General features: G+C 72.6%; 46 protein-coding genes and 1 pseudogene (1 of these 47 running past the window's edge). 31 read left to right on the top strand and 16 right to left on the bottom strand.

What is annotated here, in order from left to right; all coding sequences use genetic code 11:
- From MED01_RS04960 to MED01_RS04950, 3 genes are all read right to left on the bottom strand, one after another.
- Positions 1-718: the 5' portion of an AMP-dependent synthetase/ligase gene (locus MED01_RS04960; RefSeq protein WP_238667359.1), read on the bottom strand. The gene continues 1,109 nt to the left of window position 1, outside the view; 718 of the gene's 1,827 nt are visible here — the first part of the coding sequence; the start codon lies at positions 716-718; the stop codon falls past the left edge of the window.
- A 137-nt stretch (positions 719-855) separates the two neighbouring features.
- Entirely contained in the window at positions 856-1,716 is an 861-nt protein-coding gene (locus tag MED01_RS04955) for a terpene synthase family protein (protein ID WP_238667358.1), read from the bottom strand.
- A gap of 214 nt (positions 1,717-1,930) precedes the next feature.
- A complete protein-coding gene (locus MED01_RS04950; protein WP_238667357.1) occupies positions 1,931-2,560 on the bottom strand; it encodes a TIGR03085 family metal-binding protein in 630 nt (209 codons plus the stop codon).
- 228 nt (positions 2,561-2,788) lie between these two features.
- Between MED01_RS04950 and MED01_RS04945 the strand changes: the two genes are divergently transcribed.
- From MED01_RS04945 to MED01_RS04935, 3 genes are all read left to right on the top strand, one after another.
- The gene (locus MED01_RS04945) at positions 2,789-4,672 is read left to right on the top strand and encodes an ABC transporter ATP-binding protein (protein ID WP_238667356.1); all 1,884 of its coding nucleotides are present in this window, start codon (positions 2,789-2,791) and stop codon (positions 4,670-4,672) included.
- A 173-nt stretch (positions 4,673-4,845) separates the two neighbouring features.
- Complete coding sequence (locus MED01_RS04940; protein WP_238667355.1) at positions 4,846-6,636, top strand: ABC transporter ATP-binding protein; 1,791 nt, start codon at positions 4,846-4,848, stop codon at positions 6,634-6,636.
- Between the two features lie 84 nt (positions 6,637-6,720).
- On the top strand, positions 6,721-7,470 hold the full coding sequence (locus MED01_RS04935) for a DUF2470 domain-containing protein (RefSeq protein ID WP_238667354.1): 750 nt from the start codon (positions 6,721-6,723) through the stop codon (positions 7,468-7,470).
- A gap of 135 nt (positions 7,471-7,605) precedes the next feature.
- On the opposite strand, the gene MED01_RS04930 is transcribed toward MED01_RS04935, so the two are convergent.
- The 3 genes from MED01_RS04930 to MED01_RS04920 form a co-directional block, all read right to left on the bottom strand.
- On the bottom strand, positions 7,606-8,202 hold the full coding sequence (locus tag MED01_RS04930) for a TetR/AcrR family transcriptional regulator (protein WP_238667353.1): 597 nt from the start codon (positions 8,200-8,202) through the stop codon (positions 7,606-7,608).
- Positions 8,203-8,298: 96 nt separating this feature from the next.
- Positions 8,299-9,054, bottom strand: coding sequence for an ABC transporter permease (locus MED01_RS04925; protein WP_238667352.1), 756 nt, complete (start codon positions 9,052-9,054; stop codon positions 8,299-8,301).
- Positions 9,051-9,806, bottom strand: a complete 756-nt coding sequence (locus MED01_RS04920; protein ID WP_238667351.1) for an ABC transporter ATP-binding protein — start codon at positions 9,804-9,806, stop codon at positions 9,051-9,053. Before MED01_RS04920 ends, MED01_RS04925 begins: the two co-directional genes overlap by 4 nt.
- Positions 9,807-10,402: 596 nt before the next feature.
- Between MED01_RS04920 and MED01_RS04915 the strand changes: the two are divergent.
- The 4 genes and pseudogenes from MED01_RS04915 to MED01_RS04900 all read left to right on the top strand — a co-directional run.
- A pseudogene (locus MED01_RS04915) lies at positions 10,403-10,633 on the top strand (phosphoribosyl-AMP cyclohydrolase); the annotation flags it as partial.
- A 315-nt stretch (positions 10,634-10,948) separates the two neighbouring features.
- Positions 10,949-11,374, top strand: coding sequence for a phosphoribosyl-AMP cyclohydrolase (gene hisI / locus MED01_RS04910; RefSeq protein WP_372493589.1), 426 nt, complete (start codon positions 10,949-10,951; stop codon positions 11,372-11,374).
- Between the two features lie 58 nt (positions 11,375-11,432).
- Positions 11,433-12,986, top strand: coding sequence for an anthranilate synthase component I (locus tag MED01_RS04905; RefSeq protein WP_238667350.1), 1,554 nt, complete (start codon positions 11,433-11,435; stop codon positions 12,984-12,986).
- Positions 12,987-13,038: 52 nt separating this feature from the next.
- The gene (locus tag MED01_RS04900; RefSeq protein ID WP_238667349.1) at positions 13,039-13,629 is read left to right on the top strand and encodes a Trp biosynthesis-associated membrane protein; all 591 of its coding nucleotides are present in this window, start codon (positions 13,039-13,041) and stop codon (positions 13,627-13,629) included.
- 69 nt (positions 13,630-13,698) lie between these two features.
- On the opposite strand, the gene MED01_RS04895 is transcribed toward MED01_RS04900, so the two are convergent.
- Positions 13,699-13,968: a hypothetical protein gene (locus tag MED01_RS04895; protein WP_238667484.1), complete on the bottom strand. Its 270-nt coding sequence runs from the start codon at positions 13,966-13,968 to the stop codon at positions 13,699-13,701.
- Between the two features lie 487 nt (positions 13,969-14,455).
- Between MED01_RS04895 and trpC the strand changes: the two genes are divergently transcribed.
- From trpC to trpA, 3 genes are read left to right on the top strand one after another with little or no spacing between them, the layout of a single operon-like run.
- Positions 14,456-15,259: an indole-3-glycerol phosphate synthase TrpC gene (gene trpC, locus MED01_RS04890; protein WP_030334428.1), complete on the top strand. Its 804-nt coding sequence runs from the start codon at positions 14,456-14,458 to the stop codon at positions 15,257-15,259.
- 39 nt (positions 15,260-15,298) lie between these two features.
- The gene (gene trpB, locus MED01_RS04885) at positions 15,299-16,537 is read left to right on the top strand and encodes a tryptophan synthase subunit beta (RefSeq protein ID WP_238667348.1); all 1,239 of its coding nucleotides are present in this window, start codon (positions 15,299-15,301) and stop codon (positions 16,535-16,537) included.
- Position 16,538: 1 nt separating this feature from the next.
- A complete protein-coding gene (gene trpA, locus MED01_RS04880) occupies positions 16,539-17,342 on the top strand; it encodes a tryptophan synthase subunit alpha (RefSeq protein WP_238667347.1) in 804 nt (267 codons plus the stop codon).
- A 45-nt stretch (positions 17,343-17,387) separates the two neighbouring features.
- On the opposite strand, the gene MED01_RS04875 is transcribed toward trpA, so the two are convergent.
- Complete coding sequence (locus tag MED01_RS04875) at positions 17,388-18,080, bottom strand: NUDIX hydrolase (protein WP_238667346.1); 693 nt, start codon at positions 18,078-18,080, stop codon at positions 17,388-17,390.
- A 102-nt stretch (positions 18,081-18,182) separates the two neighbouring features.
- Between MED01_RS04875 and lgt the strand changes: the two genes are divergently transcribed.
- Together lgt and MED01_RS04865 are read left to right on the top strand one after the other, a co-directional pair.
- On the top strand, positions 18,183-19,364 hold the full coding sequence (lgt, locus tag MED01_RS04870) for a prolipoprotein diacylglyceryl transferase (RefSeq protein WP_238667345.1): 1,182 nt from the start codon (positions 18,183-18,185) through the stop codon (positions 19,362-19,364).
- A gap of 9 nt (positions 19,365-19,373) precedes the next feature.
- Positions 19,374-20,561, top strand: a complete 1,188-nt coding sequence (locus tag MED01_RS04865) for an FAD-dependent oxidoreductase (protein WP_238667344.1) — start codon at positions 19,374-19,376, stop codon at positions 20,559-20,561.
- Between the two features lie 36 nt (positions 20,562-20,597).
- Here MED01_RS04865 and MED01_RS04860 read toward each other — a convergent pair whose 3' ends face one another.
- Positions 20,598-21,443 carry a GNAT family N-acetyltransferase gene (locus tag MED01_RS04860; RefSeq protein ID WP_238667343.1) on the bottom strand — a complete coding sequence of 282 codons (846 nt, stop codon included), beginning with the start codon at positions 21,441-21,443 and terminating at the stop codon, positions 20,598-20,600.
- A 144-nt stretch (positions 21,444-21,587) separates the two neighbouring features.
- On the opposite strand from MED01_RS04860, the gene gltB reads away from it, so the two are divergent.
- The 4 genes from gltB (at position 21,588) to MED01_RS04840 (ending at position 29,967) form a co-directional block, all read left to right on the top strand.
- Positions 21,588-26,300, top strand: a complete 4,713-nt coding sequence (gene gltB, locus MED01_RS04855; RefSeq protein ID WP_238667342.1) for a glutamate synthase large subunit — start codon at positions 21,588-21,590, stop codon at positions 26,298-26,300.
- Positions 26,293-27,828, top strand: coding sequence for a glutamate synthase subunit beta (locus MED01_RS04850; RefSeq protein WP_238667341.1), 1,536 nt, complete (start codon positions 26,293-26,295; stop codon positions 27,826-27,828). The genes gltB and MED01_RS04850 overlap by 8 nt, the downstream gene beginning before the upstream one ends.
- A 174-nt stretch (positions 27,829-28,002) precedes the next feature.
- On the top strand, positions 28,003-29,400 hold the full coding sequence (locus tag MED01_RS04845) for an MFS transporter (protein ID WP_238667340.1): 1,398 nt from the start codon (positions 28,003-28,005) through the stop codon (positions 29,398-29,400).
- A 69-nt stretch (positions 29,401-29,469) separates the two neighbouring features.
- Positions 29,470-29,967 carry a hypothetical protein gene (locus MED01_RS04840; protein WP_238667339.1) on the top strand — a complete coding sequence of 166 codons (498 nt, stop codon included), beginning with the start codon at positions 29,470-29,472 and terminating at the stop codon, positions 29,965-29,967.
- 124 nt (positions 29,968-30,091) lie between these two features.
- Here the strand turns inward: MED01_RS04840 and MED01_RS04835 are convergent, their stop codons facing one another.
- Positions 30,092-31,624, bottom strand: coding sequence for a M1 family metallopeptidase (locus MED01_RS04835; RefSeq protein ID WP_238667338.1), 1,533 nt, complete (start codon positions 31,622-31,624; stop codon positions 30,092-30,094).
- Positions 31,625-31,768: 144 nt separating this feature from the next.
- Here MED01_RS04835 and MED01_RS04830 point away from each other — a divergent pair, with 144 nt between their 5' ends.
- The 5 genes from MED01_RS04830 to MED01_RS04810 all read left to right on the top strand — a co-directional run bounded on the left by MED01_RS04830 (position 31,769) and on the right by MED01_RS04810 (position 39,488).
- Positions 31,769-34,465 (top strand): type 1 periplasmic-binding domain-containing protein, encoded by a 2,697-nt coding sequence (locus MED01_RS04830; protein ID WP_238667337.1) that lies wholly within the window; start codon positions 31,769-31,771, stop codon positions 34,463-34,465.
- A gap of 97 nt (positions 34,466-34,562) precedes the next feature.
- On the top strand, positions 34,563-37,094 hold the full coding sequence (locus tag MED01_RS04825; RefSeq protein ID WP_238667336.1) for an FtsK/SpoIIIE domain-containing protein: 2,532 nt from the start codon (positions 34,563-34,565) through the stop codon (positions 37,092-37,094).
- Positions 37,095-37,096: 2 nt separating this feature from the next.
- Positions 37,097-37,993 (top strand): hypothetical protein, encoded by an 897-nt coding sequence (locus tag MED01_RS04820; protein ID WP_238667335.1) that lies wholly within the window; start codon positions 37,097-37,099, stop codon positions 37,991-37,993.
- 255 nt (positions 37,994-38,248) lie between these two features.
- Positions 38,249-38,890, top strand: a complete 642-nt coding sequence (locus MED01_RS04815; RefSeq protein WP_238667334.1) for a hypothetical protein — start codon at positions 38,249-38,251, stop codon at positions 38,888-38,890.
- Between the two features lie 310 nt (positions 38,891-39,200).
- Entirely contained in the window at positions 39,201-39,488 is a 288-nt protein-coding gene (locus tag MED01_RS04810; RefSeq protein ID WP_238667483.1) for a DUF6244 family protein, read from the top strand.
- A gap of 129 nt (positions 39,489-39,617) precedes the next feature.
- On the opposite strand, the gene MED01_RS04805 is transcribed toward MED01_RS04810, so the two are convergent.
- From MED01_RS04805 to MED01_RS04795, 3 genes are all read right to left on the bottom strand, one after another.
- Complete coding sequence (locus MED01_RS04805) at positions 39,618-40,073, bottom strand: nitroreductase family deazaflavin-dependent oxidoreductase (RefSeq protein ID WP_238667333.1); 456 nt, start codon at positions 40,071-40,073, stop codon at positions 39,618-39,620.
- Between the two features lie 293 nt (positions 40,074-40,366).
- The gene (locus MED01_RS04800; RefSeq protein ID WP_238667332.1) at positions 40,367-41,353 is read right to left on the bottom strand and encodes an SEC-C domain-containing protein; all 987 of its coding nucleotides are present in this window, start codon (positions 41,351-41,353) and stop codon (positions 40,367-40,369) included.
- Between the two features lie 105 nt (positions 41,354-41,458).
- Positions 41,459-42,925, bottom strand: a complete 1,467-nt coding sequence (locus MED01_RS04795) for an MFS transporter (protein WP_238667331.1) — start codon at positions 42,923-42,925, stop codon at positions 41,459-41,461.
- Positions 42,926-43,145: 220 nt separating this feature from the next.
- Between MED01_RS04795 and MED01_RS04790 the strand changes: the two genes are divergently transcribed.
- Complete coding sequence (locus MED01_RS04790; RefSeq protein WP_238667330.1) at positions 43,146-43,727, top strand: TetR/AcrR family transcriptional regulator; 582 nt, start codon at positions 43,146-43,148, stop codon at positions 43,725-43,727.
- Positions 43,728-43,768: 41 nt separating this feature from the next.
- Here the strand turns inward: MED01_RS04790 and MED01_RS36010 are convergent, their stop codons facing one another.
- On the bottom strand, positions 43,769-45,127 hold the full coding sequence (locus MED01_RS36010) for a pentapeptide repeat-containing protein (RefSeq protein WP_238667329.1): 1,359 nt from the start codon (positions 45,125-45,127) through the stop codon (positions 43,769-43,771).
- A 204-nt stretch (positions 45,128-45,331) separates the two neighbouring features.
- Here MED01_RS36010 and MED01_RS04780 point away from each other — a divergent pair, with 204 nt between their 5' ends.
- The 3 genes from MED01_RS04780 to MED01_RS04770 all read left to right on the top strand — a co-directional run bounded on the left by MED01_RS04780 (position 45,332) and on the right by MED01_RS04770 (position 48,900).
- The gene (locus MED01_RS04780) at positions 45,332-46,120 is read left to right on the top strand and encodes an esterase/lipase family protein (RefSeq protein ID WP_238667328.1); all 789 of its coding nucleotides are present in this window, start codon (positions 45,332-45,334) and stop codon (positions 46,118-46,120) included.
- Positions 46,121-46,294: 174 nt separating this feature from the next.
- Positions 46,295-48,493 (top strand): M48 family metalloprotease, encoded by a 2,199-nt coding sequence (locus tag MED01_RS04775; RefSeq protein WP_238667327.1) that lies wholly within the window; start codon positions 46,295-46,297, stop codon positions 48,491-48,493.
- Positions 48,494-48,507: 14 nt separating this feature from the next.
- Positions 48,508-48,900: an effector-associated constant component EACC1 gene (locus MED01_RS04770; protein ID WP_238667326.1), complete on the top strand. Its 393-nt coding sequence runs from the start codon at positions 48,508-48,510 to the stop codon at positions 48,898-48,900.
- A gap of 24 nt (positions 48,901-48,924) precedes the next feature.
- On the opposite strand, the gene MED01_RS04765 is transcribed toward MED01_RS04770, so the two are convergent.
- On the bottom strand, positions 48,925-49,797 hold the full coding sequence (locus tag MED01_RS04765) for an aldo/keto reductase (protein ID WP_238667325.1): 873 nt from the start codon (positions 49,795-49,797) through the stop codon (positions 48,925-48,927).
- A 241-nt stretch (positions 49,798-50,038) separates the two neighbouring features.
- On the opposite strand from MED01_RS04765, the gene MED01_RS04760 reads away from it, so the two are divergent.
- The 4 genes from MED01_RS04760 (at position 50,039) to MED01_RS04745 (ending at position 54,515) form a co-directional block, all read left to right on the top strand.
- Complete coding sequence (locus tag MED01_RS04760) at positions 50,039-50,401, top strand: YciI family protein (RefSeq protein ID WP_091407872.1); 363 nt, start codon at positions 50,039-50,041, stop codon at positions 50,399-50,401.
- 132 nt (positions 50,402-50,533) lie between these two features.
- Complete coding sequence (locus MED01_RS04755) at positions 50,534-51,916, top strand: FAD-binding oxidoreductase (protein WP_238667324.1); 1,383 nt, start codon at positions 50,534-50,536, stop codon at positions 51,914-51,916.
- Positions 51,917-52,185: 269 nt separating this feature from the next.
- A complete protein-coding gene (pyk, locus tag MED01_RS04750; protein ID WP_112582693.1) occupies positions 52,186-53,634 on the top strand; it encodes a pyruvate kinase in 1,449 nt (482 codons plus the stop codon).
- Positions 53,631-54,515 (top strand): acyl-CoA thioesterase, encoded by an 885-nt coding sequence (locus MED01_RS04745; protein WP_112582692.1) that lies wholly within the window; start codon positions 53,631-53,633, stop codon positions 54,513-54,515. Before pyk ends, MED01_RS04745 begins: the two co-directional genes overlap by 4 nt.
- Positions 54,516-54,584: 69 nt before the next feature.
- Here MED01_RS04745 and MED01_RS04740 read toward each other — a convergent pair whose 3' ends face one another.
- Positions 54,585-55,253: a YceI family protein gene (locus MED01_RS04740; RefSeq protein ID WP_238667323.1), complete on the bottom strand. Its 669-nt coding sequence runs from the start codon at positions 55,251-55,253 to the stop codon at positions 54,585-54,587.
- A 279-nt stretch (positions 55,254-55,532) separates the two neighbouring features.
- Between MED01_RS04740 and MED01_RS04735 the strand changes: the two genes are divergently transcribed.
- Together MED01_RS04735 and MED01_RS04730 are read left to right on the top strand one after the other, a co-directional pair.
- Complete coding sequence (locus MED01_RS04735) at positions 55,533-55,997, top strand: RrF2 family transcriptional regulator (protein ID WP_091407884.1); 465 nt, start codon at positions 55,533-55,535, stop codon at positions 55,995-55,997.
- 272 nt (positions 55,998-56,269) lie between these two features.
- Complete coding sequence (locus tag MED01_RS04730; protein WP_238667482.1) at positions 56,270-57,253, top strand: sulfite exporter TauE/SafE family protein; 984 nt, start codon at positions 56,270-56,272, stop codon at positions 57,251-57,253.
- Positions 57,254-57,671: the final 418 nt, after the last annotated feature.

Raw genomic sequence — 57,671 nt, 5'->3', positions numbered from 1 at the left:
TCTTGCCGAACGAGTGGGCCAGCGGCAGCCACAGGTACTGCAGGTCGTCGTCGCGCAGCAGCCCGACCTCCGCCTGCGCCACGGCCTCCCAGCACCAGCCGCCGTGCAGCAGCTCGACGCCCTTGGGTTGGCCGGTGGTGCCGGAGGTGTAGATCAGGGTGGCCAGGTGGTCCGGGCCGATGCCGGCCACCAGCATGTCGATCAGCTCCGGCTCGGCGGCCAGCGCCTGGGTGCCGCGCTCCTCCAGGTCGGCCAGCGTCAACTGCGCGATGGCGGCGTTCGGGTCGACGGCGCCGTCGAGGAGCACCACGTGGGTGAGCGCGGGCAGGGACGCCCCAGCGATCTTCGCCGCCTGGGCCGGGTTCTCCGCGAACAGCACCTTCGACCCGGAGTCGGCGATGATGTACGTCGCGTCGGCCGGCTCGGTGGTGGGGTAGACGGTGGTGGTCGCGCCGCCGGCGCACATGATGCCGAGGTCGGCGATCACCCATTCCAGCCGGGTGTTGGCGAGGATCGCGACCGGGTCCTCCTGGCCGACGCCGAGGCCGTGCAGGCCGGCGGCGACCGCCTTGGCGCGCTGGCCGACCTGCGCCCAGGTCAGCCAGACGGGCCCCGAGTCGTCGGGGTTCGGGGACGCGAACGCGTTCCGGTCGGGGGTGGCCGCCACGCGCTTGAGGAACATGTCCGGGATGGAACGGTACGGTACATCGAGAGCCATCGCTGTAGCCGCCTTCGGGGGTGGTGGCGTGACGGTCGTCACGTCATGATGGTTACCGAAGAGTATTGCCTGTTGCCGTGCATCGGCTAGCCCTGGTGATCGTCCGGCCGGCCCATCCCGCCAACCGGTACGGCCGATCAGGCGTACCGGGCAGCCACCACCGACCAGTCGTAGGTGGCCCGGACCCAGTTGCGCCGGGCGGCCAGGGCGTCGCGGATCCCGTCGTCGCCGGCGGCGCGCAGTGCCTCCTCAGCGTCCAGGTACGCCGCCAACCCCTGGTTGAACCGGTGTGCCGCACTCCGCAGCGCTGTCACCTCGTCCGCGTCGCTGCCCTGGGCGATCACCGTGACGAGGTTGTGCGCGTCCGGGTCGGCCTGGCTCTCCTTGCCGTAGGAGAAGAGGTCGTTGCACCAGCAGACCAGGTCCACCGCCAGCAGGTCCAGGGCGACCAGCCCCGGGTTGGCCCGCTGAGCTGGCCCGGAGGGCCGCGTCGACGCCAGGTCGGTCAGGGTGAGGCAGGGGTGCACGCCGCCGATGTGCCGGCGTAGCTGCACGTACTCCGCCACCTCGGGCACGCGCCGACGTTCCCGGTTGCCCGCCTCCCAGAGCAGCGCCAACAGGTACTCGCGCATCTGGCTGACGAACCGCAGCAGCAGCCCTGCGTGATCGTGCAGTCGGGTCCGGCGGCAGAGGTCGTGCAACGCGTCACCCAGTGGCCCGACGGCGGGCGGTACGACGTACGGGTCACCGCAGCGGTCCAGCACGTCGAGCAGGGTGCTGATCGCCGGACCCAGTCGGACCGGGTCGGCGCCGAGGCCGTCCTCGTCGCAGGCGTCGTCCATCACGAAGAGCCAGCTGATCAGGTCGGTGAGCAGCCGCAGGCCGTCGACGGAGCCGTCCGGGCAGGCACGGCCGGCCAGTCCGGCGGCGTCGGCCCGTTCCAGGCGTCGCACGCGTTGGCTGGAATCGACCAGCCCGAACGTGCGCGCCCACTCCATGCTCTCACCCGCCACCTGGTCGGTGGCCCCGTGGCGTCCGGTGGGAAACGGGGGTTCCCTCAGCGCCGAAATCGCGAAGTCCCGCACAATGCGCCCCCACTTCGTGCCGCTCGGCGCGGAGCGGCGCGGTGAAGCGTACGGGAGGAGGTATCAGCGTCCTTCGCTGGGTGTGGGCAACTCCACAGTTGTTCGGTGACCGTTTACGTACAAACAGTCACATGCCCAGGTTGGCGGTGCGTAGCCGCCGAGCCGCCTCGGTCGAGCCGTTCAGTTGGACCCGGGCCACCCGTTGCCGGCCGGAGACGAACAGCACCAGCTCGGCCGGAGCGCCGACCAGGCGCAGTGGCTCACCACCGCGTCCGAGGGAGATCTCACCGTGGCCGGGCGCCTGCACGTAGAGGTCCGCCGGAAAGCGGCGCAGTGCCAGCCGGACCATCGGGGCCGCGCGTTTCCAGAGCGCGCTCTGCAGGCCGGTGGGCAGATCGCGCGGCTGCCACCCGGAGCCGGCCCGCCGGACGTCCTCGTGATGGATGAAGAACTCCATCGTGTTTGCCAACTCGTCGGTCAGCGGGTTGCTGACCGGGCTCCACACCGGCGGTCGGCGCACCTGTGCCACCAGCTCGGGGTAGGGCCGTGCGGCGAGTCGCCGACGGACCCGTTCGGCGTAGCCGCGCAGCGGCGGCAGCACGATCCCACCCGCCGCGTCCGGACGGCGCTCCCGCAACACCAGATGCGCGGCGAGGTCACGGGTCGCCCAGCCCTCGTTGATGGTCGGGGCGTCCGGCCCGAGGGCCAGGAGAAGATCGGCGAGCGCCTCGCGCTCGGCTCGGGCGTACCGCGGCATGGCCCGATCGTAGGCCCGGCGGCCCGCCGGCGCGCGACAGCGGAGGCCGATCGGCCGGCGCGGGACAGCGGACGTCGGTCGGCCGGCGCGTGACACACGACGCCGGTCGGCGCCTGCGGCACGCCGCCGTCCGGTACGTGATGGTCGACATATCCAGTCAGGGTCGGCGGCACTGGCCCCGACCGGTAAGGATGAGGGAGATAATTGCGGCTTACGGCGGGGGAGAGCGTGGCGAGCAAGACAAGTCGGGACGTTCTCAGTCGAGGGCTGGGGGTCCTGCGGCAGGCGATCCGTGAGCAACCGCGGATCTTCTCCGTGGCGGTCGTCGGCAGCGTGCTCTTCGGCGGGATGATCATTGTCAGCGCCCGGGTGGTCGGGTCGGTCATCGGTGAGGTGGCGCTTCCGGCCATCGAACGCGGCGAGGTGGGCGCCGGCACCCTGGCGCTGGCCGCGGCCGCGTTGTTCGGGATCAGCGTGCTGCGGGTGGCGGGCATCTTCGGCCGCCGGCTCGGCGCCGGCTACATGCAGTACCGCCTCCAGGCCTCCTACCGACGCAGGGTGACCCGTCGGTACCTGGAGCTGCCGCTGTCCTGGCACCACCGCAACTCCACCGGCACCCTGCTGTCGAACGCCAACTCCGACGTGGAGGCGGCCTGGTACCCGATCGCGCCGCTGCCGTTCGCCGTCGGCACGTTGGTGATGCTGGTCGGCGCGATAGTGTCGCTCTTCGCCACCGACTGGGCGCTCGCCCTGGTCGGGCTCGCGGTCTTCCCCGCGCTCTTCGCGCTCAACGTCGTCTACTCCCGCCGGATGGCCCCCCGGCAGGCGCGGGCGCAGCGACTGCGCGCCGAGGTCAGCGGCATCGCCCACGAGAGCTTCGACGGCGCCCTGGTGGTCAAGACGATGGGCCGCGAGGCCCAGGAAACCGCCCGGTTCGCGGGCCGCGCCGGTGAGCTGCGCGACTCGCTGATCGCTGTCGGCCGGCTGCGCGGCATCTTCGACCCGCTGCTGGAGACGCTGCCCAGCCTCGGCACCCTCGCCGTACTGGTGGTCGGGGCGTTCCGGCTGCGCCAGGGCGCGATCAGCGTGACCGAGCTGGTCAGCGTGGCCTTCCTCTTCACAGTGCTGGCCTTCCCGGTGCGGGCCATCGGTTGGGTGCTGGCCGAGCTGCCGCGCAGCGTCGCCGGCTGGGACCGGGTGCGCCGGGTGCTCGACGCCACCGGCGAGATGCCGTACGGGCAGCGGGTGCTCGACCCGGCCGGTGCCGGCCCGGCCACCCTCACCTTCACCGACGTGCACTACTCCTACCCGCCGGCCGAAGCGCACCCGCCCGGCGCGCAGGTCCTCGGCGAGGTCGGCTTCACGGTGCCGTCCGGTCGGACGGTGGCCCTGGTGGGGCCGACCGGCGCCGGCAAGTCCACAATCGCCTCGCTGGCGGTGCGCCTCGTCGACCCGGACTCCGGCACTGTGTGCCTGGACGGCGTGGACGTGCGCGAGCTGACCTCCGCGTCGTTGGCCGGCACTGTGGCCCTGGTCGCCCAGGTGCCCTTCATCTTCGACGACACGGTCCGCGCCAACATCGCCCTCGACCGGCCCGGTGTCGACGACGAGGTGGTCTGGGCCGCGCTGCGGCTGGCCGAGGCGGACGGGTTCGTCGCCGCGCTGCCCGATGGTCTGGACACCATGGTCGGCGAGCGGGGCACGTCGCTCTCCGGCGGTCAGCGGCAGCGGCTCACACTGGCCCGCGCGCTGGCCGGTCGACCGCGCCTGCTGGTGCTCGACGACGCGACGAGCGCTGTCGATCCTCGAGTGGAGGCGGCCATCCTGGCGGGGCTGCGGTCGTCAACCACCCAAGCGGGAGTTCCGGCCGCGTCGATCCTGGTGGTGGCGTACCGCCGGGCCACCATCGCGCTCGCCGACGAGGTCATCTACGTGGAGCAGGGACGGGTGGTCGCCCGCGGCACCCACAGCGAGTTGTTGGCCACCGTGCCCGGCTACGTCGACCTGGTCACCGCCTACGAGCAGGCCGAGGTGGAGCGGGCACAGGAAAGTTCCTACGGCGACGACGTGGCGCCGCTGCCGTCGGGCCTGGAGATCGAGGTGGACCGGTGAACGCGAGGAGTGCAGCGCAGCGGAGCCCCGCAGTCGCGAACGGAAGGCGGGACCGGTGAACGCGAGGAGTGCAGCGCAGCGGAGCCCCGCAGTCGCGAACGAAAGGCGGGACCGGTGAGCGCGAGGAGTGCAGCGCAGCGGAGCCCCGCAGTCGCGAACGAAAGGCGGGACCGGTGAGTACGACGACTACGGGAACCGACGAGCAGGAGGCCCGGCAGGAGACGACCTGGCAGACCCTGCGTCGGGGCCTGGCGCTCTCGCCGGAGCTACGGATCGGTCTGGCCGGCACGTTGGCACTGGCGTTGGTCTACATGGTCGGTCGGGTTGCCGTGCCGGTCGCCGTGCAGCAGGGCATCGACCGGGGTCTCGTCGGTGGTCTGAATCTGAACGTGGTCTGGACGGTGGTGGCGGTCACCGCGGCGATCCTGACCATCACCACGATCTGCGGCTACCTGATGATGCGCCGGCTGTTCACGGTCAGCGAGACGGCGTTGGCCAATGTCCGGACGCGCGCGTTCCGCCACGTGCACGACCTGTCGATGTTGCACCAGCAGTCGGAGCGGCGCGGTTCGCTGGTCTCGCGGGTCACCAGCGACGTGGACCAGATCACCCAGTTCCTCCAGTGGGGCGGGGTGATCCTGCTGGTCAACCTCGGTCAGCTGGTGGTCACCACCGCCGTCATGCTGGCGTACTCCTGGCAGTTGACAGTGGTGGTGCTGGCCGCGTTCCTGCCGGCGGTGTTCGTCATCCGGCAGTTGCAACGTCGCCTCGGCAGCGCGTACGCGACGGTGCGCCAACGCACCGGTACGTTGCTCGGCGCGATCGGCGAGAGCGTGGTGGGCGCGCCGGTGATCCGGGCGTACGGGATCGCCGGGCGCACCGAGCGGCGGCTGGACGAGGCGATCGACAGGCAGCGGCTGGCGCAGCAGCGGGCGATCCGGATCAGCATTGTGGGCAGCTCGGTCGGCGAGTTGGCGGCGGGGCTGGCGCTGGCCGGCGTGGTGGTGCTCGGCGTGCTGCTGGGGGTGGACGGCACGCTGTCGATCGGCCAGCTGACCGCCTTCCTCTTCCTGGTGACGCTCTTCATCCAGCCGGTGCAGATCGCCACCGAGGTGCTCAACGAGGCGCAGAACGCGATCGCCGGCTGGCGTCGGGTGCTGGACGTGCTGGACGTCGCCCCGGACGTGGCCGACCCGGGGGAGCAGGGGCGGGAGCTGCCGGGCGGGCCGCTGGACATCCGGTTCGCCGGAGTGCGGTTCGCCTATCCGGGTGGCCCGCCTGTGCTGCACGACATCGACCTGGAGATCCCGGCGAAGAGCCGGGTGGCGGTGGTCGGTGAGACCGGCAGCGGCAAGACCACGTTCGCCAAGTTGCTGACCCGGCTGATGGACCCGTCGGCCGGGGCGGTGCTGCTGTCCGGGGTCCAGTTGACCGACGTCCGGTTCGACTCGCTGCGCTCCCGCGTGGTGATGGTGCCGCAGGACGGGTTCCTCTTCGACGCGACGGTGGGGGACAACGTCCGGTTCGCTCGGCCGGAGTTGACCGACGAGCAGTTGAGCGCAGCCTTCACCGAGCTGGGCCTGTCGGACTGGCTGGAGGGTCTGCCTGCGGGCCTGGACACTCCGGTCGGGGAGCGCGGCGAGGCGCTCAGCGTCGGGGAGCGGCAACTTGTCGCGTTGGCCCGCGCGTACGTGGCCGACCCGGACCTGCTGGTGCTCGACGAGGCGACCAGCGCTGTGGACCCGGCGACGGAGGTGCGGTTGCAACGCACGCTGGACGCTGTCACCCGGGGTCGGACCACCCTCGCCATCGCGCACCGGCTCTCCACCGCGCAGGCCGCCGACGAGGTGATAGTGGTGGACCGGGGTCGGGTGGTGCAGCGCGGCCCGCACGACGAGCTGGTTCGCGACGCCGACTCGGTGTACGGCCTGCTCTACGCCTCCTGGCTGGAGCAGACCCGGTGAGGTGCGGCGGTGTGGTGGACGCCGACGGGCGGGTGCTCTAGGCTCCGGGTTAGGTAAGCCTAACCTCAGAAGGAGGTCGCGCCCATGCGGCCCAACTCCGCCGAGACCGTCCGTACCCTCGTCGCCGGCCGCCTGCCCGGCCTCGTGCACCTGGCCCACCGGCCGGGTCCGCACCACGCCCGGCACGTCACCGACTCGGACGGGCGGGTGCTGCTGCTGGTGCCGGTGGCCAGCCACCTGGCCGCCGCCCTGCAACCGGCAGCCGGAGGCAGCGACGTCGCTGTGGTGCTCGACGTGCTCGACCTGCCGCCCGCCGCCGGCGCGCCCGGCCTGGGTCGCGCCTGGGTGTCCGGTTGGGCGGCCGAGCTGCGCGGCGACGAGGCCCGCGACGCGGCCGTCGAGTTCGCCGCGGTGGAGCCGACCGGCGACCTGCTCGACCTGGGCATCCGGTTCCGGCTGTTCCGCTTCGAGGTGGTCGAGGTCCGCTGGGAGCGGGCCGGCGTCGTGCACCGGATCGACCCGGTGGAGTACGCCGAGGCCGAGCCGGACCCGGTGCACCCGGTCGAGGCCCGCCTGCTCGCCGACCTCGCCGAGTGCGACGGCGCGCAGGTGACGGAGTATCTGCGCCGGCAGCTCGGGTTGGCCGGGCAGACCCCGGACGGGCCGCCCCGGGTGGTGCGCATCGACCGCTACGGGCTGGTGGTGGCCCTCGGCCAACCCGGCGCCCGGCGTCGGGTCCGGCTGGCCTTCCCGGGCCCGGTGGCCGACCCGGCCGAGCTGCTGCGGCTGCTGCCGCCACTGCCCCTAACGGCCCACGCCCACCCGCCGCGCTAACCGCCCCGCCCCCGCGCCCCGTCCCGCCCCGCCCCGCCGATCTTGCACTTTCGGTCGTCGGGTTGCGTGGTATGTCCCTTTGGTCGGGGCAGAAAGTGCAAGATCGCGAGGGGCCCGGGGAGCGGCCTTGTGGGGTCAGGTTGGGAGCGGGCCGGTGAGGTACCGCTGGATCGTGGGACCGATCGCGGCCACCAGGGTTTCCGGGTCCGCCGAGGCGACCGGCTCAAGGCGCACCACGTGCCGCATCATGGCCAGGCCGATCATCTGGGTGGCCACCAGCGAGCCCCGCAGCGGTAGCTCGACCGGGTCGACGTCGAGGTTTTCCAGCACCCGGCGCAGCACCTGTGTGGTGACGAACTCACGCAGTAGTCGAGCGGTCCACTCGTTGCTCACCGCGGAGCGCAGCAGTGCCTGTGCGGCGCTGCCGGTCGGGGAGTCCCAGACGCCGAGGAAGATGCGCACCATCCGCTCACCGACGCCGTCCCGGTCGCCGGCGAGGACCCTCGGCACCAGCTGACCGGGGTCGACCGGAAAGTTCATCGCGGCAAGGAAGAGCTGGTCCTTGCTGCCGAAGTAGTGGTGCACGAGGGCCGGGTCGACCTGCGCCGTACCGGCGATTCCCCGGATCGAGGCGGCGTCGTAGCCACGTTCGGCGAACGCCGTCCGCGCCGCGTCGAGAATCGCCTCCCGGGTGCCCGGGTTGCCGGGTCGCCGGCCGGTCCGCCGCGTCATCGCCGCCCTTCGTTCGTTCGCCTCGGCCCGTCGTGGGCCGGCCCGGCCCGCGCCGGGGTCGGCTGCCGCGCTGGCCGCCGCCCCCGGCGCTGGCGGTCAGCCGCTGCGTCGGCGCAGGGTGGCCGCCGCGAGCACCAGCGCCAGCACCACCGCGCCGAACACCACACCGACGTCGCGCCACATCCGGCCGGTCGGTTCGGCGTGGGCACCGACCTCCTGCAACGCCTCGATGGCGTACGACAGGGGGAAGGCGTCACTGAGCGCCTGGAGCCAGCCGGCCATCTGGTCGCGAGCCACGAACAGCCCGCAGAGCAGCAGTTGGGGGATCACCACGACTGGCAGGAACTGTACTGCCTGGAACTCGGTGCGCGCGAAGGCACTGCACAGCAGCCCGAGGGCGACGCCGAGCACGGCGTCGAGCACGGCGATCCCGAGCACCAGCCCGATGCTGCCGGCGGTGTCCAGATCGAAGATCCAGTACGCCACCGCGGCGGCGACGGCTGCCTGCACGGCGGCGGCCAGCCCGAACGCGATGCCGTACCCGAAGAGCAGATCGAGCTTGCCCAGCGGCGTGGTGAGCAGCCGCTCCAGCGTGCCCGAGGTGCGTTCCCGCAGCATGGCGATGCTGGTCACCAGAAACATGATCACGAAGGGGAAGATGCCGAGCATCACCAGCGCGATCCGGTCGAAGGTCGTCGGCTGGCCGGGCGGGGTCGGTTGGTCGGCGTACATGAAGTAGACAAGGGTGAGCAGGACGGCCGGCACCACCACGAGCAGCGCGATGGTCCGCCGGTCGTGCCGGAGCTGACGCAGGATGCGCCCGGTGGTGGCGGCGAGAATTCGCGCGTTCATGCTGTCTCCCGTGCGGCTGTCGCGTCGGTGCTGGTGGCGGCGGCCTCGCCGGCCCGGATGAGCCGCAGGAACGCCTCGTCGAGGTCGTCCACACCGGCGGCGGCGCGGACCGCGGCGGGGCTGTCGTCGGCGATCAACCGCCCCTGCCGGATCAGCAGCAGTTGGTCGCAGCGTGCTGCCTCGTCCATCACGTGGCTGGACACCAGCAGGGTGGTGCCGGCGGCGGCCATCGCGTGGAACCGGGCCCACAGGTCGGCGCGCAGCACCGGGTCCTGGCCGACTGTCGGCTCGTCGAGGATGACCAGCTCCGGCTCCCCGACCAGGGCACACGCCAGCGAGGCCCGGCTGCGTTGACCGCCAGAGAGGGTGCCGACCAGTTGACCGGCGGCCTCGGCCAGCCCGACGTCGCTGATCGCCCGGTCGGCCTCGGCGCGCCCACGCCCGTACAGGGCCGCGAAGTAGCGGGCGTTCTCCCGGACGGTGAGGTCGGCGTAGACGCTCGGGGCCTGGGTCAGGTAGCCCACCCGGTGCCGCAGCGCGGGGGTGCCCGCCAGTTGACCGAGCACGGTGACCGTCCCGCCGCTGACCAGCTGCACCCCGACCACCGCGCGCATGAACGTGGTCTTGCCACTGCCGCTGGGGCCGAGCAGCCCGGTGACCGCGCCGCGCGGGACCCGGCAGCTGATGCCGTCCAGCACCCGCCGCCCACCCCGGTCCACGACCAGGTCTCGGACGGCTATCGCATCGTCCATCACGCACCTCCACAGAAACTCATCACCTGTTGAACTCAACGCTAGATGAAATACCGCGCCGGGCGCAACGCCGCGCCGGTGTCCGGCTGGCCAACCGTCGCGCGGAGCGCGAGAACGGGCAGTAGGCTCCGGACCGGACACGAAGTCCGCCAACGGGCATTGCGCGCTGATCGGACGTACGGCACGATGGCGCGGTGGGTCACGCTCCGTTACCGGATAGCGGTTTTCTTGAGGATTGGGCCGCGCGGTTGCGGCAGGCCGCCGAGCGGCCGGTGGTCGGCATCGTGTTGCGCGGCAGCCACGCCCGCCGCGCCGCCACCGCGCACAGCGACGTCGACCTCGACGTGTTGGTCGGCGGCGCCCCGTACGCGGCCCGCCGGGCCTACCTGGACGAGTCCGCAGGCCAGGTCACTCACGTTTCGGTGGCCGCCCGAGACATCCGGTCCTGGGTGCACCGGCTGGGCGAACCGGCCGACTGGGCGTTCGGGCTGCCTGTCACCGCGCCGGCGCGGCTGCTCTGGGCCGACCCGCACTGGCGGCCCCGGATCGACCTGCCGGTGCTCTGCCAGCCCGCCGAGCCACCCCGACTGGAAGAGATGATCGCCACGCTGGGTAAGGCCGCCGCCGCCCGCGCGGCCAGCGATCGTCTCGGGGTCCGGCTCGCCGTCGCCGACCTGGCGCGGCTCTGCCCCTCGGTGCTGCGACCGGCCAACCCGTCCGTGCGGGTCCACTCCCGCCGGGCGGCCTTCGCGGCGGCCCTGGAACTGCCGGTAGCACCACCCGGCTACCGGACGGACATGCTGCTCTGCCTCGGACTGCGACCGGGGGCCACCGGGCAGCTCTGGGCCGCCGCCGTTCGGCTGGTCGCCGGCACGCTGCCGTTGATCCGGCCGTACGCCGAGGAGATCGCCGACACGGCCGGCGCGGACCTGGCCGCCGCCCTGGTCGACGGCCGGCTGGACCGCTACGTCGCCCAGCTGGCCCGACCGGCCCGGCCCTCGTCGCAGCCCCGGCCCTCGTCGCAGGTCAGGTCCTCGTCGCAGCCGTTGCTCTCGTCCCAGCGCTGGCTCTCGGGGCCTCCGCCGCAGCCCTGGCGGGAGCGGTCGGCGGCGCCCGCACCGCGTGCGGGAGAATTGGTGACTGTGCCCGTACCTGACCCGCCGGTGACCGGCGTCCCCAGCGATCCGAACGAGTTGGCCGCGTCGGCGCGCCAGTCCCGGCTCGACCCGGCCATCGCGGCCCAGTTGCGCCGCACCGCCGACGGTCTGGTCGCCGCCGTGGTGCGCGCGCACGACTCCGGTGAGGTGCTGATGGTGGCCTGGATGGACGACGAGGCGTTGCACCGCACCCTCACCACCGGCCGGGCCACCTACTGGTCGCGCAGCCGCCGCGAATACTGGGTCAAGGGCGCCACCTCCGGGCACCACCAGTACGTGCGGTCGGTCGCCCTGGACTGCGACGGGGACGCGCTGCTGGTGAGCGTGGACCAGGTCGGCGCGGCCTGCCACACCGGGCACCGGACCTGCTTCTTCACCGAGCTGCCCGTCACCGGGACGGAGGCACCGTGAGCACGCGGAGCGCGGCGCGGCGACACACGGCAGTCGCTACCGAAAGGCGGGTCGGCCGATGACCGACGGCACCCTCAGCCCCGACCTGGACACCTTCACCGCGCTGGCCGCCGACTGGCGGGTGGTGCCGGTCACCCGGCGGCTGCTGGCCGACGCGGAGACCCCGGTCGGGGTCTACCGGAAGCTGGCTGGTGGGCCGGGCACGTTCCTGTTGGAATCGGCCGAGCAGGGCGTCGGCTCGGCCGGCATGGCCTGGTCGCGGTACTCGTTCATCGGCGTCCGCAGCAGCGCGACCCTGATCGAGCGCGACGGCGTGGCGACCTGGCTCGGCCAGCCGCCGGCAGGGCTGAGCACCGAGGGTGACCCGGTGCGGATGCTGCGGGAAACGGTGGCGGCGCTGGCCGGCCCGGTCGGGGACCCGTCCGACGGTCTGCCGCCGCTGACCGGGGGCATGGTCGGCTACCTCGGCTACGACCTGATCCGGCGTTTCGAGCGGTTGCCCGAGCTGACCGAGGACGACCTGGGCGTCCCGGAGCTGGGCATGATGCTCGCCACCGACCTGGTGGTCCTCGACCACTACGACGGCTCCGCGATCCTGGTCGCCAACGCGGTGCTACCGCCGTTGGACGCCCCGGACCGCGCCCCGCAGGTCGCCGCCGCCTACCACCACGCGGTGGGCCGGTTGGACGCGATGACCACGGCGCTGTCCCGGCCCATCCCGCCGATGATCTCCACGGTCGAGCGTCCGCCGGCCGGCGAGGTGCTCTGCCGTACGCCCGACGGCGGCTACCCGAAGGCGGTGGAGGCGGCCAAGGAGGCGATCAGGGCCGGTGAGTGCTTCCAGATCGTGCTCTCCCAGCGCTTCGAGCGGACGACCCACGCCGACCCGCTGGACGTCTACCGGGTGCTGCGTACCAGCAACCCCAGCCCGTACATGTACCTGCTGCGCTTCGACGGGTTCGACATCGTCGGCTCGTCCCCCGAGGCGCACCTGAAGGTCACCGGGGCCGCGGACGGGCGACGCCGGGCGTTGTTGCACCCGATCGCCGGCACCCGGCCGCGGGGCGGCACCCCCGCCGCCGACGCCGCGCTCGCCGCCGAGCTGCTCGCCGACCCGAAGGAACGTGCGGAGCACGTGATGCTGGTCGACCTCGGCCGCAACGACCTGGGTCGGGTCTGTCAGCCCGGCACCGTGGAGGTGCCCGAGTTCGCCACCATCGAGCGGTACAGCCACGTCATGCACATCGTCTCCACTGTCACCGGCACGCTGCGTGACGACCAGAGCGCCTTTGATGCCCTGGCCGCGACCTTCCCGGCCGGCACGCTCTCCGGGGCGCCCAAGGTGCGCGCCATGGAGATCATCGAGGAGTTGGAACCGGTCCGTCGTGGCCTCTACGGCGGCACCGTCGGCTACTTCGGCTTCGGCGGCGACCTGGACATGGCGATCGCCATCCGGACCGCGCTCATGCGGGACGGCCGCGCCTACGTCCAGGCCGGGGCGGGGGTGGTCGCCGACTCGGACCCGGCCGCCGAGGACCAGGAGACGCGGAACAAGGCAGCGGCAGTGCTGGCCGCGATCGCGGCCGCCGAAACCCTCCGGCCGGCGCGGTGAGCGCGAGGAGTGCGGCGAAGCGGAGCCCCGCGGTGAACGATGGGATGAGGTCGTGAGCGGCGGGGACCGGTCCGTCGTGGGCCGGCGCGCGTTGACGTACGCCGTGCTGCTCTGCCTGGCCGGCGCGGGCCTGGCTCTCTGGGCCGCGACGCGCAGCTGGTCGGTCGAGCTGACCGTACGTCCGGCGCCGCTGCCGCCGGTGCGGGACACCCGCAGCGGTGCGAGCCTGCTGCCGTGGCTGCCGGCGTTGGCCCTTGTGACACTGGCCGGGGGTGGCGCGGTGCTTGCCACCCGGGGTCGCCTGCGTCGGGTGCTCGGGGCGCTGCTCGGCGTGCTCGGCCTGGCCGTGGCGGCCGGCGGTGGGTACGGGCTGGTAGCCGATGTGGGCGGCGTCGCGAGCCGGCAGTGGCCGGCGCTCTGCCTGCTGGGCGGCCTGCTGGCCGCCGGCGGTGGCTGGTGGACGGCGGTGCGCGGCGGTGACTGGCCGGCGATGGGCGCCCGGTACGAACGTCCGGCGCGGACCGCGCCGCAGGCCGCGCCGGCGCAGGGCGACCCGGTTGTGCCGCCGACGCCGTTGGCGGGGCGGCGGACCACCGAGGCGTGGGACGCGCTGGACCGGGGCGAGGACCCGACGGACGACTGACGCGGTGGCCGGCCAACGCGGTGGCCGGTCAATGTGACGACCGGCTGACGCGGTGGCCGTGACGGGCGGTCAGCCGACCGGCTGGCGCTCCCACTGGGCGCGGCTACTGGCGGCGCGGGCGGCGGTCAGCTCGGCGACCAGGCGGTTCAGCTCGGCCCGTTGGTCGGCGCGGGCCCGGTCGGCGCAGACCGCCTCCCAGGCGTTGCCCCGTGCCGTCCGCATCCGTCCCTCGCCCACCACTGCCCGTTCAACTGTGTGCACCACTCCGACGGCGAGCGATGCCACGGTCCGCGAGATGGTGGTCAGTCCGATGGTCGGGTTCGGCTCGGAAATGCTCATGGTCACCTCGCACGAGGAGTTGCTGCGGTCGGGGCAGGCGCGCCATCGAGTCTGCCCGAGGACGATGCTCGCCCGTCGACGTTTCGTCGCGGTGACCGCCCGGTCAACTGTCTCGCCTCGGCCGTGACCAGGCACCGTCCGTTCGGCCTTGAGCTTGCTCACAGCATCGACTGGCATCGCTGCCACCGGGCGGCGAGCGGAAACTGGTGGCATGATCGATGGATCGGCCCGGTCTGACTGTGGCCGCCAGGCTCCATACCGCGTGACGGTGGTCGATACCGGAGGTGGCGCTGCGTGACAACCCCTTCACGGCAAGTCGGCCATTATGCCGCAGCCCTTTTCGTGAGCAGCGCCATACCCCCGGCATTCGGCGTCGGTCGGCTGCCCCTAGCATCGGCCCATGACGCCCGGAGAGGGGAGTCCGTTCGTGACTGCTGAGCATGCGCACGCGGAGGGGGACGAGGCCGGCCAGGCAGCGTCCGTAAGCGTGCTCGACGAGATTCTGGCCGGCGTGCGTGAAGACGTCGCCCGACGCCAGGAGCAGGTTCCGCTGGAGCGGATCCGTGAACTGGCAGCGGCGGCGCCGCCACCCATGGACGCGTACGCCGCGCTGCGCAAGCCCGGCGTGGCCGTGATCGCCGAGGTGAAGCGTTCGTCGCCGTCCAAGGGCCGGCTGGCCGAGATCGCCGATCCGGCTGACCTCGCTGTCGACTACGCGGCCGGTGGGGCGCGGGCGATCAGCGTGCTGACCGAGGGGCGCTGGTTCGGCGGTTCGCTGGACGACCTGGCGGCCGTCCGTGCGGCGGTCACCGTGCCGGTGCTGCGCAAGGACTTCGTGGTCTCCAGCTATCAGATCCACGAGGCCCGCGCGCACGGCGCCGACCTGGTGCTGCTGATCGTCGCCGCACTTGAGCAGAACGTCCTGATGGGGCTGCTGGAGCGGATCGAGTCGCTGGGCATGACAGCTCTGGTCGAGGTGCACGACGAGGAAGAGGCCGACCGCGCGTTGGAGGCCGGCGCGCAGGTGATCGGGGTCAACGCCCGTGACCTGCGTACCCTGGAGGTCGACCGGTCGGTGTTCGAGCGGATCGCGCCCGGCCTGCCCAGCAGCGTCGTCAAGATCGCCGAATCTGGCGTTCGTGGCCCGCACGACCTGATCCGGTACGCCTCCGCGGGCGCCGACGCGGTCCTCGTGGGTGAGGGCCTGGTCACCCAGAAGAGCCCCCGCGAGGCGGTAGCCGAGTTGGTCAACGCCGGCAACCACCCGGCAACGCCCCGGCCGGTGCGCTGACCCCGCCCCCGGTCTGACGTCCCACCGAGAGGATTCCCGATGAGCGCCGACGCGCTGGCCCCGGTGGCCGGCCCGCAGCCCGACTCCGCCGGCCACTTCGGCCGCTTCGGCGGTCGGTTCGTTCCCGAGGCCCTGGTGGCCGCGCTGGACGAGCTCGACGGGGCGTGGCGTACGGCGATGGCTGACGAGTCCTTCCGGGCGGAGTTCGGCGCGCTGTTGCGCGACTACGCCGGCACGCCGTCGCTGCTCTACGAGGCCCGGCGGTTCTCCGCGAAGGTCGGCGCGCGGGTGCTGCTCAAGCGCGAGGACCTCAACCACACGGGTGCGCACAAGGTGCGCAACGTGCTCGGCCAGGCGCTGCTCACCAAGCGGATGGGCAAGACCCGCGTGATCGCGGAGACCGGCGCCGGCCAGCACGGTGTCGCCACCGCGACCGCCGCCGCCCTGTTCGACCTGGAGTGTGTGGTCTACATGGGCCAGGTCGACACCGAGCGGCAGGCGCTCAACGTGGCCCGGATGCGGATGCTCGGCGCTACCGTCGTCCCCGTCACCAACGGCTCGCGCACCCTGAAGGACGCGATGAACGAGGCGATGCGCGACTGGGTGGCGAACGTCGACGAGACGCACTACCTGATCGGCACCGCCGCGGGCCCGCACCCGTTCCCGGCGATGGTGCGCGACTTCGTCCGGGGCATTGGTGACGAGGCACGTCAGCAGTGCCTGGACCTCACCGGTGGGTTGCCGGACGCCGTCACCGCGTGCGTCGGCGGCGGCTCCAACGCGCTGGGAATCTTCCACGCGTTCGTGGGCGACGAGGCCGTGCGGCTGTACGGCTTCGAAGCCGGTGGCGACGGGGTGGCCACCGGCCGGCATGCGGCGAGCATCACCGGCGGGTCGGCCGGCGTGCTGCACGGCACCCGCACCTTCGTCCTCCAGGACGCTGACGGGCAGACCCTGGAGTCACACTCGATCTCCGCCGGCCTGGACTACCCGGGCGTCGGGCCCGAGCACGCGTGGCTGCACGACACCGGCCGGGCGAACTACCTGCCGGTCACCGACGACGAGGCGATGGCCGCGTTCGAGCTGCTCTGCCGTACCGAGGGCATCATCCCGGCGATCGAGAGCGCACACGCGCTCGCCGGCACCGTCGCGCTGGCTCCCAAGCTCGCCGCGGAACTGGGCCGGGAGCCCACGATCGTGGTCAACCTCTCCGGGCGGGGCGACAAGGACGTGCACACCGCCGGTGACTACTTCGGCATCCTCGACAAGGAGCGGTGAGATGAGCCGGATCGGGGTGGCCTTCGACAAGGCCCGCGCCGACGGACGGGCACTGCTGGTCGGCTGCATGCCGGCCGGTTTCCCCACCGTCGAGGGCAGCATCGCCGCGATGACCGCCATGGTCGAGGCCGGCGTCGACGTGATCGAGGTGGAGATCCCCTACTCCGACCCGGTGATGGACGGGCCGGTTATCCAGCGGGCCAGCGACATCGCGCTGGCTGGGGGCGTACGCACCGCGGACACGATGCGCATCATCGAGGCGGTGGCGGCCACCGGCGCTCCGGTGGTCACCATGACCTACTGGAACCCGGTCGAGCGGTACGGCGTGGACGTCTTCGCCCGTGACCTGGCCTCCGCCGGCGGCACCGGTCTGATCACCCCGGACCTGATCCCTGACGAGGCCGACGAGTGGCTGGCCGCCTCGGAGGCGCACGGGCTGGACCGCACGTTCCTGGTCTCGCCGTCGTCCACCGACGCCCGGCTGGCGATGACGGTCCAGCACTGCCGCGGTTTCGTCTACGCGACAGCGGTGATGGGGGTGACCGGCGCCCGGGCGCGTACCTCCGACGCCGCCCCGACGCTGGTCTCCCGGGCCCGCGCGGTCACCGACCTGCCGATCGGCGTCGGCCTGGGTGTGGGTACCGGCGCGCAGGCCGGCACCGTCGCCGGTTACGCCGATGGGGTGATCGTCGGCAGCGCGCTGGTCCGGTGTGTGCTCGACGCGCCCAACGAGGCCGACGGGCTGGCCGCCCTGCGCACGCTCAGCGCCGAACTCGCCGAGGGCGTCCGTAACCCCACCCGCTGAGCCCGGCGCTTGCTGGGCCTTGCCGCGCCGAGCCCTCGGCGTTCGTCAGGGGTGCAGCGACGGGTCCACGGCCTCACCGCGTTGCTCCGGTGGCTGCCCCGCTCCCGGTTGGCATACCTGGCCGGTTCCGGGCTGCCGCCCGTTGTGCCCGGCGGGCTGCTCGTGGCTGGTCGCGGGCCGCTGTGTGTCCTGGCCGGTCCCCGGGCGCTGCGTGTCCTTGTCGGTTGTCGGCCGGCCGTGCTCGGCTGGGCGAGCCGCCGGCAGCGGCGCGGAGGCGCTGGTGTCGGACACGCAGGCGACGTCGCGGAGCACGCCGGAGCGGCCGGCTGTCGCGTCGGTGACGGCGGCCCGGGTGAGCGGTGTGACCACCTCGGGCAGCGCGTCGGGGGAGTGCCAGGACAATCGGCAGCCCGGCGGTGGGTCGGTGGCGGGTCGGACACCGGCAGCGCGGGCCCGGAACACGTGCACGAGGACGTCCGGCAGCGGGCCGGCGCGTCCGGCGGCGGCCTCTCCTGGGGGGCCGCTCACCTGGTAGATGCCGACGAGGTCGGTCAGTTCGATCTCCCAGCCGGTCTCCGCGCGAATGTCCCGTAACGCCGCCCGCACCGGGCCCTCGGCCGGGCGCAGTCGTCCGCCGGGCAACGCGTAGCGGCGGGCACCCCGACCTTGCTGGCAGAGCAGCACCCGACCGGTGTCGTCGGTGACGACCGCGGCGACCGCCCAGGTGAGCGCGCTCATGGACAAAGAGCCTACGGCGGTGCAAACCAGAAGTCACCGGGATGCGCCCTCCAGCGGCCCGGGGTGCCGCTGTGGGGGTGTGCAGCGGTAGCGTGTGCACCCGTGACCCTCGCCTCGCTCTCTCCCCAGGCGGCCCTGCCCAGCCCCAGCACCGCGGTCTGGCAGCTCGGGCCGGTGCCGATCCGGGCCTACGCGCTCTGCATCATCGCCGGCATCGTGCTGGCCTGCTGGGTGACGGAACGCCGGCTGCGGCAGCGCGGCGTCGCGCCCGGCGCGGTGCTCGACATCGCCGTCTGGGCGGTTCCCGCAGGCATCATCGGCGCCCGGATCTACCACGTGATCACCTCACCGGAGAAGTACTTCGGCGCCGGTGGGGACCCGATGAAGGCGTTCGCCATCTGGGAGGGCGGTCTCGGCATCTGGGGCGCGGTCGCCGGTGGCGCGGTCGGTGCCTGGATCGCGGCCCGACAGCTCGGCATTCCGTTCGGTGTGCTGGCCGACGCGCTGGCCCCCGGGCTGCCGCTGGCCCAGGCCGTCGGCCGGATCGGCAACTGGTTCAACAACGAGCTCTTCGGTGGCCGGACGACAGTGCCGTGGGGTCTGGAGATCCACCGGATGGACCCGGACAACCCGGGGCACGCCCTCCGCGACGACGCCGGGCAGCCGATCCTCGAACCGGGTCTCTACCAGCCGACCTTCCTCTACGAGGCGCTGTGGAACCTCGGCGTCGTAGCTCTGGTCCTGATCCTCGACCGCCGGCTGAAGCTTGGCCGGGGCCGCGCGTTCGCGCTCTACGTGATGGGTTACACGGTCGGCCGGTTCTGGATCGAGCTGATGCGCACCGACGAGGCCAACCAGATCCTCGGCGTCCGGCTCAACGTCTGGACGGCCGCAGTGGTCTTCCTCGGCGCCCTGATCTACTTCGTACGGGTGCGTGGCCCTCGGGACTACCTGATCCCGCTCGGCCCGGCAGCGACGACGACCCCGCCCCCCACGTCCGACCTGTCCCAGGTCGACCTGTCCGAGCGGGAGATCCCCACGCGGGCTGCCGCGCCGGAGGGCTACCGGGTGGTGAGCGAGGAGCAGTACGCGGTCTGGCAGGACACCGGCGTCGTACCGCCGGCGACCGACGACGACTCCCGGCCCGAGGATGACCAGCCGTCCGACGACACGGCATCCGCCGACCTCACGTCGAGCGATGACGAGCCGGTGGACGATCCGTCCGCCGCCCGCACCGACCGGGCTGACGCTACCGGCGCGCGTCCCGCCGACCGGGACAGCTGAGCGGCACCGATGCGAAGCGCGGTGGTGGTCGGCGCAGGGGTGGGTGGCCTCGCGGTGGCCGGCGCGCTGGCCCGTTCCGGCTGGCAGGTCACAGTGTTGGAACGCGCCGAACGGATCCGCCCCGAGCCGACCGCGGTGGTGCTCTGGCCCAACGGCGTCCGCGCGCTCCAGGCCCTCGGCCTCGGCGCCGGCCTGGCCGCCATCGCCACCCCGTTGCCCGACGGCGGGGTCCGTCGCCCGGACGGGCACTGGCTCGTGCAGCCCCGACCCATCCCGGCCGACCGGATGCCGGTGGTGGTGCACCGGGAGGATCTGCACGACGCGCTGATCGCCGGCCTCGGCGAACGGGTCGAGTTGCGGACCGGGGTGACAGTGCGCCACGTCCGCGTCGAGCCGGGCGAGCGGCCGGGAGTCAGCGACGGGCGGCACACCATCGAGGCCGATCTGGTGGTGGCCGCCGACGGCACTGACAGCGGCATCCGCCGCCAACTCGCGCCCGAGTCCCGGGTGGTCAGCTCCGGATGCGCCGCCTGGCGGGCTGTCATCCCGTGGTACCAGGCACCTCGGCTCCCCGACGATCAGCCGCTGGCCGGTGAGATTCTCGGCGCGGGTTACCGGTTCGTGGCCGCGTCGCTGGGTGAGCGCGGCTCCTCGGGCGGGTCCACCAGGGGCGGCATCTACTGGGTGGCCACCGCCGCCGGCGCGCCCCGCCCGGAACCACCGGAGACCCAACTCGCCCTGCTGCGCCGCTGGTACGCGGGCTGGCCCGCGCCGGTCGGCGCGCTGCTCGACGCCACCGACCCGGCCGACCTGGTCCAACAGGAGGTTCGTGAGCTGCGCCCGCTGCCCCGGGCGTACGGCTTTCCGGTCGGGCCCGGTGGGGTGGTGCTCCTCGGTGACGCGGCGCACGCCATGCCGCCGCACCTCGGGCAGGGCGCCTGCCTCGCGTTCGAGGACGCCGCGACGCTCGCGTCGCTGCTGCGGGAGGCCCGGCTGCCCGACGCCGTGCAGACGTACGACCGGGTGCGCCGCCCCCGGGCCGCGACGGTGGTCCGCCAGACCCGGCGGATGTCGGCGGTGCTCCAGACCCGGGGCCGGTTGGCGCTGCGCGCCCGGGACGCCGCGCTGGGCACGATCAACTCCCGGCTGCTCTCCAGCGCCGCCGCCTCCGCCGCCCAGTGGCGCCCACCGACCTGACCTCGGACGCGAGGCAGGTCAGCGCAGTGGGGCAGGTCAGGGGATGAGGGCGGCGGGTTCGGCGATGCAGGCGGTGCCGATTCGGCGGAAGCCGACCCGCAGGTAGACCCGCGCGATCTCCTCGCTGCCCGCGGAGAGGAAGACCAGCTCGGTGCCGGCGGCCAGCAGTTCCCGGGCCAGGGTGGCGGTGAGCGCGGCGCCCAGCCCGCGTCGCCGGGCGGACGGCAGGGTGGCCACCCCGGCGATCTCCGCGACGTCGTGCACCCGCATCGCCATGCCGCTGGCCAGCGCGCCCTCGGTCGGCGTGCCGGCCAGCGCGGAGATCCGTCGCCCGTCGGCGATCCGGGCACGCTCCTCGTCGAGCGCGGCCAGTTCGAGTTCGGTGACGGCGGCGTCGCGTTCGGCCGGGCCCGCCTCGCCGGGCGCGGTGCCGGCCGCGGCGAATGCCACCGCTGCCACCGCACGTCGTGCGGCGACATCGGCGGCGAAGCCGGGGGAGTCAGCTGCCAGCACCCGTACCGCCGCGTCGGAGAGCGTCGCCGGGTCCGGCAGCGCGCTCGGGTCAAGCACCATCAGCGGCGCCTCCAGCACGCTGAGCCCCGCCGAGCGGGCCACCGCCAGCAACTCCGGGGTCGTCTCGTGCACCCACTCGAACGCTTCTGGCAGGCCCAGCTTCCGCTGGCGTTCGCGAACCGAGACCACGTCGGCCAGCGACGGCGGCTCAGTGGCGTCGATCCGGGGACGGGCGTAGAACGGCCAACCGGCGCCTTCGCGGACGAACAACACCAGCGCGCCATGCTCCTCCGCACCGGCGACGTCGCGGGGCACCGCGTCGTAGAAGCGTTCCAACCGGTCGAAGACGTGCTTGTGTAGCGGATCCACCGCGCGAGACTACACGTCCCAGCCAGTGGACGGTGTGATCAATCTCGGGTGGCCGTGCGACCCCGGCCCTAACGTAGACTCAATAGACCCACGGGCCGACGTCGTCCCCACCATGATCCAACCTGAGTGACGACAGGAGGCCCGGTGGCTCAGCCGTACGCGGACACAGAACAGCCGCACCCGCACAGCCCACAGGCGTCCCCGACGCCCCACCCCCATCCGTCCGCCCAGGGCCTCTACGACCCAGCGCAGGAGCACGATGCCTGCGGCGTGGCCTTCGTGGCGGACCTGCACGGCCGGCGTTCACACTCGGTCGTCGCCAATGGGCTCGGCGCGCTCTGTCGGCTGGACCACCGGGGCGCCCGTGGCGCGGAGCCGAACACCGGCGACGGCGCCGGCATCATGATCCAGGTGCCTGACGCGTTCCTGCGCGCGGTGGCCGACGTCGCGCTTCCTCCGGCCGGCGAGTACGCCACGGGGCTGGTCTTCCTTCCCGACGACGATGCCGCCGAGGCGCGAGCCCGCCGGGTGGTCGAGAAGTACGCACTGGTCGAGGGTGCCGACGTGCTCGGCTGGCGGGACGTGCCGACCGACCCGAGTGACCTGGGCGAGACCGCCCTGGCGGCGATGCCCCGGGTCCGGCAGCTCTTCCTGGCCGCGCACCGCCTCACCGACGCGCCCGACGGGCCGGCCGGCTCCCCGCTGCGCGGCCTCGACCTGGACCGGGTGGCGTTCTGCCTGCGCAAGCAGGCCGAACGGGAAACCGCCGAGCGTGGTGTTCCGGCGTACTTCCCGTCGCTGTCCAGCCGCACCATGGTCTACAAGGGCATGCTCACGCCCGACCAGTTGCCGGCGTTCTACCCGGACCTGCGCGACGAGCGGGTGGACAGCGCGATCGCGCTGGTGCACTCCCGCTTCTCCACGAACACCTTCCCGTCCTGGCCGCTGGCGCACCCGTACCGGTTCATCGCCCACAACGGCGAGATCAACACGATCCGGGGCAACCGCAACTGGATGCAGGCGCGCGAGGCGCTTCTGCGCTCGCCGAACGTGCCGGGGAACATCCGGCGGGTCTTCCCGGTCTGCACCCCCGCAGCCTCCGACTCGGCGAACTTCGACGAGGTGCTGGAGCTGCTGCACCTGGCCGGGCGGAGCCTGCCGCACGCGGTGCTGATGATGATCCCCGAGGCCTGGGAGAACGACCCGGGGATGGACCCGGCCAAGCGCGCCTTCTACCGCTTCCACGCCAGCCTGATGGAGCCGTGGGACGGCCCGGCGTCGGTGGCCTTCACCGACGGCGAGATCGTCGGGGCGGTGCTGGACCGCAACGGGCTGCGCCCGGGGCGCTGGTGGCAGACCGACGACGGGCTTGTGGTGCTCGGCTCCGAGGCGGGCGTCCTCGACCTCGACCCGGCCCACGTGGTCGCCAAGGGGCGGCTCCAGCCGGGCCGGATGTTCCTGGTCGACACAGTGGCCGGGCGGATCGTGCACGACGAGGAGATCAAGTCCGAGTTGGCCGCGGCCCAGCCGTACGGCGAGTGGCTGCACGCCGGGCTGATCGAGCTGAACGACCTGCCGGCCCGCGAGCACACCGTCTACACGCACGACTCGGTGCGCCGTCGGCAGCAGACCTTCGGCTACACGGTGGAAGAGCTGAAGATCCTGCTCGGTCCGATGGCCCGCACCGGCGCCGAGCCGCTCGGTTCGATGGGTACGGACACCCCGATCGCGCCGCTGTCCACAAGGCCGCGGCTGCTCTACGACTACTTCCACCAGCTCTTCGCCCAGGTCACCAACCCGCCGCTGGACGCCATCCGCGAAGAGTTGGTGACCAGCCTGGCGTCGACGATCGGGCCGGAGGGCAACCTGCTCGACCCGGGTGCCGCGAGCTGCCGGCAGATCGTGCTCCCGCACCCGATCATCGACAACGACGAGCTGGCGAAGATCCTCTCCATCGACGAGGACGGCGACCTGCCCGGCTTCAAGGCGGTCCGGGTCTCCGGGCTGTACCGGATCCGGGAGGGCGCCGCCGGGATCAAGGCGCGGCTGACCGAGATCTGCCGGCACGTCTCCGAGGCGATCGAGGACGGCGTGCGCATCCTGGTGCTCTCCGACCGGGACTCCAACGCCGACCTGGCCCCGATCCCGTCGCTGCTGCTCACCGCGGCCGTGCACCAGCACCTGGTCCGCGAGCAGACCCGTACGCGGGCGGCGCTGATCGTCGAGTCCGGGGACTGCCGGGAGGTGCACCACGCGGCGGTGCTGATCGGCTACGGCGCGGCGGCGGTCAACCCGTACCTGGCGTTCGAGTCGGTCGAGGACATGATCGCCACTGGCACGTTGGCCGGGGTGGAGCCCGCCGCGGCGGTGCGCAACTACGCGAAGGCGCTCGGCAAGGGCGTCCTGAAGATCATGTCCAAGATGGGCATCTCGACGGTCTCCTCGTACTGCGGTGCGCAGGTCTTCGAGGCGGTCGGCCTGGACAGCCGGCTGGTCGAGCGCTACTTCCGGGGCACCCCCAGCCGCATCGGCGGGGTGGGTCTCGCCGGCGTGCACACCGAGGTGGCCGCCCGGCACGCGCTGGCCTGGCCGCCGGCCGGCACCGCCACCTCCGACCGGTTGGAGGTCGGTGGCGAGTACCAGTGGCGTCGCGAGGGTGAGCTGCACCTGTTCAACCCGGAGACGGTCTTCCTGCTCCAGCACGCCACCCGCAGCCGGCAGTACGACGTCTTCCGGCAGTACACCGCCAAGGTCGACGCGCTCGCCGCGCAGGCCGGCTCGCTGCGCGGGCTGTTCACACTGCGTACCGGGGTCCGTCCGGCGGTGCCGATCGAGGAGGTCGAGCCAGCCACCGAGATCGTCAAGCGCTTCGCCACCGGCGCCATGTCGTACGGGTCCATCTCGGCGGAGGCGCACGAGACGCTCGCCATCGCCATGAACCGCCTCGGCGGCAAGTCCAACACCGGTGAGGGCGGCGAGGACGTCGAGCGGCTGCACGACCCGGCCCGCCGGTCGGCGGTCAAGCAGATCGCCAGTGGCCGCTTCGGTGTGACAAGCGAATACCTGGTCAACGCCGACGACCTTCAGATCAAGATGGCCCAGGGCGCCAAGCCGGGCGAGGGCGGTCAGCTGCCCGGTAACAAGGTCTGGCCGTGGATCGCCCGGACCCGGCACGCCACCCCCGGCGTGGGTCTGATCTCCCCGCCGCCGCACCACGACATCTACTCCATCGAGGACCTCGCCCAGTTGGTGCACGACCTGAAGTGCGTCAACCCGGCGGCCCGGGTGCACGTCAAGCTGGTCAGCGAGGTCGGCGTCGGCACCGTCGCCGCCGGGGTGGCGAAGCTCAAGGCGGACGTCATCCTGATCTCCGGCCACGACGGCGGCACGGGCGCCTCCCCGATGAACTCGCTCAAGCACGCCGGCACCCCGTGGGAGCTGGGGTTGGCCGAGGCGCAGCAGACGCTGCTGCTCAACAAGCTGCGTGACCGGGTCACTGTGCAGGTCGACGGCCAGCTCAAGACCGGCCGGGACGTGCTGGTCGCGGCGCTGCTCGGCGCGGAGGAGTTCGGCTTCGCGACAGCGCCGCTGATCGTCGAGGGTTGCGTGATGATGCGGGTCTGCCACCTGGACACCTGCCCGGTCGGCATCGCCACCCAGAATCCCGTGCTGCGGGAGCGCTTCACCGGCAAGCCGGAGTTCGTGGAGAACTTCTTCCTCTTCCTCGCCGAGGAGGTCCGGGGGTACCTGGCCGAGCTGGGTTTCCGGTCGATCGAGGAGGCGATCGGGCAGTCGGAGCTGCTCGACGTGGCCCCCGCGGTGACGCACTGGAAGGCGCACGGGTTGGACCTGGCGCCCGTCCTGCACCTGCCGGAGCTGCCCGCCGGCGCGGCCCGACGCGGGGTCCGCGCCCAGGATCACGGCCTGGAGCAGGCGCTCGACAACGAGCTGATCGCGTTGGCCCGTCCGGCTCTGGCGGACGGAGCGCCGGTGCGGGTCGAGGTGGCGGTGCGCAACGAGCACCGCAGCGTCGGCGCGATGCTCGGCGGTGAGGTGACCCGTCGCTTCGGTGGCGCCGGTCTTCCCGAGGACACCATCGAGTTCGTGCTGCACGGCACGGCTGGGCAGTCGTTCGGCGCGTTCCTGCCGCGCGGGGTGACACTGCGCCTGCACGGCGACGCCAACGACTACGTGGGCAAGGGCCTCTCCGGGGGTCGGCTCATCGTCCGTCCGGACGCCGCCGCGCCGTTCCTCGACCCGGACGCCGAGCCGGGGCAGCGGGCCGAGGATCAGATCATCGCCGGCAACACCATCCTGTACGGGGCCACTGCGGGCGAGGTCTTCCTGCGCGGCCGGGTGGGGGAGCGGTTCGCGGTGCGCAACTCCGGCGCGGTCGCCGTTGTCGAGGGCGTCGGTGACCATGGTTGCGAGTACATGACCGGCGGCACTGTGGTGGTGCTGGGCGCGACCGGCCGGAACTTCGCCGCGGGCATGTCCGGCGGCACGGCGTTCGTGCACCACCTGGACCGGGCCCGGGTCAACGCGGAGCTGGTCGACCTGCTGCCGCTGGGCGAGCAGGAGCAGTCGCTCCTGCACGAACTGGTCCAACGGCACGTGGCCGAGACCGGGTCGGCTGTCGCCGAGGAGCTGCTCAAGCGGTGGCCGGAGGCGGTGGCCGAGTTCACCGCTGTGGTACCCCGCGACTACCGCCGGGTGCTGGAGATCATGCGGGCTGCCGAAGCAGCCGGCCGCGACGTCGACGACGCGGTCATGACGGAACTGACCGCGCCCGCTGTGCCGGCGATGCCGGTGCCGCCCGCCCCGCGGGTGGCTGCCCAGGAGGTGGCACGTGCCTGACCCGAACGGTTTCCTGCGCTACGACCGGCGGCTGCCGGCCCGCCGGCCGGTGCCGGTGCGGATCAGCGACTGGCGGGAGGTGTACCCGCCGGCCGGCGAGGAGTTGGTCCGTGAGCAGGCCACCCGATGCATGGACTGCGGCATCCCGTTCTGCCACGACGGCTGCCCCCTGGGCAATCGCATCCCGGACTGGAACGACCTGGTGCGTACCGGCAACTGGGACGCCGCTGTGGAGTCGCTGCACGCCACCAACAACTTCCCGGAGTTCACCGGCCGGCTCTGCCCCGCGCCCTGCGAGGCGGCCTGCGTGCTCGGCATCTCCGGCGGTCAACCGGTGACCATCAAGCAGGTGGAGGTGGAGATCGCCGACGCCGCCGCGGCGCGCGGGTTCACCCCCCACCCGGTGCCGGCGCCGTCGGGCCGGTCGGTCGCCGTCGTCGGCTCCGGGCCCGCCGGCCTCGCCGCCGCCCAGCAGCTGGCCCGCGCCGGTCACTCGGTCACTGTGTACGAACGCGACGACGCGATCGGTGGCCTGCTCCGGTACGGCATCCCCGACTTCAAGTTGGAGAAGCGGCACATCGATGCCCGGCTGGCCCAGCTCACCGCCGAGGGGGTGCGCTTCCGCACCGGCGTGAACGTCGGGGTGGACGTCACCGCCGAGCAGTTGCGCGCCGAGCACGACGCGGTGCTGCTGGCCTGTGGGGCGTTGCAGGGCCGGGACACCCCCGAGACCCCGGGGCGGGCGCTTCGGGGCGTACACCAGGCGATGGCGCACCTGGTCGCGGCGAATCGCGCGGTCGCCACGGCGGCCACCGACCAGGCCGGCGTGGTGGCCACCGCCGAGCGTCGGCTGGCGCCGGCGGTGTTGCCGGACGGCACGCCGATCGACGCGGCCGGCAAGCACGTGGTGATCATCGGCGGAGGTGACACGGCGGCCGACTGTCTCGGCGTGGCGCACCGTCAGGGCGCTGCGGGCGTGCACCAGCTCGACCTGTACCCGCAGCCGCCGCAGGAGCGCGACGAGGCACGGGATCCGTGGCCGACCTGGCCGTGGGTGCTGCGCAGTTACCCGGCGCACGAGGAGGGCGGCGAGCGGGTCTTCGCCGTGGCGGTGCAGGAGTTCGTTGACGACGGTGCCGGCCAGGTGCGGGCGGTGCGGATCGCCGAGGTGACAGTGGAGAAGCGCGACGGCCGGCGGGTCGTCACTGTGGTGCCGGGCTCCGAGCGGGAGTTGCCGGCCGATCTGGTGCTGTTGGCGATCGGCTTCGAGGGCACCGAGCAGCAGCCGCTGCTGGCCCAGTTCGGTGTGGCCCGCAACCCTCGGGGCGCGATCGACGCTCGCGACGACTGGCAGACCGACGCCGACGGGGTGTTTGTGGCTGGTGACATGCACCGGGGCGCTTCGTTGATCGTCTGGGCCATCGCCGAGGGGCGGGCGGTCGCCGCCGCCATCCACGGCTATCTGGGCGGTGTCGGTGCGTTGCCGGCCCCGGTGGGCCCGGCCGCGCAGGCCCTCGCCGCTCGCTGAGGTGCGGTTGTCTGGTCGGTGCGGCAGGTCCGCCGCCGCACCGGCCGGGCATTCCCGCTGGTGAAGCCTCTCACAAATGTGGGCAAAGAGGTTTAAGCCGGCAAGACTTGTCGGCTGCCGAACCGCGCCGCGATCGGTCTGAGTGAGCATGCTGCCGATTGCTGGAGGTTCGTCGTGGCCAGAGGTGCCACCTTCGCCGCGTTGCGCCACCGCAACTACCGGATCTGGGCGCTCGCCGGCTTCGTCTCCGTCATCGGCACGTGGATGCAGGTCCTCGGGGTCAACTGGTACGTCCTGAAGGAAACCGGCTCGGCGACGTCGATGGGCTTCGCCGTGCTGCTCCAGGCGGCGCCCACGCTGCTGCTCAGCGTCTGGGGTGGCGTGCTGGCCGACCGGCTGCCCGCCCGCCCGTTGCTGATCGCCGCCCAGGGCGCCCACGCGGCGCTCGCCGCCGGACTGGCGGCGGTCGCCCTGACCGGGGTCGGCGGCCTGCCGCTGATCTTCGCGATCTCGCTGGCCACCGGTGCCGTCTCGGCGATCGAAGGCCCGGTGATGGGGCGCTGGGCCGCCAGCCTCGTCGACCGGGAGACGCTGGGCAACGCGCTGGCGCTCGGTTCGCTCACCAACTCCGCCGGCCGCATCCTCGGCATGAGCCTCGGCGCGGTGGTGGTGGCCGCCGTCGGACCCGCCCTTCTGTTCGGCATCAACGCGGCCAGCTTCGCCGCCGTGGTGGTGGCGCTGTTCGCCGTACGCCCGGGAGCGGTGCCCGGCCTCCCGGTGCCGGACGCCGGGCGGACCCGGGGCGGTGTCCGCGCCGGGTTCGCCTACCTGCGCGGGCAGCCGGTGCTGCTCCTCGCGCTCGCCCTGTCGTTCGTGCTCGGCAGCCTGGGCCGCAACTACCAGGTGACCATGGCCGCGATGAGCGACGGTCCGCTGGACGCCGGGGCCTCCGGGTACGGCCTGCTGTCGACGGTGTTCGCTGTCGGCACTGTGGTGGGTGCGCTCGTCGCGGCCCGACGGCGTTCGCTGGGCTACCGGACGCTTGTCGTCGCGGGCCTGCTCGCCAGCGGGTTGCAGATCGTCGCCGGCCTCGCACCGGGCACCTGGAGTTTCGCCGCGGTGATCCTGCCGATCGCCGCCGCCGCTGTGGTCATCGACACCACAGTCGGCACCCGCGCCCAGCTCGACACCGACGGCGCGATGCGGGGCCGGGTGCTCGCCGCCCTGGCTGTCACCGGCTCGGTCTCCGCCGCGGTCGGCGCCCCGCTGCTCGGTTGGCTCGCCGAACACGCCGGGCCCCGGCAGACGCTCGTCCTCGCCGGCGCCGCGGCGGCGATCGCCACGACGGCGGCCGGCGTCGCCCTGGACCGGCAGCGCGGCCGCGCGGCGACCCTCGCGCTCGTCGTTCCGCGACCTCGTCATCCGGTACGACGAGCGGCGTTCCGGGCCGCCCGCATGGTCCGGCCCACCGGTGCGGTCTGCGTCATCGCGCCCGCCGAAGCCGGTGCGGTGCGGTCGGGCGGGGTGCGGCTCCGGGAGTTGGTCACCGCCGGGCCGGTAACGAACCGCTGAGACAGCTGTCACCCTCGGCGGCCGGCTTCCGGGACAGGGCGACACGAAGATCATCGTTACGCTGCGATCATGGAGATCGAGGAACGCCTACGGCGGACTCGCCGATGGCTGTGGGTCGTGCTGATCGGGCTCTTCCTGAGCGGTGTCACAGCGTTTCCGCTGGAGATCGAGGTGCGCTGGCTGCTGCGCGCACTGGACCCGCTCGCCGGCCAACTGCCCGCGCTTGTCGCCTGGATCGAGCGGGTGCACACCGGGCTCGTGACGGCCGGCGAGGACTACCCGTTCCTGCTCTACGGCACCGACTGGTTGGCCTTCGCCCACCTGGTGCTGGCGGTGGCCTTCTGGGGGCCGCTGCGCGACCCGGTGCGCAACGTCTGGGTGGTGCAGGTCGGCATGATCGCCTGCGCGGGCATCATTCCGCTGGCGCTGATCTGCGGCCCGATCCGGGACATCCCCTGGTTCTGGACTGTCGTCGACCTGTCCTTCGCGGTCGGGGCGTTCCCGCCGCTCTGGTTCGCGTACCGGCACATCCGCGCCGTCGAAGAGGCAGGAGCTTCAACCCCGTAAACCCTGCCGCCGGCCAGGCTGCTCCGACCCCGCCGGTCGATCATGGAGTTGTGGTGGGCAGAAGGTACGCCCTTGCCTCATCTGTGAGGCACCACAAGTCCATGATCGACGCGGGCGGGTGGGGCTAGTGCGACATCAGGTGGTGCGACTCGCGGATCTTGTCCCAGGACCTGGGCTCGGTCGGCGGAGCGGCCTTACGGGCGGCGCTGGCCACGTCGGGCCGGCCGGCGGTGAACAGCCAGGTGGTGAACAGGTCGTCAAGGTCCAGTCCGGAGATCCGCTCGGCCAGTGCCTGGAACTGCTCGATGGTGCCGTTGCCGTACCGGCGCTCGGCCGTCCACGTCGGCAGGATCTCGAAGAACGCGTCATCGCCGACCGCCAGCCGCAGCTGGTGCAGGGTCATCGCGCCCCGGTCGTAGACGGCGTTGTCGAAGATCCGAGCGGCGCCCGGGTCGCCGGGCAGCACCTGCCAGAACCCGTCGTCGGCCGGGTAACTGGCGTAGGCGAAGTCGAAGACCTCCTGGGCGGTGCCCTCGCCCTGCTCCTCCGACCAGAGCCACTCGGCGTACGAGGCGAAGCCCTCGTTGAGCCAGACGTTGCGCCAGTCGGCCACCGATACCGAGTCGCCGAACCACTGGTGGGCCAGCTCGTGCGTCACCACGTAGGTGTTGGCGCCGCGTCGCCAGAAGCCCGGCCCGTACACCGGGCGGGTCTGCGTCTCCAGCGCGAAGCTGATCCCGTCGACCGGCCCGGCCACGCCGCCCTGCGCCTCGAACGGGTACGGGCCGAAGAGCCCGCTCTCCCAGTCGACGATCTCGGCGGTCCGTTCGATGCTGGCCCGCGCGGCCGGCCCGAGCGCCCCCAGCGACGTGCTGTACGCGTTGATCACCGGCTGGCCACTCGGGGCGGTGTCGGTGACGATGTCGTACTGGCCGATGGCCATGAAGGCCAGGTAGGTGGTGGTGGGGGAGGTGGTCCGCCAGATCCACCGGGTGCGGTTGCCGGCCTCGGCCAGCGGCGGCCTCGGCTGCACGCCGTTGCTGATCACCTCGACGCCGGTGGGCACCGACACCGAGATGTCGTAGGTGGCCTTGTCCAGCGGGTGGTCGTTGCTCGGGAACCACCACCACGCCGACTCGGGCTCGCCGACGGCGAGGGCGCCGTCGTCGGTACGCGTCCAGGCGGTGTAGCCGTTGACCAGGGCCTCCGACGGGACACCGGAGTAACGCACGACGATGGTGAGCTGCTGGCCCCGGGTCACGGTGCGGGCCGGGGTGACCACCAACTCGTGCGCCCCAGCGGTGCTGGTGCTCGCCGCCCAACCGTTCACCCGGACCGACTCGACGTCGAGCAGGAAGTCCAGATTGAACGTCGAGAGGTCCTCAGTGGCGGTGGCGAGGATGGTGGTGGTGCCGGTGAGCAGGTCGGTGGCCGGTTCGTAGCGCAGCCGGACGTCGTAGTGCTCGACGTCGTAGCCGCCGTTGCCGTAGTCGGGGAAGTAGCTGTCGCCCAGTCCGGGCGCGCCGGGTTGCGGCGCTGCGGAGACGACCGGACGGCCCCAGCCCGTCGGGGCGGCCTGGCCGGGGGTGCCGGCGAGCATGGTGCCGGCGGTGGTGAGGGTCAGGGCGGTGGTGGCCGCCGTGAGGACTCGTCGCACGGGGTGGACTCCCTCCATCGGGTGTTCGCCAGGCCAACTTAATCGACAACTGTGAACGTCGCCGGTCGCCACACCCATCGTCGGTCGTCGCCCCCTGGCGTGCGTTGCACCGCAAGGTCACACTGTGTTGATCGGAGGTGACACGTGCGGCGCTCGGAGTTGCCCAGGCGAGAGGTGATCGGCCAACGGCAGGCGACAGCAGGTCGGGAACGGCTGCCGGCCGGCGGCCTGGAGTTGTTCGCGCTGCTCGCCCGGCTGTTGCGGCGACCCCGTCGCGGCGACCGCCGGCTCCCGCTGGTGTGGCTGGTCCGCTCCGACACCGCGGATCTGATGGTGCCGCTGCGCCGGTTCCTCGGCCAGGGCCCCCGGCGGCGGGTCCCGCACGCCGTGCTGGACGCCGACGCGTCGCCCGGCGCGGGGGACGTGCCGGCGCTGCTGCGCGAGCTGCACCGGCAGCTCTCCCTGGAGGCCTTCGGCGCCGCCCGGCTGCGCTTCCGGCACTATCCGCTCGCCGACTGGCTGATGCAGCAGAGCCTCAACCTGGGCATCGACGCCGACGACAGCCGCGCGGCACTGGTCCGCCGGCTGCGCGACCGCAGGGGCCCGCGCACGCCGGAGGCGTTGCCCTCCGGCGGCGACGCGGTCAGCATCGCCTCCCAGGTGCTGCTCTGGCTGGTCCGTCGCGCCGTGCCGGGGGTGGTCTTCCGGGCTGCCGTCTCCGGTCGGGTGCCGGTGCTCGGGCGGCACTACAACTGGTTCATGCGCCAGCAGTATCTGGCGCCCCGGCAGTCGGTCACCTTCCTCGGCTTCGCCGAGCGCCTCACCGCGGGCTGGCGCGACGGGGAGCAACCCGACCAGGTCAACAAGCTGCTGCTGCACGCGTTCCTGGAGGACCTGCGGCAGGCGTACCGGCGTCGGCCCTGGCGCCCGTCGGACTGGCGGCGCACCGCGTACCCGGCTCTGCTGATCGATCACGTCGCCCCCGGCAACGTCGGCGGGGAGCTGGTCCGCCTGCTCGGCGACGTCCGCACCGAGACCGGCCGCAACGACCCGCTGCTGATCGTCGCGTCCGGTGGGCAACCCCCACCGGACCTGCCGGAACCGCACCCGTTGACCGAGGCCGACGAGGCGTACGACGAGTGGGCCGGGGCGCTGCCGGAGATGCGACGGCTGCGCCGCCCGGCCACCTGGCTGGTGGCGCTGCGCCCCGACGAGACCGACACCGGCCCACCGTCACGTGGCGGGCTGCGGCCCTTCTCCGCGCCCGACCCGCCGTGGTGGTCGCGGCGCTTCCTGCCGACGGCGCTGTGCCTGGTGCTGGTGGCGGTGCTCGGCCTCTGGGTGGCCAGCCGCTGGGGGCCGGGCTGTCACCCCTCGCTCACCGGAAAGGTCTCGGTCGAGGTGGTCGGCAGCGGCGAGTGTGTCGGCTACAGCGACAGCGCGGCCCAGGTGTTCAACAACGACCCCGGCCAGGACCGGCTGCGCACAGTTCAAGAGCGCATCTTCGCGCAGAACCGCGCCGCCGAGGAGGTCTGGCAGCGCAGCGACCGACGACGGCCCTTCCTCACCCTGGTCTACCTCGGCACCCTCACCGGCAACCGGACCCGCGCGGACGAGGAGTCGTACGTCTCCGAGCGCGAGGAGCTCGAAGGGATGGCCACCGCCCAGTACGCGTTGCTGAAGGAGTCGGCCGGCGCCGACGGCGCGGCGCTGCTGCGGATCGTGGTGGCAAACGGTGGCCGCCAGATGATCTACGCCGATCGCGCCGTGGCGATGCTGGCCGAGCTGGCCCGGGACGACCCCACTGTGCTCGGGGTGGTCGGGCTGGTGGAGAGCCGCACCAGCACCGCCCGCGCGCTGCGCGAGCTGAACCAGGTCGGGCTGCCGGTGCTGGCGCCCACCCTCTCCGCCGACAGGATGGACGCCAACTCCCGCCTCTACCTCCAGATCTCCGCACCGAACAAGGACCAGGTGAAGCTTGTCGACGCGTACGCCAAGCAGGTGCTGAAGGTCGACGACGCGCACGTCTTCTACACCACCCTGGAGGGCAGTTCGCTCACCGAGGACCTCTACGTGGGCACCCTCGTCGACGGGCTCCGACAACAGTTCGGCACCCGGATCACCCGCCTGGACGAGTGGCGCACCGGGCAGCGGCTGACCGACGAGTGCGGCTACCCCGGGATGCTCTTCTACGCGGGCCGATGGACGGAGTTCGACGGTTTCCTGCGGGCGTTGCGCGAGTGCGGCGGCAACCCGCCCCGACACCTCGTCGCCGACGACTCGGCCAACAGGTACATGGCCAACCCGGGTCTGCGCGCCGCCGCGCCCGGGAACCTGCCCGTCACGTACGTCTCCAAGGCGGCCCTGGCCACCTGCGCGGCGCTGCGGGCCGCCCAGGACCGGCGCGACGACGACGCGCGGGCAAGCTTCCTGTCCTGGATCCAGGCCGACGACCTGCTCGACCCGCCGCGCTGCCGGCCGGGCTCGGAGGAACAGGTCGGCGAGCGCGTCAGCCTGGCCTACGACGCGTCGATGATGCTGGTCCGGGCGGTGGAGAGCCTCGCCGCCCGACTGCACCACGCCGACCCCCGGCAACGCTGGGAGCCGGAGTCGGTGAACCCGGTGGGCGTGCACGCGGAGGTGCTCCGGCAGAACGCCGGTCAGGGCTACCCGGGGGTGGCCGGGCTGATCCGGTTCACTCCCGACTCGGGGGAGCCGGTCGACAAGCGGCTGGCCCTGATGCGGGTGGAGCAGGTGCCCGACGTGGCGACGGCGCCGGTGGAGGTGTTCCGCTGCGGGGCCGCCGACGGGTCCGGCCCGGCGGCGTGCGGCCCGGCCTGACCGGTCCGGCGTGACACGTCCTCGCAGGACTGTCCGCGTGCCGTCGGTGTCCGTTAGGGTTCCTGGGACCAGGCGGCCGTGGCGTTGGGGGCAGAGGGTGGGCAGGCTCGCGTCGGCGTACGGGCAGGCGGTCAACTCCCACCGGGCGGCCCGGGCACATCTGGACACCGCCCGCAGCGTCCTGGGGGCGGCGCCGACCGCCGTCGCGCCGGTCGGCGCCGACGACCTGGTGACCCGCCTCGCCCGCCTCGGCGGTGCACTGGCAACCCCTGCCCCGGGCGTCACCCCGCTGACCGACGAGCCGGCCGCGGTGCGGATCGGCGAGGCGTCCACAGCGGACGGCACCTTTCCGGTGCTGGTCCCGCTCGGCGGCGGCCACCACCTCGCAGTGGACACCGACGCCCGGGACCCGCAGGTCGCCGGATTGCTGCGGGCGCTGGTGCTGCGGCTCGTCGCCACCGCACCGGCCGGTCAGGTCCGCGTCGCCGGCATCGACACCGCAGCGCTCGGCGCCACCTTCGGCCCACTGCGACCACTGCTCGACGCCGGGGTGCTCGACCCGCCGGCCACCGGCGAGGCCGAGGTTGCCGCGCTGCTGGACGCCGCCGAGCAGCACGCCCGCGCCGCGCAGCACTGTCAGCCCGCCGCCCGTCGCCTGCTGGTGGTGGTCGCCACCGCCGCGCCGCCGCCGCGCGAGCTGGCCCGGCTCGCCGCGCTCACCCACGCCGGCCCGGCGGCCGCCGTGTGCGTGCTGCTCGCCGGCCATCCGTCCCGGCTGCCCGGCGAGACCGCGCCGCCGCTGGGCGGCACCACAGCGGTGCGGCTCAACCAGGGGTACGCGCACGTCGGCGACCCTCCCGGCACCCCGTTCAGCGCGGACGGCAGCGGGCTCGCCGTACCCGTTCTGCTCGACGGCGACCCGCCGCCCGCCTCGGTACGCGCGCTCGCCGAGCACCTCGGCACCGCCACCCGTCGCGCCGACGCGTTGCCCTTCACCGACCTGCTGCCCGAAGGGCGTTGGGCCGAGTCCGCCGGCAACGGCCTGCGCACGGTGATCGGCCGGGCCGGCGGCACCGCGCTGACGCTCGCCTTCGACGACGCCACCCCACACTGGCTGGTCGGTGGGCGCACCGGCGCCGGCAAGACGGTCTTCCTCCTCGACGTCCTCTACGGGTTGGCCGCCCGCTACTCGCCGGCCGAGTTGCAGCTCTACCTTCTCGACTTCAAGGAGGGCGTGAGCTTCACCGAGTTCGTGCCCACCGGTCGGGACCCGTCCTGGCTGCCGCACGCCCGTGCCGTCGGCATCGAATCCGACCGCGAGTACGGTCTCGCCGTGCTGCGTGAGCTGCGCCGGGAGGCGCAGCGCCGGGCCACAGCACTCAAACGGCACGGCGTCACCAAGCTCGCCGACCTGCCCCGGGACAGTTCGCTGCCGCGCATCGTGACGGTCATCGACGAGTTCCACGTGCTGCTCGCCGGCAACGACCCGCTGGCCCGCGAGTCGGTCGACCTGCTGGAGGAGTTGGCCCGCAAGGGCCGCTCGTACGGCATCCACCTGGTGCTCGCCAGCCAGAGCATGACCGGCATCGAAGCCCTCTACGGTCGGGCCGAGGCGATCTTCGGGCAGTTCGCGTTGCGGGTAGCGCTGCCCGGCGGTGGTGGAGTGCTCGACCAGCTCAACGCCGCCGCCGCGGCCCTACCGGTCGGCTCCGCGGTGGTCAACACCGCCGCCGGCGCGGTCGGCGCCGACACGGTGCTGCGCTTCCCCGACGCGCACGCCGCCACGGCGGACCTCGCCGCGTTACGCCACGACCTGTGGCAGGCCCGCCCGCCGGGCTCGCGGCCCCCAGCGGTCTTCAAGGGGTACGAAGCCGCACGGATCGAGGACGACACCACGTTCGCCGGGTTGCGTCCCGGTGGTCGACGCCCGATGGCCCTGGTCGGCCGAACCGTCGACGTGCACGGCACCACGGCACTGTTCCTGATGGACACCACCCCCGGCCGGCACCTCGCCGTGGTGGGCACCGCACCGGCCGGCGCGGACGTGCTGCGTGCCGCGACGCTCAGCCTGGCCCGCCAGCACACCCCCGGCGACGCCCGCTTCCAGTTGGCCTGCCTGGTCACCGCCGCCGACCCGGTCGCCGACGACACCGAAACGCTGCTGCGGGCCGCCGGCCACCCGGTGCAGCGCCTCGACGCCGCCGGGCTGCGCGACCGGATCGCCGCGCTGGCCGTCGAGCCCACCGGCCGCGAATACCTTGTGGTGTTCGGCATGGACGCCGCCGCGCCCGTCCTCGGGGCCACCGACCCCGCCACGTTCCGCTCCGGTCTTGACGACCTGCGTACCGTCCTGCGTCAGGGCCCCGGCCAGGGGGTGCACCTGCTCGGCTGGTGGCGGGGGCTGCGCCGGCTCGCCGACGACCTCGGCGGCACCCAGAACCGCGACGACGTCGCCTGCCTGGTCGCGCTCAACGTGCCCGGCGCCGAGCTGGCAATGCACCTCGGAGCGCACGACCTGGCCTACACGCCCCGCCCCGACCGGGCGCTGCTGATCGACCGGCACGACCAGCGCACCCGGCTGATCGTTCCGTTCGTCGGCGACGGGCACGACCCGGACGGGGAGCGGTGACAGTGTCCTTCGAGGAGTACGCGGCGCTGGCCCGACAACTCTCCGCCCAGCACCGCGCCGGGGAACAGCACGCCGCCGCCGAATCCGCGCGCCGCCGCGACCTGCACGCCGCCGTCGACTACCTCCAGCAGCGGCTGACCGCCCAGGGCCAGCGCCTCGACCAGCTCGGCCGCGCCATCGGCATCGACCAACCACCCCCTGCCCCTGCCCCGGCCCCGGGGACGCCGGGTGAGACCGCCGCCTGGCCCAGCCCGCCGTCCGGCGCCGGGGTGCCCACCGCTCCCAGCTCCGGCCCGCCCTTCGCTGCCGGCGCTCCCACCGCACCCGGAACCGGGGACGGGGAAGTCGCCGGCGCAGCCGGCGCGCCGGGGCGGGCGGGGGTCGGGGCGTACCCCCAGTTGGCGGCGGGGGAGGCGTGGCTGGCGCTGCCGACGGCGGGGAGCCCGGCGGGCGGCGGGGTGCCCGCGCAGCGCGCGGCGGCGGCCGACCCGGCGGTGGAGTTGGAGCTGGCCCGGCGGATGGCCGACGAGGCCGACCGGCACGGGCAGCAGACGGAGTTGCTGGCCCAGCGGCCAGCGCTGCTGCCGACGTGGTCGCCGCTGGCGCGGGCGGTCGCCGTCTACGCCGGGTGCGGCGCGGCGGCCGGGGTGCTCGTGCTGATCCTGGTGCTCGCCTCCGGGGTCGGTCTGGTGGACGGGTTCACCCTCGGCGCGTGGATCTGCGCGGGGTTGCCGGCGGTGGCGTTCTTCGGCGGCTATTTGGTGCTGGGCCGGTGGGGGCGGCCCGCGATGGTCGCCGGCACCCCGCCGCGATATCTGCCGCTCGGTTTCCTGATCTGTTTCCTGGTGGTGCCGATGGCCTACTGCGCGTACCTGCTGATGGTCCGTGGCCTGCGCTGATGACTGACCTGACATCCGGTCTGCGCTTCGCCGCGCAGCCGGTCGTCAGCGTGTTCGTGCCGGGCAGGCCACCTGGGCACACGACGCCGCCATCCATTGTGTCCGCCTCGGTGCCGTAGTCTCGCGCCCCGAGCGCTATCGGTGCGCAATGCGCTTGCCGGGGCTCCGGATCGTCACACCTCGGCGTCTCCTGAGCGGTAGGTCGAAAGGTTGGTCAGGGAATTGCAGGGACACACGTCCACCGAGGTTGAGCCGATGCCGGCAGGGGGCGGGATCGCCGTTTCGCCGCCGGTCAACGCCGAAGCGGCGACGCCTCGCTCCGAACAGGAGTCAGGGCCGTCGGTCGTCACGGCATCACAGCAGGCCGGCCCGGGCGCGGTGGTCGCCGGTTTCGGGCTGATCGCCGTCGGCGCCGTAGGGGGCTGGCTGATCTGGCGCAGCGGCGCCTCCGCGGCGAAGATCCAGCCCGAGGACACCACAGGTGTCTTCCTCACCCTGTTGGTCTTCGCCGCAGCGGTCGAGCGGATCCTGGAACCGTTCTCGCGGTGGCTTCCCGGACGCGCCGCCGAGGCCGCGCTCTCCCGGACGGTGGCCGACGTGACCAGCCGGGCCGACGGCCCCACCGAGGCCGACCGCGAGGCGATCGCCGTGGCCACCGCCAAGGTCGCGCGGGCGAAGGCGAACCGCACCATCGTCGCGTGGGGCCTCGCCAGCGGCCTGGCCACAGTGGCGTCCAGCGCCGGCGGGTTCTACGTTCTGCACGCGGTCGCCGGTGCCGACTGGAACGGAGTGGCAGTCTGGGTCGACGCCGTGGTGACGGGTGTGATGGTCGGCAGCGGCACCAAGCCGCTGCACGACCTGATCAGCCGGGCGCAGAGCGGCCCGCCGTCGGCGTAGCCCCCTGCCTGGCCGTCCGGGCCCGCCGGAGGGCATGATCCACTCGGGTTCACGGAAGTCGGGGTATCCGTGCCATCGGGATACCCCGACCTCAGCTGTCCCGCGTCGCTCCAGATCGTGGACAGTTTCCGTTACGAGCTAACGGAAACTGTCCAAGATCTCGGTCGCCACACGGACTCGGTCGGGGCACAGTTGCTCGCGTGGAGGGACCACTGCCCACGAGGTGACGCGGGAGCGGGCGGCCGGTCGCGCTGGGTGCGCGGATCTCGTACGCTCCCATGTGGTCTCTGCCGGTGCGGTGGTGGAGGCGATGGTCGATCACGGGGAGGTGCGCGTGAGCGCAGCACAGATCATCGCGAGGTTGGCGGCGGCGTCGCAGAAGCTGGACGAGGCGAAGGCCAAGACCGCAGCGGCAGCACAAGACGCGGCCGAGGCGCGGGCACTCGTCGCCGGTGCGCTGGAAGGCGTGGCCGCCGGTCCGCTGATCAGCATGATCGACTCCTACCGTCAGGCGCTCGCGCAGGCGTCCCAGGGTGGTGACCCCGCGAAGCAGCATGTGCAGGAGACGATCGCCAAGGTCCGAGCGCTGGGCAATTGACCACGGGTGGTGACAGAGCAACCCACCAACCACCAGTGCGACGTGCGATTCCGCTCGTCACAGACGCCCTGGTCGCACGGCTCGAATCCGCGCTGATCGGCGCGACACCCCCGTGCCGGACCAGAGGTGTCAATCCATGGCGGGTTCGCGTTCGATGACGACGACCGGGATCTCGCGGTCGGTCTCCTTCGCGTAGCGGGCGTACGTCGGGAAGACCTTCGTCATCACCGGCCACAGCCGGACGCGCTCCGCACCGGTCGCGGTCCGGGCCCGACCGACGATCCGCTCCGCGCCGACCTGGATCTCCACCGCCGGGTCGGCGCTCAGGTTCAGGTACCAGGCGGGGTGCCTGGCCGCGCCGCCGTTGGACGCCACCAGCACATAGTTGTCGCCGTCGCGCCCGTACATCAGGGCCGTGCGGCGCAGCGTGCCCGATCGGCGTCCCCGGGTGGTGAGCAGCAGCGAGGGTACGCCGTGGAAGGTGCCCCCGTCCGCGCCGTCGGTCTTCACGTAGCGCCGGATGTGGCTGGCGACCCAGCCGACAGGGCTGTCCTCGACCGTCTCGTGCTGCTCGTGTGTGGTCACGCCATCGCCTCCATCGTCGAGCCCGGACGGTCGAACGGGGTGTCGATCATACGCGGGGCTCATGCGGTGGCCGGCGCTCAAGAGGGTGCCGGCGGTTGTGGTCGAACGTGATGCCTGTGAGTCATCGTGATGACTCACAGGCATCAGGCTCTCCAGGGACACGGCCTCCAGGGACACGGCCTCCAGGGACACGGCCTCCAGGGACACGGCCTCCAGGGACACGGCCTCCAGGGACACGGCCTCCAGGGGCCGCAGGCTCCCGGGGCCGCAGGGACCGAGCCGGCGGGGGAGGATCAGCCGCGCGAGCGCGGCAGGCAGCACTTCTTGTACTTGGCGCCGGAGCCGCACCAGCAGGTGTCGTTGCGGCCGGGTGGCCAGGCGTTCACGCCGGCCTCGTCCAGGCTGTCGGCGTACTCGTCGAGGGTTTCCTCGCTGGTGGGGTCGCTGTCGGTGCGTTCGGCGAAGGCTGCCAGGTCGGCGACCGTGCCGACGACCACGCCCAGGTCCGCGCCGCCCATCCCGGAGGCGTCGACGAGGGCGCGTTCGATCTGGGCGCGGTGCTCGTCCCAGGTGGCGGGGTAGCTGTCGACCAGGGTGGGCCAGCGCAGCAGCAGCGCGGTGAACTCCGCCTGCGGCCAGAACAGCAGCGTCGCCGGGCCGTCGTCGAGGGCGTCGAGCGCGTGGGTGCTCGCGGCGCGCAGCCGGTCGGCGAGGTTGTCGTACTCGTCGTGGGGTAGACCCTGCTCTTCGCGCAGGTCGTGGCGTCGCTGGGCCAGGCCGTAGATCATGGCGGCGGCCTCGTCCTGGGCGTCCTCGGATTCGTGCTGTTGGGTGCGGGTCCGTTCCAGGATGGCGTCCAGTGCCCCGGTGAGCCATTCCAACGCCGTGTCGCCGTGGCCGGACTCGGCCAGCTCGTCGATCAGGTACGTGGCCGCGGGATCGGTCTCCAGCAGCGGACGCAGGGCGGTCAGCTCGGCCATGCCCTCGTCCGAGCGGTCGAGGCGCAGCAGCAGACCGCCGCGCACCGCTCGGGCGTACGCGTTGTCGTCCGGCTGTTCGGCGATGGCGCGGGTGGCCAGGGCGAGTGCGTCGGCCAGGTCACCGGCCTGTTCCAGGATGTCCGCGGCGACCAGCAGGGCGTACCCGGTGTCGTCGGGGTCCGCTACCCGACCCTCGTCGACGGCACCTACCAGTTCGGCGACGAGCGCGGCCGGGTCGGGGCTCTCGAAGCCGAGGGCGCCGATCTCCTCGATGCGGTCGGCGGTGAGCAACTCGGACATGGGCGCATCCTGAAAGACGACTGTCGGTGGGTGGGGGAGCGGCCAGCGTACTCCTGGACGTGGAGCAGCCCGGGCGGCGAACCGCCCGGGCTGCGACACGTTTCCTCAGCGGGTCGCCGGCATGGTGGCGAACTCGCCGGCTAGCTCCGACTCGACGATCGTCGCGGCGGACGGCCGGCGACCGGCCGACGGCCGCCGGGCGGACGGGACGGCGAGGGCCGCGAGCGCGGCTGCCAGGGCGATCGCCGTGAGGACGAGAAACCCCATCGTGAAGCCGGCCTCCCTGGGCAGGCCGTTGGCCTGCGGGTTGGCGGTGATCACGCCGCTGACCACTGCGGCGCCGATCGCGCCGCCGATGGTGCGGATGTTGGCGTTCATGCCGGTCGCCACGCCGGTCTGGCTGGCGGGCACGCTGGCCACGATCAGGTTGGCCATCGAGGCGAAGGCCAGGCCGATGCCGAGGCCGACCAGGCCACCGGCGATGGCGACCTCCCAGCGGGTGTCGTGTGCGGTGGCGAGCATCGCGGAGGCGGCCACGTTGAAGGTGGCACCGGTGGCGAGTTGCGCCTTGGCGCTGAAGACGGCCTGGAGTCGCCCGGCGATGACGCCGGCGACGAACATCGCACTGACCATCGGCAGCATGAGCAGACCAGCCTGGCTGATGCTCGCCCCGAAGCCGTAACCGGCGGCGGTAGGGGTCTGCAGGAACTGCGGGAGGAACGCGTACATGGAGAACATCGACGCGCCGTAGAGCAGGGCGACCAGGTTGGTGGTCCACACGCCGGGCAGGCGCATCATCCGCATGTCGATCAGCGGGTTGCTGGAGCGCAGCTCGGTGACCAGCCAGCCGACCAGCAGGACCACGGCCAGCGCCAGTAGACCGAGCACCCGGGTGGAGGTCCAGCCCCAGGTGGCGCCCTGGCTGATCGGCAGCAGCAACGCGACCAGCCAGCCGGAGAGCAGCACTGTGGCGCGCCAGTCGATGCGACCGGGGGTACGGACCGGCGACTCGGGCACGAACAGGTGCGCGGCCACCGCGGTCAGCCCGACCACGATCATCGGGATCCAGAACAGCCAGCGGTAGTCCAGCGTGCTGACGATCGGGCCGGCCAGCACGATGCCCAGACCGCCGCCGACGGCGACGATGGCCGAGATGGCGGCCACCGCGGTGGAGACCCGCGCGGCCGGGAACTCGTCGCGGATGATGCCGAACGACAGCGGGAAGACCGCTCCGCCGATGCCCTGTACGACCCGGGCGAGGATGAGGATGCCGATGTTCGGCGCGATGGCGGCGAGCAGGCAGCCGAGGGCGAGGGCGGCGAGCGAGACGACGAGCATCCGCTCCTTGCCGATCATGTCGCCCACGCGTCCGAGGATCGGCGTGAAGATCGACGCGCTGAGCAGGTAGGCGGTCAGGACCCAGGTCACTGTGTTCTGGGAGGTGTGCAGGTCCTGCTGGATGGTCGGCAGCACGGGGGTGATCAGCGACTGGAGCATCGCGAAGAACCCGGCGCCGGCCGCGAGCACGGTGAAGGTGAGCCGACGCGAGCTGCGTCGGGAGGTCACTGCCACGAGAGGAAACTCCCTGATTACGTACGGGAATGAAGGCTTGTCGTCCGTCGTCGGACGGGGTGGTCTGTCGGGGTCCGGGCGATCGGGGTGGCCAGGCGGCGATCGGGCGGGTCCCGAGGTAGAGTAACCGGAGGCAGGCCTCCGGGATTCCGGAGGGGTGCCTCCGCTAAGCTAGCGGAGGGCATCCTCCGGATGCAAATAGAGTGAGGTGACGCACGTCATGACCAGCGCGGGGCAGGCGCCCGAGGTCTTCGCCCAGCGGCCCAAGCGGGCCGACGCGCGGCGTAACTACGACGCCCTGATCGTGGCGGCACGCGAGGCGTTCGCCGAGAACGGCGCCGCCGCCTCCCTGGAGGACGTGGCCCGCCGGGCCGGCGTGGGCATCGGCACGCTCTACCGCAACTTCCCGACCCGCCGGCACCTGTTCGAGGCCGTCTACGTCGAGGAGGTCCGGGCGCTGTGCCACTCCGCCGAGGGCCTGGCCGAGCTGCCGCCCTGGGACGCGCTCGTCGCCTGGCTGCACCGCTTCGTCGCGTACGTCGCCACCAAGCGGGCGCTCGCCGAGCAACTGCTGCACGACTCCGAGATCTTCACCAGCTGCCGGGCGGAGATCTTCTCCGCCGGTGAGCCGCTGATGCGTCGCGCACAGGACGCCGGTGTGGTCCGTGGCGACATCGGCTTCGACGACGTGGTGCGGCTGATCAGTGGTCTCACCATGGCCCAGTTCCCGTCACCCGAGCAGCGTGACCGGGTGCTCGGCGTGGCACTGGACGGCCTGCGTCCACCAGCCACGCCGCGCTGACGGCCCAGTCGGCCGCGCCGCGCTGACGACCGTCCGACCGGTCAGCGGTCGACCAGCAGCAGCCACTCGTCGTCGAGGCGTTCCACTGTCGTGTCCGCCGGCCAGCGGTGGCCGGGATCGGCCACCGCCCGGGCCTGCTCTACCTGCGGCGGCCGGCTGAACTGCGTGTCGCGGAAGCTGGCCATGCTGTGGAACCGGGCCCGGCCGAAGTTCGCCGCGTCGAGAAAACGGGCCCTGTCGAACAGCGCCTCCGCGCCGAACACCGTCCAGCGGAACAGCGCCATGTTCGTGAAGCGGACGGCGTGGAAGCTGGCCGACCGGCCGAACTCGGTGTGCTCCATCGACAGGGCGCCCTCGAAGACGGCCTCGCGGAACGAGGTGACGTCCTCGAAGCGGGTCAGGTCGAAGCTGGTCGGCTGGCCGAAGGTCACCCGGCGAAACGAGGTCGGGCCGGTGAAGCTGGCTCGCCGACAGGACAGACCGCCGGGAAAGGCGGCGCCGTCGACGTTGGCCGCGCCGCCGCCGCGGATGCCGTCGAGGACGACCTCGCCGTCGGCCACGAGCCCGTCGAAGACCACGTCACCGAAGGTCGCCGCACCGAACAGCAGCCGCCCCCGCGACGTCGCGCCCGCGAAGGTGGTCGAACCGGTGAACACCGCCGCCGTGAAGTTCGCGTCGACGAGCGTGCAGCCGGCGGCGTCGAAGTCGATGAGCGTGGCGCCGGCCAGGTCGAGCGTCAGCTCCGGCCAGTGGGCCACGTCGTCAGCGCGCAGGTGCCGGGTGAGCACGCGCTGCGCGCTGCGCCGGACCTCCGTCTCGCGCGGCTCGCCGTCGGACGCCGGCATCCGCAGGTACGCGCAGAGCACCGCCGCGATCGTCGGGCGCTGCCCCGGGTTGTCCTGACCGAGGCGCTCCAGTGCGTGCAGACCGCCGAGGCGTACCGCCGCGCTGTCGTTGCCGAGCAGCTCGACCGCCCGGGTGTAGAGCTCGGTCAGTCGACGCTCCGCCGCGTCGTGCTCGGCGGCCCCGGACTGCCGCTCCTGGTGGCGCTGCGCGGCCTCGGCCACCGCCTCGGCGTGTGCCTGCACCCGGTCCCGGTGCACCTGGTCCCGTGTGGCGACGTTCTCCTGGTGTCGCTGCGCGCGTTCGGCGATCCACTGGCGGCGGGCGGCCAGCAGCAGCGCGAGCCCTCCGCCGGTGCCGGCGACGACGGTCAGGCCGGTGCGGATCGCGTCGATGCGCAGCGTGGCGCGGGTGTCCGGTTGGCTGGCCCGGTCGGCCTCGGTGAGCAGCAGGTCCAGCACCAGCCAGCCCAGGGCGACGGCGACGAGCAGGCCGACCAGGACCAGCCACCACGGCATCACCCTCAGCTCGCGCTCGGTGGGTTCGTCGACAGCCACGGCCACAGCATGTCAGGCAGCGCCGGTGTCCGATATGGAGCGTGGCGGTATGACCGTTTACGCCTCCGTCGGAACAACGGGTTACCGACGCGTAACAAGTCATTGACGTTTCTGAATTGTTGCGGGGATGATCGTCGCACGGTCGACCGGACACCCCCACCCACCTGCCCGGTTCGCCGGGCGCCTCCCCCCGGAGGTGCAGCGATGCTGCTCCGAAAGACCGCCCTCGTCCTGGCCCTCGCCACCGCCGCGCTGCTCACGTCGACCGCCACGGCGAACGCCGCCCCCGCCCCGGCCACCGCCGCCCCCACGACACCCTTCGCCGCCGCCGCGGCGGCCAACCCCGTCATCGTGGTCGGCGGGCTCAGCGGCGTCGCCGTCGCGTACGAGCCGATCGCCGCCCGCCTGCGCGCCGACGGCTACCGCGCCTTCATCTACCAACTGCCCGGGCTGGGCCTCGGCGACATCCCCACCTCGGCCCGCGCGTTCGCCAGCTACGTCAACCAGGTCCGCGCCAACACCGGCGCGGCGACGGTGGACGTCGTCGCCCACTCCGAAGGGGGTCTGGTGAGCCGGTACTACCTCAAGCGGCTCGGCGGCACCGCCACCGTCGGCCGCTACGTCAGCCTGGGCACACCGCAGTACGGCACGTACGTCGCCAATATCGTGGCGTTCCTGGGCCTGGGCAGCTGCGCCGGCGTGGTGGCCTGCCAACAGATGAGCATCGGCTCGGCGTTCCTCGCCGACCTCAACGACGGCGACGACACCCCGGGCGCGGTGCGCTACACCACCATCCGCACAGTGCAGGACGAGTTGGTCCGGCCGACCGGGAACGCCGCCGTCAACGACGGTGCGACGAACGTGCTGATCCAGGCGTACTGCCCGCTGCGGGTGGTGGGGCACCTCGGCCTGGTGCTCGACGGCACGGCGTACACCATCGTGCGTGGTGCCCTGGTCGACGGCCCGGTGCGACCCCACTGCCTCGCGCTCTGACCCGCTGCGCTGCGGCGGTCCCGGAGGGGACCGCCGCACCGGGCCCGCGACGGTGAGTGTCGGGTGCGCGACGATTCCCCCAAACGGTGTGGCAGACATCAGATGCCCTCGATAGCCTGCTCCGGCTGTCCATTCCCGACAGTGGACGCCATCCTCCGAGAGGGAGCAGCGCTCATGACCGAGCCGCCCACAGTGCCGCCGGAGAACACCCCGCCGACAGTGCCGCAGCTCGACGTCCGGGCCGCCCAACCGCCGTCGGCCGACACCCCGCCACCCACCGGCGGGTTCGCCGACCGCCCACCGGGCTATCCCAGCGCGCTGGTCTGGCTGCGCGCCGGGATCCTGCGGGACTGGCGCGGCGTGCTCGGCGCGTTCCTCGCGACCTGGTTCTACCTGCCAGTGGCGCTGCTCCTGGCGTTCTGGGGCGGCCTCACGTTCGGCATCGTCGGGCTCTTCGCCGTCGGGACCGGCGCCGACGACCAGCTGCCCCAGGTGCTGCGCGACGCCCCGCTCATCGGCTCGCTGACCGAGGCGTTCCTGACCCGCTCCGGCGGGTTGCTCGGCGGCATCGCCGGTTTCGCCATCGGCTTTTTGGTCGGCTTCCTCGCCGTGCTGGCCCTGCCCTGGATGGGCGTAGCCGACGAGCCCTTCGCGCTGCTCACCGGCCTGATTGGCACTGTCGTCGCGGCGGCGCTGATCGGGGTCCTCTACACGCTGTACCGGGTGCTGCTCGAACCCCGTCTGCTTGTCGTCTCGGGTGCGCGCCAGCCCAGCCGCCGCGAGTACGCGCGGCTGCGCCCCGTGCTCGACGACTGCGCCCGACGGCTCGGCCTGCCCAGCGTGCCCAGGCTGCTCATGGAGGACGACCCGGTCCTGAGCAACGCGCGCACGTACGCCCGGCACGTGGTGGTCACCACCGCCGTGCTGGGCGAACCGGACGACGAGGTGGCCGCGCTGCTCAGCCACGAGCTGGTGCACTGGCGCACCGGGGACGAGATCACCAGCGCCTTCGTCCGCGGTGTCGGCCTGCCACTGACCCTCGCGCACGCCCTGCCGACCTGGCTGATGCGGACGTTCCCACACCCGGGCACCAACTTCGTGGTCTTCGTGTTCTTCTGGCCGGTGCTGCTCACCATGCGGTACGTGGTGCTGCCACTGCACGCCCGTGACGTGCGGGCGGCCGAGTACCGGGCCGACCTCGGCGCGGTGCTCACCGGGCACGTCGACGGCCTGCGGCGCATCCTGGAACGACGGCTGTCCTTCGAGACCGGCCGCAGCGGCTGGGACGAGGCGGTCTGCGCCACCCACCCGCCGCACGAGCTGCGGCTCGACGCGTTGGAGCGGGCGCCGCTGGCGGGTTCGCCCGCCGGGGCGGGTCAGCCCGTCACCGTCGACGGGCTGTTCAACAGCTCCGGTCCGGTCGGCACCCGCCGCACCTGGCTGCTGGTCGGCGCCCTCACACTGGCCGCCTGCCTCGGCACCAGCGGACTCGGCGTGGTGCAGTGGGCGTTCTTCCGGCCCCAGGCGGCGATCGACGGCTACTTCTCCGCGCTCGCCGATCGGGACAGCGAGGCCGCGCTCGGCTACCTGACCGACCAGGGCAGCGACACCAAGCTGCTCGCTCAACTGCTGCGGGGCAAGGGCTACCAACCACCGACCGACGTCGAGATCAGCTCGTTGGAGCGCGACGGCGACAGCGCCAGAGCCACAGTGGCGTACCGGCTGGGTGACGCGCGGGAGACCGCCGCCCTCACCCTGCGCCGCGAGGACGAGACCACCGCCGGGCTGTTCCACGGCTGGCGGTTGAGCGGCGGGCCGACCCCGCTCAACGCCGCGATCGCCGACCCCGGGGTACGGCTCAACGGGGTGGAGTTGCCTGTCGCCACCGAGGGTGCCCCGCTGGTGCTGTTGCCCGGCGGCTACACAGCGACCGGCCCGTCCAGTGCGCTCAGCGAGACGCCGAGCACGACGATGCTGGTCGGCCCGGGGGAGACCGCCGCCGTCCTGCAACTGGCGCCGGTGCTCAAGCCGGCGGCGACCGAGGCCGTCGAGGCGCAGGTACGCGCCTGGTTGGACGAGTGCGCCAAGCAGAAGGTCGCCGCCCCGCCGGGCTGCCCGTTCCGTTACTACGGCGGCTCCACCCAGAAGATCACCTGGAAGATCCTGGAGTATCCGAAGCTCGCCGTGGAACTCACCGGCCCAGCCAGCGCCCAGGTCTCCACCCCGACCGAGACCCAGGGCAGGGTGGAGGCCAGTGGCACCACCACCTACTTCGGCGGCAGCTCACCGTTCACTGACGACACCGCGTTCACGGTCACGGGCGTCGCCACCGCCGACGGGGACAACGTGACCTTCCGACCCGCCGCCGACTGACCGGGAGACAGACCGTGACCGACAGCGACACCGCAGCCCGGCTACCCGTCCGGCTGACCATCAGCCCCCGGCAGCGCCAGCCTCCGTCGGTCGACCTGCTGACCTGGATCCACCGCCGCCCCGAGTACCGGCCGGGAGTCCGCCCGGCCGGCGGCGGCGGGGGCCGGCCGGGATTCAGCGACGCGGTGATCATCGCGGTGCTCGCCCAGGGGCTGCTTCCCGGGCTGTTCAACCTGCTCCAGTCCTGGGTGGACCAGCAGCGCACCGAGGCCAGCATCCGGATCCAGGCGGGAGACACCGAAGTGGAGTTGCAGGTGAGCGGGCGGACCGACTCCGCTCGCCTGCTGGCCCAGGCGACCGAGGCGCTGCGCGCCGCCCGCGAGCCAGGCCCGGACGCCGCCGGGTGACCCGACGGCGTCCGGAACGGTGGGTCAGCTCGCCTTGGCGAGCGCCTCGAACTCGTCGTCGGTGAGTCGCACGTCGGCAGCGCCCACGTTCTCCTCCAGGTGCGCCACCGAGGACGTGCCGGGGATCGGCAGCATCACCGGCGAGCGGCGCAGCAGCCAGGCCAACGCGAGCTGCGCGGGCGACGCGCCGTGCGCAGTGGAGATGGCGTCCAGCGGGCCGCCCGGTCGGGCCAGCTCACCGGTCGCGATCGGGAACCACGGGATGAACGCGAGGTCGTTGCGCTCGCAGAACTCCAGCACGTCCTCGGCGCTGCGGTTGGCCAGGTTGTACAGGTTCTGCACGGACGCGATGGTGGTGATCGCCCGGGACTCCTCGATCTGCGCGACGCTCACCTCGGACAGCCCGATGTGCTGGATCTTGCCTTCCTCCCGCAGCAGGGCCAGCTCACCGAGCTGATCGGCGAGCGGCACCTTCGGGTCGATCCGGTGCAGCTGGTACAGCGGGATGCTGTCCAGACGGAGGTGGCGCAGGCTCAGCTCGCACTGCTGACGCAGGTACTCCGGGCGGCCCACCACCCGCCAGTCGCCCGGCCCGGATCGGGTGAACCCGCCCTTCGTCGCGATGACCAGGTCATCGGCGTACGGGTGCAGCGCCTCCCGGATCAGCAACTCCGACACGAACGGCCCGTACGAGTCTGCGGTGTCGATGAACGTCACGCCCAGCTCGACCGCACGGCGCAGCACGCGAACCGCCTCGGCCGGGTCCTTCGGGTCACCCCAGACACCCGGGCCGGTGATCTGCATGGCCCCGTAGCCGAGCCGGTTGACTGTGACATCGCCACCGATCCGGTACGTGCCGGACGCCTTCGCGGGCTGCTCACTGATATTTGTCGCCATTGCCCGATCCCCAATCGTCTCGTCGTGGCGGGCGTGGACAGCGCGGGCGTGAAGTGCCCACCCGCCACCGATGGATCATCCCCCGGAACCCCGCAGCCATGCCGCCGGTCGGCCGACTGTGGGCGCGGACACGCCGTCAGCGCGCCGACCCGAGTTGGCGGGAGCGCCCGGTACGACCGGGGTGGCCGTGCGACGCTGGCCGGAGCCGGTGCGTTCCGGCGCGACGGCGAGGGGAGCACCCATGGGAGTGCCGCAGGTCAACTTCGCGCTCGACACGTACGAGTGCATCGTGATCTATCCCGGCGCGGCCGGGCGGGCCCTGCCCGCGGAGACCGTGCAGCGGTTGCAGGCCGAGCACGCCGAACACATGCAGGCGTTGCAGCGCCGCGGCATCGTCCTGGTCGCCGGCTCGGTGGACGGGCCGGCGCGCGAGCCGGACCCGCCGATCGGTTTCGGGCTGGCCCGCACCGGCAGCGTCGACGATGTCCGCAGCGTGCTGGAGGCCGACCCGGCGGTGCAGGCCGGGCTCTACCGGGTGGAGGTGCTGACCTTCCTCTGCCCGGCCGGTTCCCTGGAGTTTCCGCTGGTCAAGGCGGGTAGCTGAGTCACCGGTCCATCGGTGGCTGTCGTGATGGCGACGGCGCTCACCCGCCCGCCGGTGCTACGGTCGCGCCCAGCGCGGGCCGCCGCCGGGGCGTACCCGGTGTCGTGGGTCGGCCCCGGTCGAGGAGTCGCCATGATCTCCGCCGCCACCGGTGATGTCGCGTCAGCCGCCGCCCGACTGCGGGCCCTGCTCGGCGACCGGCTGCACGAGCCGGGCGATCCCGGTTACGCCGCCACCACCCAGCTCTGGAACGGCGCGGTGGCGCGCACGCCCGCGCTGGTCGCCCAGTGCCGGGACTCCGACGAGGTGGCCGAGGCAGTCCGCGTCGCCACCCGGTGCCACCTGCCCCTCTCGGTCCGCTCCGGCGGGCACGACTGGGCCGGCCGGGCGCTGCGCGACGGCGCTCTGGCGCTCGACCTGACCGGGCTGCGCGCCGTCGAGGTCGACCCCGACGCGGCCACCGTGACCATCGGCGGCGGCGTCACGGCGGCCGAGCTGCTCGCCGCGGCCCGCCCCTACGAGCTGGTGGTGCCCACCGGCACGGTTGGCGGCGTGGGAATGGCCGGGCTCACCCTCGCCTGCGGGTACGGCCCGCTGTGCGGCCGGTTCGGCCTGGCGGTGGACAGCCTGCTCGGCGCGGAGGTGGTTCTCGCCGACGGCCGCCGGGTCACCGCCGACCCCCGCCACGACGCCGAGCTGTACTGGGCGCTGCGCGGCGGCGGTGGCAACCTCGGCATCGTCACCGAGCTGCGCTTCCGCGCGCACCGGCTGCCCGGCGTGCTGGCCGGCATGATCATGTTCGCGCTCTCCGAGGCACCGGCCGTGCTGCGCGGCTACGGCGCGCTGGTCGCCGAGGCCCCGGACGAGCTGACAGTGATGACCGGCTTCCTGCCCGGCCCGGCCGGCGAGCCGGTGATCTTCGTCTGCCCGTTCTACAGCGGCCCCGACCTGGACGCCGGGGGGCAGTGGATGGACCGGCTGCGCGCGCTGGGCACCCCGCTGGTCGACCAGATCGGCCCGATGCCGTACGCGGACGCGCTGCGGATGTTCGACGACGGGATGGTCGACGGCAACCACTACCTGCTGCGGACCCGGTGGTTGCCAGCGCTCACCGACGGCACGGTGGACACGCTCGTCGACGCGGCCCGGCAGGTCACCTCGCCGTTCTCCGCGCTGGCAGTGCACCACTTCCACGGCGCGGCCAGCCGGGTCCGACAGGCCGACACGGCGTTCGGGCTGCGCACCGATCACCTGATGGCCGAGATCATCGCGGTGTGGGCGCCCGGCGACCAGGCCGGTCCGCACCGCGAGTGGGCCGAGCGGACCTCGGCGGCGCTCGCCCCGCGTGCCCTGTCCGGTGGTTACCCCAACCTGCTCGCCCCCGAGGAGACCGACCGGGTCCGGCTCGCCTACGGCGCGAACTGGGAGCGGCTACGCCGGGCCAAGCGCCGCTACGACCCCCGCGACCTGCTGCACGCGGTGCCCACCCTGCCACCCTCTGGGCATCCGGAATGAGGCGTCGCCCGCGGCCCCCGGAGCACCCGGAATGAGCCGTCACCTGCCGTGCTCGGGGCACCCGGAGTGAGCCGCCGCCGGGAGCACCCCGACAGCGCACGCCGACGGAGGCGTACGATTCCCGGCGCGCGGTCGCTGATGCCCGTCGCCACAACGTTCCCGGTGCGGTTCCGCCCGCCGGCCCGACGCGCACCGCGCGTCGTTGGACACCTGTTCCACTGCCTGCAAGGGGTCGGCCCCGAGTCCGACCTGAAGGAGAGACTAGCCTGATGGGCGTGACACGCCGCGCGAAGATCGTCTGCACTCTTGGTCCCGCCACCTCGTCCCCGGAGCGCATCCGGGGTCTCGTCGAGGCCGGCATGAACGTGGCGAGGCTCAACTTCAGCCACGGCAGCCACGCCGACCACGAGGCGGTCTACCGACTGGTCCGGGAGGCGTCGGAGGCAACAGGTAAGCCGGTCGCCGTCCTCGCCGACCTGCAAGGCCCCAAGATCCGGCTCGGTCGGTTCGCCGACGGCCCGCACGAGTGGCGCACCGGTGACTCCGTCGTCATCACCGGCGACGACGTCATCGGCACCAAGGAGCGGGTCTCCTGCACCTACCGCAAGCTGCCGCAGGAGGTGAAGCCCGGTGACCGGCTGCTGATCGACGACGGTCGGGTCGCCGTCGAGGTCACCGACGTCACCGGCAACGACATCCGCTGCCTCGTCACCGAGGGCGGCCCGGTCTCCAACAACAAGGGCGTGTCGCTGCCCAACGTGGCGGTCAGTGTGCCCGCCATGTCGGACAAGGACGCCGAGGACCTGCGCTTCTCCCTGGGTCTCGGTGTCGACCTGGTGGCGCTCTCCTTCGTCCGCTCGGCCGAGGACATCAAGCTCGTGCACGGGATCATGGCCGAGGAGGGCGTGTTCCGGCCGGTGCTCGCCAAGGTCGAGAAGCCGGAGGCGGTGGAGCACCTGGAGGCCATCGTGCTGGCCTTCGACGGCGTCATGGTCGCCCGCGGTGACCTCGGTGTCGAGATGCCGCTGGACGAGGTCCCGCTGGTGCAGAAGCGCGCCGTGCAGCTGTGCCGGGAGAACGCCAAGCCCGTCATCGTGGCCACCCAGATGCTCGACTCCATGATCGAGAACTCCCGCCCGACCCGGGCGGAGGCCTCCGACGTCGCCAACGCGGTGCTCGACGGCGCGGACGCGGTGATGCTCTCCGGCGAAACCAGCGTCGGCAAGTATCCGGTGCTCACTGTCAGCACCATGGCCAAGATCGTGACGACCACCGAGGCCGGTTCCATCGGGGTGCCGCGCCTGCAGCACGACCCGCGTACCCACGGTGGCGCCCTCACCGTGGCCGCCTCGTCGATCGCCCGGGCCATCAACGCCAAGGCGCTCGTCGCGTTCTCGCAGACCGGCGACACCGTGCGACGGCTGTCCCGCCTGCACTGCGACCTGCCGCTGCTGGCCTTCACGCCGGTCCCCGAGGTGCGCGACCAGCTCGCCCTCACCTGGGGCGTGGAGACCTTCCTGATGCCGTTCGTGCAGCACACCGACGACATGTTCCGCCAGGTCGACCAGGCGCTGCTCGGCCTCGACCGGGCCAACCCCGGTGACTACGTGGTGATCGTGGCGGGCAGCCCGCCCGGCACCCCCGGCTCGACCAACACGCTGCGCGTACACCAGCTCGGCTCGCTTGTCGACGCCGCGTCGGCGCGGGCCCTGCAGTGAGCGACGGTCGGGTCGCGGTCGGCCAGGCGGCGGTGGACCAGCTGCTGGAAGTGCTGGACCTCGACCCGACCGGCGAAATGACCTTCCGGGGGATGAGCCCCCCGGTCGGCCCACAACGGGTGTACGGCGGTCAGGTCGCCGGTCAGGCCCTGGTCGCCGCCGGCCGTACCGTCGACCCGGAGCGGTTCGTGCACTCGCTGCACGGCTACTTCGTCCGCCCCGGCGACCCTGTCGAACCGATCGCGTACGAGGTGGAGAACATCCGCGACGGCCGGTCCTTCTCGGTCCGCCGCGCGGTGGCCCTCCAACACGGCAAGCCGATCTTCTTCATGTCGGCGTCGTTCCAGCGGGCCGAGGAGGGCCTGGACCACCAGGCCCCGGCCCCGCTGGACGTACCCCCGCCGCAGGACGTGCCGACGATGACCGACCGGCTCTCCCGTTACCCGGAGCGGCTGGGCATCTGGGGTCAGATCCCACGACCGATCGACGTGCGCTACGTGGGCGAGCCCGGCTGGGTCCGCCCCGGCGACCGGCCCGCCGACCCGCACCAGCGCGTCTGGATGCGCATCGACGGCAAACTGCCCGACGACCCCCTGCTGCACGCCTGCGCGCTCACCTACGCCTCGGACCTCACCCTGCTGGATTCGGTGCTCTCCGCGCACGGCGAGGTGTGGGGGCCGGGCGGGTTGGTCGGCGCGAGCCTGGACCACGCGCTGTGGTTCCACCGGCCGTTCCGGGCCGACGAGTGGTTCCTCTACGACTGCCTGAGCCCATCGGCGTCCGGCGCGCGCGGGCTGGCCACCGGCCGGATGTTCACCACCGACGGCCAGCAGATCGCCAGCGCCGTCCAGGAGGGTCTGCTGCGCCGCGTCGGAGCCTGACGCTCTGGCTCATCTCCGCCGCTTGATCGTCACTCGTCCCCGCCAGGCAACTGGCGGGGATGACGTGGTTCAGGCCTGGTAGATGGCTTCGCCGGCGATCTCGATCTGCACGGTCTTGCCGACCAGCACCCCGCCGCTCTCCAGGACGACATTCCAGAGCAGGCCGTAGTCCTCACGGTTCATCTCTGCCGTCGCGCTGAACCCGAAGATGTTCTGCCCGTACGGATCCTGACGAGCACCACCAAAATTCACCTCCAGGTCGACGGCCCGGGTGATCCCCTTCACCGTCAACTCACCGGTGAGGACGAATCGTCCGGGAATACCGTCGGACTGCGGCGGAACAATGTGACTTCTGCCTCGTCCGCCCAACCGGTGGTTGCGCAGACGCGCCCACTGGAATATGGGGTCCTCGTTGCCCTGCCACTTAATGCCGGTGCTTCGATATTCGAGGGTGGGAAAACGCTCCACGTCGAGGAAGTCGGCACTCTTCAGATGCGTGTCCCGGTCGACGCTTCCGGTGGTGATGCTGGCCGACATGATGGTGGCCGTCACCGAGGAGAGCAGCGGGTCCTCCGCCACGAAGATCTCCGCCGTGGCCTCGGCGAACTCGCCGCGCACCGGGCTCACCATCATGTGCCGGGACAGGAAACCGATCCGCTTGTGCGCCTGATCGAGAAGATAGGAGCCGGCCACCGGGATGGTCATGCCGTCCCAGGTGCGTGTGGCGATATCGGTCATCGTGTTGCCTTCCCCCCGAGCACACCCGGGTGTTTATCAATATGGTGCTGGCGGCCGGGTAAACGGCCAGACATTCGTACTCACGCCCAGCATAGGGACGCTCCGGACCGGCATTTCGGCCGCCACCGTTCGGTGGATCATGACGTACTTCACCGGTCCCTACCGGCGGCCGTTCATCGGTCCCGATCGGGTGCCGGCGGCGCTACTTTCCATCGATGCGTGGCCGATCGGCCGAGGGTCGCCCGCCCGCCCGGTTGACCAGCGACTAACCTTGCCGACATGCGCCTCTCCGCTCGGGTCGACTACGCCCTCCGTGCGGCCGCCGAGCTTGCCGCGACGGCCAGCGGCCCCGGGCGCGGTCGGCCGGTGACGGCCGACCAGATCGCCCGCGCCCAGGAGATCCCGCCGAAGTTCCTGGAGAGCATCCTTCTCCAACTGCGCCGAGGCGGCATCGTGCACGCCCAGCGCGGCCCGGAGGGCGGCTACTGGCTGGCCCGCCCCGCCGAGGAGATCTCCCTCGCCGAGGTCATCCGGGTGATCGACGGGCCCCTCGCCCACGTACGCGGGCAACGCCCCGAGCAGCTCGGCTACCACGGTCCGGCACATGCCCTCCAGGAAGTCTGGATCGCGCTACGGGCAAGCGAGCGGGAGATCCTGGAACTGGTCAGCGTCGCCGACGTCGCCGCCGGCACCCTGCCCGCGCGGGTCACCGAGCTGGCCGCCGACCCGCGCGCCTGGATCTGAGCGCCGGTTCCGCTCCCGGCTTCACGCCACCTGGTCGCTGCCTTCTTCGCCTGGGTCCGCACGCCGACCAGGTTTCCGGCCTGGCGTCGCCTGGCCCCTGGCCCTGCGTGCCTGGATTGCCGCCGCTCGTTTGCCGGCCCGCGCCACCTGGCCGCTGACCCGGCGCACCGCCCGTTCGCGTCCCATCCACCGATCGGGGGCTTGACCCCGGCTGGCCCATCCCGCATTGTCGACCAAGTCGATAGGAGATGCCGAAAAGTCTGGGGGCGCTCGTGCGCAAGCTGTTGGTCCTCGCTCTGGTCGGGCTCGTCGCGCAACTGATCGATGGTTCGCTCGGCATGGCATACGGCTTGACCTCGTCCACTCTGCTGCTGGTCGCCGGGGTCGCCCCGGCCGCAGCCTCGGCCTCGGTGCACCTGGCCGAGATCGGCACCACGCTCGCCGCCGGGGTCGCGCACTGGCGGTTCGGCAACGTCGACTGGCGGGTGGTGTCCCGCATCGCCCTACCCGGCGCTGTCGGCGCCTTCGCCGGCGCCACTCTGCTCAGCTCGATCTCCACCGAGGCCGCCGCACCGTGGATGGCCGGCATCCTCTTCACGCTCGGCGCGTACCTCCTGATCCGCTTCGCCCGCCCACTGCGCACCGACCGGGTCGGCGGACGGCTCCGCGGTCGTTTCCTCGGCCCCCTGGGCCTGGTCGCCGGCTTCGTCGACGCGACCGGCGGCGGCGGATGGGGTCCGGTGGCCACCCCCGCGCTGCTGGTCTCCGGCCGCATGGAACCCCGCAAGGTGATCGGCTCCGTCGACACCGCCGAGTTCGTCGTGGCCGGCGCGGCCAGCATCGGCTTCCTGATCGGGTTGGGCTCGGAGGGATTCCTGCTCCCCACCGTCGCCGCGCTGCTCATCGGCGGCCTCATCGCCGCCCCACTGGCCGCCTGGCTGGTGCGAATCGTGCCCGCCCAACTGCTCGGCGCGGCAGTCGGCGGCGTGATCGTGCTGACCAACGCCCGCACCCTGATCCGCTCCGCCGAACTGGACGGTCCGGCCCGCCCCGCCCTGTACGCTCTACTCGCCGCCGGCTGGCTGGCCGCCCTGGTGTTGGCCGTCCGTGCCCTACGCCGTACCCGCCGCGCCCGCGCCGAGGCCGCCGCCGCTCCCGCCGCCGCTGCCGGTGTGCCCGCCGAGGCATCCGACGCGGCGTCCGTCAGCGAGGCCCCGGCCGATCTGGCCGCAACGGGTACGCCCACCCCCCGCTGACCCCCCCGGGTTACGCCCACCCCCCCGCTGGCCCTCGTTGCGCCCACCCCACGCCGCCCCCCGGGTTGGGCTCACCCACCCACGCGCCCGCCGCGCCTCGGTCAAACGTCGCCATCGCCCAGGTTGAGTCACCAAGATCGCGCTACATCCTGGATGTAGTGGTATCCCGGCTCGTCGAAGCCACTACATCCAGGATCGAGCGTGACCTTGGCGGCGGTGGGCGCCCTGAACCCTGCCCCCGGTCGGTTGGACACGGTGTTCGTCGTCAGGATTCGCGCAACATCGGGGATGTTGCTGTCTCCCGCGCGTCGGAGGTGGCAACGTCCGGAAGGTTGCGCAGATCCGGGCGCGAGGGCGCGAGGGCGCGAGGGACCCGGGGGCGCGAGGGACCCGGGGGCGCGAGGGACCCGGGGGCGCG

The organism is Micromonospora alfalfae (assembly GCF_022230925.1).
Classification (GTDB): Bacteria; Actinomycetota; Actinomycetes; order Mycobacteriales; family Micromonosporaceae; genus Micromonospora; species Micromonospora alfalfae.
This window is presented reverse-complemented; position numbering and strand designations above follow the sequence as displayed.

Excerpts from the sequence above, each read along its gene's own strand:
- MED01_RS04740 (WP_238667323.1), bottom strand. The coding sequence starts at position 55,253 with ATGACCGATATCGCCACACGCACCTGGGACGGCATGACCATCCCGGTG.
- MED01_RS04935 (WP_238667354.1), top strand. The coding sequence starts at position 6,721 with ATGCGGCCCAACTCCGCCGAGACCGTCCGTACCCTCGTCGCCGGCCGC.
- MED01_RS04735 (WP_091407884.1), top strand. The coding sequence starts at position 55,533 with ATGCGCCTCTCCGCTCGGGTCGACTACGCCCTCCGTGCGGCCGCCGAG.
- MED01_RS04920 (WP_238667351.1), bottom strand. The coding sequence starts at position 9,806 with ATGGACGATGCGATAGCCGTCCGAGACCTGGTCGTGGACCGGGGTGGG.
- trpA (WP_238667347.1), top strand. The coding sequence starts at position 16,539 with ATGAGCCGGATCGGGGTGGCCTTCGACAAGGCCCGCGCCGACGGACGG.
- trpB (WP_238667348.1), top strand. The coding sequence starts at position 15,299 with ATGAGCGCCGACGCGCTGGCCCCGGTGGCCGGCCCGCAGCCCGACTCC.
- MED01_RS04840 (WP_238667339.1), top strand. The coding sequence starts at position 29,470 with ATGGAGATCGAGGAACGCCTACGGCGGACTCGCCGATGGCTGTGGGTC.
- MED01_RS04800 (WP_238667332.1), bottom strand. The coding sequence starts at position 41,353 with ATGTCCGAGTTGCTCACCGCCGACCGCATCGAGGAGATCGGCGCCCTC.
- pyk (WP_112582693.1), top strand. The coding sequence starts at position 52,186 with ATGGGCGTGACACGCCGCGCGAAGATCGTCTGCACTCTTGGTCCCGCC.
- MED01_RS04865 (WP_238667344.1), top strand. The coding sequence starts at position 19,374 with ATGCGAAGCGCGGTGGTGGTCGGCGCAGGGGTGGGTGGCCTCGCGGTG.
- MED01_RS04875 (WP_238667346.1), bottom strand. The coding sequence starts at position 18,080 with ATGAGCGCGCTCACCTGGGCGGTCGCCGCGGTCGTCACCGACGACACC.
- MED01_RS04760 (WP_091407872.1), top strand. The coding sequence starts at position 50,039 with ATGGGAGTGCCGCAGGTCAACTTCGCGCTCGACACGTACGAGTGCATC.
- MED01_RS04925 (WP_238667352.1), bottom strand. The coding sequence starts at position 9,054 with ATGAACGCGCGAATTCTCGCCGCCACCACCGGGCGCATCCTGCGTCAG.
- MED01_RS04950 (WP_238667357.1), bottom strand. The coding sequence starts at position 2,560 with ATGCCGCGGTACGCCCGAGCCGAGCGCGAGGCGCTCGCCGATCTTCTC.
- MED01_RS04895 (WP_238667484.1), bottom strand. The coding sequence starts at position 13,968 with ATGAGCATTTCCGAGCCGAACCCGACCATCGGACTGACCACCATCTCG.
- MED01_RS04955 (WP_238667358.1), bottom strand. The coding sequence starts at position 1,716 with ATGGAGTGGGCGCGCACGTTCGGGCTGGTCGATTCCAGCCAACGCGTG.
- MED01_RS04810 (WP_238667483.1), top strand. The coding sequence starts at position 39,201 with ATGGTCGATCACGGGGAGGTGCGCGTGAGCGCAGCACAGATCATCGCG.
- MED01_RS04780 (WP_238667328.1), top strand. The coding sequence starts at position 45,332 with ATGCTGCTCCGAAAGACCGCCCTCGTCCTGGCCCTCGCCACCGCCGCG.
- MED01_RS04790 (WP_238667330.1), top strand. The coding sequence starts at position 43,146 with ATGACCAGCGCGGGGCAGGCGCCCGAGGTCTTCGCCCAGCGGCCCAAG.
- MED01_RS04815 (WP_238667334.1), top strand. The coding sequence starts at position 38,249 with ATGCCGGCAGGGGGCGGGATCGCCGTTTCGCCGCCGGTCAACGCCGAA.
- MED01_RS04775 (WP_238667327.1), top strand. The coding sequence starts at position 46,295 with ATGACCGAGCCGCCCACAGTGCCGCCGGAGAACACCCCGCCGACAGTG.
- MED01_RS04755 (WP_238667324.1), top strand. The coding sequence starts at position 50,534 with ATGATCTCCGCCGCCACCGGTGATGTCGCGTCAGCCGCCGCCCGACTG.
- MED01_RS04930 (WP_238667353.1), bottom strand. The coding sequence starts at position 8,202 with ATGACGCGGCGGACCGGCCGGCGACCCGGCAACCCGGGCACCCGGGAG.
- MED01_RS04905 (WP_238667350.1), top strand. The coding sequence starts at position 11,433 with ATGACCGACGGCACCCTCAGCCCCGACCTGGACACCTTCACCGCGCTG.
- MED01_RS04765 (WP_238667325.1), bottom strand. The coding sequence starts at position 49,797 with ATGGCGACAAATATCAGTGAGCAGCCCGCGAAGGCGTCCGGCACGTAC.